Genomic DNA, 57,671 nt, shown 5'->3' on the forward strand with positions numbered 1-57,671 from the left:
AAGTTGGTGATTATGATATTGGCATTGTAGCCCATCCCTATTCCTACTATGAAAATGAAGTGGATGAAGATATCTTAGGGATCCCCTATTACTGTAACTGGATTGAAGACTATAAACATTTATTCGGCTTTTCTGTTGCTTGGAAACACTATATATCCGATGAGGATATTTCTATCTGGTTCAATATGTGATACAAATTTTTTACAAAAAGATTAGGCTGGGCTTGGGCCCAGCCTATTTTGTTATTTAAAATACAAGAGTCTCAACCCGTTCAAAATCACCAAAATCGTTGATCCTTCGTGGCCCACCACGCCCAGTGGCAGGTTGATGGACTGGAAGAGGTTGGAAATGATAAGAAGGGCAATGACAGATAGGGCAAAGATGATGTTTTGTTTGATGATGCCCCGCATTTTCTTAGAAAGACGTATGGAGTAAGGAATCCGAGTCAGGTCTTCCATGAGCACGATGTCAGCCGACTCCATAGCGATGTCCGTACCGCTTCCCATTGCATAGCTGACATTGGCTTGAGCCAGGGCGGGAGCGTCGTTGATTCCGTCTCCGACCATGCCGACTGACGCAAACTCGGTTTGTAGTTCTTGGATAACAGCAGCCTTATCCGTCGGCAGACAGTTGGCAATGACTCGATCAATACCGACTTGACTAGCCACGTAAGAAGCCGTCTTTTCTTGGTCGCCCGTCAAGAGAATTGGTGTCACCCCCATCTCTTTCAACTGAGCAATCAGCTGCTTGCTCTCAGGTTTCAAACTATCTTCCACCATGAAGATCGCTGCCAGCACATCATTTTGGCTAACATAGACCAGGGTTTTCCCAGTACTTTCCGCCTCATCAATTTGTGCCAGCAGGTCAGTAGACAGAGGACTCACCAGGCTGTCTACCACAAATCCCGCCTTACCGATTTTCCAGCTGTCGCCCTCATAGCTTGCCACCAAGCCTTTTCCGGTCACATCTTCTAGGCTTTGGAGGGCAATAGCAGAGCTGTCAGCCGTATAGGTCATCAGAGCCTGAGCGATGGGATGGCTAGATTGTTTTTCAACTGCCTGAACAACTTCCTTGATCAGTTTTTCATCGCCAAGATAGGTTACACCTACAACTTCAGGTTTACCAATGGTTAGGGTACCCGTCTTGTCAAAGACGATTGCTTCTAGATTGGCGATATTGTCCGCAATGTCACCACCCTTGATAATCATGCCCTTACGTGCCGCACGGCTGATGGCAGAAAGGGTAGCCGGTGAAGATGAAGCCACAAGTGCACATGGAGAAGCGATGGTCAAGAGAATCATGCCACGGTAAAAGGCGGTCAACCAGTCCCAGCCCAGTGCAAAATGAGCAAAGAGGATAAAGAGCGGTACCACCACCAAGACAACCTTGACATAGGTATCTTCCATATTTTCAATGAAAGTCGCAGTTTTTGATTTGGATTCTTGGGCATTTTCGACCATCTGGACGATTTTATCGAAGAGGGCATCTCCTTTCTCAGCCGTAACTTGAACGGTCACAGTTGGCCCTTGGTTGATGGTGCCGCCGATAACAGCCTGTCCAGCCATTTTCTCCGCAGGGAGCGGCTCGCCTGTAATCATGGATTCGTCAAAGATGGATTGAGGACTGATGAGAGTCGCATCCAGTGGAACCGTGTCGCCCTTACGGACTTGTAGGAGGTCGCCGATGCGAATGGCTGCCGTATCCAAAACAGTGATGTCACCATTTTCCTCGATTTTACGAGCAGTTGGAGGTGTCATGTTCATGAGAGCAGCGATAGCGTTCTTGCTTTTTTCCATGGCCAATTCTTCTAAAGTAGAAGACAGGGAGAAGATGAAGATGAGCAGGGCTCCTTCCATCCAGTAGCCGATGAGGCCAGAGCCGATCGCCGCCAAAATCATGAGGAGGTCAACAGACAGGTGCTTGTCCACAAACAATTCCGTCAGTCCTTCCTTGGCAGACTGGTAGCCGCCGATAACAAAGGCTAGGAGAAAGAAAATGGGAGCTAAGCCTAATTCTGAGTGGAGCAAGAGAATGCCTACTAAGATGAAGAAGAGACAGAGGCTAGTGGTTATGATGTGAAGATGCTGTTTTAGATTGCTTACATGAGTCATAGTTTTATCCTTATTTATAATCATTATCGTTTTGATAAGTTAATTATAACAGTTCTAAATAGAATGTCAAGAGTTTTTTAGAATAATTATAAATAAGATTGTTCAGACAATTCAAAGAAAAAAGAAAAAACAGCCAGTGGCTGCTTTCTAGCTATTGAGTTGACAGTCGGGGCAGATACCATAAATAGATAAGACTTCCTTGGTAATCTTGTAACCCGTTTGTTCGTGGGCTTCGCGTTTGAGGCTAGGAATTTCTACGTCCATGAAGTCGGTAATCTTCCCGCATTTTTCGCAGATGACATTGAGATGTTCATGGCCCATGAAATCATAATAGGTTGTTGTGTCATTGGTCCGCTTGAGTTCAGTGACAAATCCTTCTTCTAAGAGCACTTTGAGATTGTTATAGACAGTTGCCAAACTCATGTTAGGGTAGTTGGGCAGGAGGTCTTTATATATCATTTCAGCACTTGGGTGATCGTCGCTTTCAATGATATAGGCTACAACGGCCTTACGTGTCTCTGTAATGCGAACACCTTTTTCCTTTAAGTGTTGAATAACATGCTCAAAGGCAGTTTGGTTTTCTGCATTCAGGTGAGAATGTAGCTCCATTCCGGCCTCCTTTTCTTTTTATAATAATTCTAATTATTTCCTTCATTATATTCTTTTTTTGGAAAGCTGTCAATGACTGAAGTTGTCACTTCAATCTGTGCTAGGACAGTTGTTGTTTTATAGCCTTGTTTTTCTAAGTTTGCTTGTGCTACAATCAGAACATGACACGATACAAGGCAATTATTTCCTACGACGGCCATGATTTTTCTGGTTTTCAGCGCCAGCCCCATGCTCGTACGGTTCAGGAAGAAATCGAAAAAACGTTAGTAAGATTGAATAGCGGCCAGCCGGTGATAGTGCATGGTGCGGGGCGGACAGACGCAGGAGTGCACGCTTATGGTCAGGTGATTCATTTTGACTTGGCTGGCAGTCGAGAACCTGAGAAGCTCCGCTTTGCCCTAGATACTCAAACCCCTGAGGATATTGATGTGGTTCGGGTGGAGCAGGTGGCGGATGATTTTCATTGCCGCTATGCCAAGCACAGCAAGACTTATGAGTTTTTGGTGGATATTGGGAGGCCTAAGAATCCCATGATGCGGCACTATGCGACCTTTTATCCTTATGATTTGGATTTGAGCTTGATAGAAGAAGCCATTCAGGATTTGGTGGGGACCCATGATTTTACAGGCTTTACGGCTTCAGGGACCTCGGTCGAGGACAAGGTGCGGACCATTACGGCGGCAAGTATGGAATACGACCAGCGGCGGCAGTTCTTGATTTTTACTTTTTCGGGCAACGGTTTTTTGTACAAGCAGGTGCGGAATATGGTTGGGACCTTACTGAAAATTGGTAACGGTCGCATGCCTGTTGGGCAGATTAAAAGGATTTTAGCAGAAAAGGATCGTGGTTTGGCGGGACCGACTGCGGCAGGAAATGGCCTCTATCTAAAGGAGATTATCTATGAAGACTAAGTATATTTTGGCGCTTTCGGGCAACGATATTTTCAGCGGTGGCGGTCTCCATGCGGATCTGACCACCTACGCTGTCCACAAGCTGCATGGCTTTGTGGCCGTGACTTGCTTGACAGCTATGACGGAAAAAGGCTTCGAGGTCATTCCGACAGATGCGGCGGTGTTTGCCCAGCAGCTGGCTAGTTTGAAGGATGTGTCCTTTTCTGCGATTAAGATCGGCTTGCTTCCCACGGTGGACATAGCAGAGCAGGCTTTGGAGTTTATCAAGGCTCACCAGGAGATTCCTGTGGTCTTGGATCCAGTCTTGGTCTGCAAGGAAACGCATGATACTGAGGTCAGCCAGTTGCGAGATGAATTCTTGAAGTTCCTTCCCTATGTCAGCATCATCACGCCAAATCTGGCAGAAGCTCAGCTATTGCTCCAAAAAGACATCAAAACGGTGGAGGAGATGAAGCAGGCGGCAGTAGCCTTGTATGACTTAGGAGCCAAGTCGGTGGTCATCAAGGGGGGCAATCGCTTGGGTGGCCAGCAGGCTGTCGATGTTTTCTACGACGGTCAGGAAGTAGTGGTGCTGGAATCGCCGCTTCTGTCAGAAAACAATGTAGGGGCAGGCTGTACCTTTGCGTCCAGCATTGCCAGTCAGCTCTTGCTGGGTCAAGATCCTTTAGAGGCAGTCAGACTATCCAAGGACTTTGTTCATGCAGCAATTGAAAAATCAGATGATTATGGGGTGATTCAATATGAGAAATAAAAAAACACAAGAATTAGTATTATTAGCCATCTTAACAGCCTTGACCTTGGTCTTGGCCCATGTCCATATACCGACCCTATCAGGCTTTGTCACACTTTTGGATGTGGGAGTTTACTTTACAGCCTTTTACTTGGGCAAGAAAGAAGGAGCTATTGTCGGCGGTTTATCTGGACTCTTGATAGATTTCTTGCTGGGCTATCCCCAGTGGGCATTCTTTAGTTTAGTCTTCCACGGAGCTCAGGGTTATTTTGCTGGTTGGACAGGCAAGAAACGGATCCTCGGTTTAGTCTTGGCTACGCTCTCTATGGTTGGGGGCTACTACCTAGCATCTCGGATTTATTTTAATGACCTCAAAGCCATTGAAAGTGTTTTTGGCAATAGCATGCAAAACTTTGTCGGGATGGGCTTAGGGTTTTCAGTGGCTAAATTAGTTGAGAAAAGTGGAGCTATTGGCTATGTCACTCGATAAGATCAAAGTTCAAACCCAGCAAGTTGTCGAAGAAGTCCTAGAACTCAGCAATCTTCAAAAGGGGCAAATTTTTGTCCTTGGTTTATCTTCTAGTGAGGTCATTGGTGGGCAAATTGGCAAAAATTCTAGTCTGGAAGTTGGTGAGGTGGTTGTTGAAACCATCTTGGAAATCCTGGGGCCAAAAGGTATCTATCTAGCTGTCCAAGGCTGTGAACACCTCAATCGAGCCTTGGTGGTGGAGCGGGAATTGGCAATCCAGAAGGACTTGGAAATAGTCAATGTCTTACCCACCCTGCATGCAGGTGGTTCAGGACAGTTGGCGGCCTTCAAGTATATGAAGGACCCGGTGGAAGTCGAGTTTATCACCGCTCAGGCTGGTGTAGACATCGGCGACACAGCTATCGGCATGCACATCAAGCATGTCCAAGTTCCGATTAGGCCTAGCCTGCGTGAGATTGGTCAGGCCCATGTCACCGCCCTTGCCAGCCGCCCAAAACTAATCGGTGGAGCTCGTGCGGCTTATCAGGAAGATAAGATACGGAAAAATTAATCACAGCCAGAAGGTTGTGATTTTTTTGAATACAAAATCCTTGCCAAGTAGATTTCTTTTTGCTAAACTTGTTCTTGTGGTTGATACAAGTTCAAAGGGAGGATTTCCATGGATACCAAATTTTCAGTAGCTTTGCATATCTTGACCATGATTAGCGAGAGTAGTGATGTCATGACGTCGCAGGCCTTGGCAACCAGTGTCGGTACCAATGCCAGTTATATCCGCAAGGTCATCGCTCTCTTGAAGAATGCAGGCATCATACAGTCCCAGCAGGGCAAGGCTGGCTATGAGTTGAGCAAGGATCCGTCGGACATCAGCCTCCTGGACATCTACTATGCCACCCAGGAAGTCACGCATATCCAGCTCTTTCAGCAGCACCAACACGCCAATCAATCCTGCCCAGTTGGTCGGCACATTGCAGGGGCTGTCCAGCCAATCTTTGCGACCATTGAGCAGGATTTGCAGGATAGATTATCCCAAGAAAGCTTGGCCCAGGTCATTGCTAACTTGTATCAAGAGGCAAAAAAATCCAACTGACTTTTACAAGTCAGTTTCTATTTCGCACAACTTGGACTTGTATCAGATACAAGTCATTTAAAAAGGAGTAAACCATGAAAGCAGCACAACACACATCTTACAACAAAAACAATATCGCACTAAACCTAACAGACATTGCTAAACCGAACATCAAACCAGACCAGGTCCTTGTCAAAGTGACAGCGGCAGGTGTCAATCCTTTGGACAACATGATTTCTCGTGGAGATGTCAAGATGATCGTCCCTTACAAATTGCCACAAACAGCGGGCAATGAGGTCGTTGGCTTGGTGGAAGAAGTCGGCTCAAGCGTGACCAATTTTGCAGTTGGCGACCGTGTCTTTGGTCGTCTTCCCCTCGACACTATCGGTGCCTTTGCCGAGTATGTAGCGGTGGAGGCTGCTGCCCTTGCTAAAGTTCCTGCCTATCTGACAGATGTGGAAGCGGCTGCTGTTCCTCTTACGGCCCTAACTATTATGCAAGCTCTTAACCTCATGGGTGCAGAGGCTGGCAAGACCATTTTCATCTCAGGCGGGACAGGCGGTGTCGGCGGGATGGCCATTCCCATTGCTAAAGCCAAGGGTTTGACGGTTATTACCAACGGTGATGGGGCAAATGCAGAGCGGGTATTGGCGTTGGGTGCCGACCAGTTTATCGACTACAAGACAGAAGATTACACTAAAACCCTCTCCCAAATCGACTATGTACTGGACACACTTGGCGGTGCAGAAACCGAAAAACAAATGTCGATTATGAAAAAAGGCGGTCAGTTGGTTTCCCTCCGTGCTATGCCAAATGGCGAATTTGCCAAACGTATGAACCTACCAAAATGGAAACAATTCCTCTTTGGTTTGGTTGGTCGCAAGTTTGACAAGATGGCGGAAAGCTACGGTGTGCACTACCATTTCATCTTCGTAGAAAGCAATGGTCAACAGCTACAAGAAGTAGCAGATATTTTCAGCAAACTAGAAATCAAACCGTCTATCGATACCGTTTATCCATTTGAAGAAGTCAATGCAGCCTTGGACAAGGTCGCAAACGGTCGCTCATGTGGAAAAACTGTCCTCAGTTTTAAATAGTAGGAGTACTTATGTCTTATATCACAACTAAAAATCAATACATTACTGTCGCGGGCAATCAGATTGCCTACCGTGAACTAGGCAAGGGCAAGTCTAAACTGCCCTTAGTTATGTTAGTCCACTTGGCCGCAACCTTGGATAACTGGGATCCAAAATTGCTAGACTTACTAGCTGAAAAAGAGCATGTCATTGTTCTTGATTTGCCTGGCGTCGGAGCCAGTCAAGGCAAGGTAGCTCCTACTATTCCAGGAATGGCAGAGCAGGCTCATGCTATTATCAAGGCCTTGGGGCATACGAAAATTAACTTACTCGGTCTTTCTATGGGTGGTTTTATTGCCCAAGAAATCGTCCGTCTTGATAGTCAAATGGTTAACCGCTTGATTCTAGCAGGAACAGGTCCTCGTGGTGGTGTAGAAGTCGATAAGGTGACAGGAAAAACCTTCCGCTATATGCTGAAAGCTGGTCTAGAGCGTGTGGATCCAAAACGCTACATCTTCTACAACCATGATAAAGCAGGACTACTGGAAGCTGAAAAAGTTTTGGGGCGTATGGGAGAAAGAAAAGCCGAGTATGCAGACAAGGACATGAACATCCCAGGATTTTTAACACAACTGAAGGCTATCAAACGCTGGGGGAGAGATCCTCAAGAAGATATGGCCTTTATCACGCAACCAACGCTGATCGTCAATGGTGACAAGGATATGCAAGTTCCGACTGAGAACTCTTATATCATGCATGAGAAAATCAAAAACAGCCAACTGATCATCTATCCAAATGCGGGTCACGGATCTATCTTCCAGTACACAGAAGAGTTTTCAAAAGAGTTAATCGCATTTTTGGAGGAATAGTCCCTATTACTCTTGATGATACAAGGCCTGCAAAGTCCCCAAAATCACCCCAGCTTGCTCTTGAAAGAGTTGATTGAGTTACTTGTCATCCTTATCTTTCTTCTGTATAATAATCTAAAACGAAAGGAAATCACATGAATATCAAGGATTTTTACTGGGTACGAGAACCAGAAAACTACCAGATTTCAGATAAGGAAATCAGAATCACAACCCAAGCCCACACAGACTTGTGGCAGAAGACCTACTACCATTTTGTCAATGATAATGCTCCCCTGCTCTTGATGGACACGGAGGAAGAGTATTTTTCCTTTACGGTTAAGACGGATTTTTCCAATAGCCATACTCGTTTCGATCAGTGCGGTGTAGTAGTCTATCAGGACTCGGAAAACTGGATTAAGGGCTCGATTGAGTATGAAAATGAAGATTTTCAGCACTTGGGTAGTGTTGTGACCAATCAGGGCTTTTCAGACTGGGCGACCCAGGAAAGTCCTGCTTCTGTCAAGTCAATTTACTACCGTTTGAGCCGACGGGGCAGCGATTTCTGCATCGAAAACTCTAAAGACGGTGTCCATTTTGAGCAGATGCGGATTTGCCACTTACTTGAAGGCGGCGGGAAAATTCGTTTTGGTATCTATGCCTGTTCACCAGAAGACTCTTCTTTTGAAGCGGTCTTTACAGAAATGACCTTGACAGACTGCAAATGGCTAGCCCATGACGGTCAACAACCCGACTAGAGGATTGGGCAGAAGCTCTGCTATTTCCCAAAAGTCCGTTATAAAATCGTTGAAATCCTTGTCAATTGTGTTATAATGAAGAGTATGCAATAAAATTTTAAGGAGAATGACAGAATGTCTGTATCATTTGAAGCAAAAGAAACAAACCGCGGCGTTTTGACTTTCACAATCGGTCAAGATGCCATCAAACCAGAATTGGACCGCGTTTTCAACAAAGTTAAGAAAGATATCAATCTTCCAGGTTTCCGTAAAGGTCACTTGCCACGTGCCGTATTTAACCAAAAATTTGGTGAAGAAGCACTTTACCAAGATGTTGTAAATGCATTGTTACCAGCAGCTTATGAAGCAGCTGTTGCAGAAGCTGGTCTTGAAGTAGTTGCACAACCAAAAATCGACGTTGTGTCTATGGAAAAAGGTCAAGACTGGACAATCACTGCTGAAGTTGTGACCAAACCTGAAGTAAAATTGGGTGACTACAAAAACTTGGCAGTTTCAGTAGAAGCTACTAAAGAAGTAACAGACGAAGAAGTTGACGCAAAAATCGAAGCTGCACGCAACAACTTGGCTGAATTGGTCATCAAAGAAGGACCAGCAGCTGAAGGCGACACAGTTGTTATCGACTTCGTTGGTTCAATCGACGGTGTAGAATTTGACGGCGGTAAAGGCGAAAACTTCTCACTTGGACTTGGTTCGGGTCAATTCATCCCAGGTTTTGAAGCACAATTGGTAGGCCACGCAGCTGGTGAAGAAGTAAACGTTGAAGTGACTTTCCCAGAAGACTACCAAGCAGCAGACCTTGCTGGTAAACCAGCCCTCTTCGTAACAAAAATCCACGAAGTAAAAGCAAAAGAAGTTCCAGCCTTGGATGACGAATTGGCAAAAGACATCGACGAAGAAGTAGAAACACTTGATGAGTTGAAAGCTAAATACCGCAAAGAATTGGAAGCAGCAAAAGAAGTTGCCTTTGACGATGCAGTTGAATCAGCAGCTCTTGAATTGGCTGTAGAAAACGCTGAAATCGTTGAATTGCCAGAAGAAATGATCCACGAAGAAGTTCACCGTGCGATCAATGAGTTCTTGGGTGGTATGCAACAACAAGGTATCTCACCAGATATGTACTTCCAAATCACTGGTACAACTCGTGATGACCTTCATAAACAATACGAAGCAGATGCTGAAAAACGTACTAAGACTAACTTGGTTGTTGAAGCAGTAGCTAAAGCAGAAGGTTTCGAAGCAACTGAAGAAGAAATCAACAAAGAAATCGAAGACTTGGCAGCAACTTACAAGATGGAAGTGGCACAAGTTCGTAGCTTGCTTTCACCAGAAATGCTCAAACACGACATCGCTGTGAAGAAAGCTGTAGAAGTAATTACTAGCACTGCAACTGTAAAATAATAAATTAGGAAGCCAGTTTAGACTGGTTTCTTTTTTTGTGTTTTTTTTGCTATTTTTTTCACTATAAACTTGACTGGTTAATTATTTTGTGATATAAACTTAACTAATTAATCATTTTCAAAGGAGGAACTATGAAAAAGAAATTATTTAGCTTTCTCTGTTTGGCTTTGACCTGTTTGTTGGCAGCCTGTCAGCTTCAGCCCAAGCCGGAAGAGAAGGAGGGCTTGAACATTGTTACAAGTTTTTACCCGATTTATTCAATGGTCAAGTCTGTTTCAGGCCAGCGCAATCAGGTGCGAATGATCGGTTCGCGGTCGGGTATTCATTCCTATGAGCCGTCTGCTGGCGATGTTCGTGCGATTTATGATGCAGATGTCTTTATTTATCACTCGGGAGTTTTAGAATCCTGGGCTAAGCGTTTGGATCCCAATTTGCAAGGGTCTTCAGTGAAGGTTTTAGAAGCATCTACCAAGTTAGAGTTGATGCGGGTACCTGGTTTGGAAGAGGTAGAAGTGGCGGAAGGTCAGGATCCGGCCAGTCTCTATGATCCCCATACCTGGTTAGATCCTCTTTTAGTTGCTGACGAAGCTAGAGAAATCGCCAAGCTCCTAGGTGAGCAAGATCCAGACCATGCTCAGGGATACGATGAGAATGCAGAAGCATTTGCCAAGGAAGCAGAACAACTCTATCAGACCTATAAGCCAATCTTTGAGAAGGTTACTTCCAAGACCTTTGTGACTCAGCATACGGCTTTTTCTTACCTGGCTCATCGTTTTGGCTTAACGCAATTGGGAATTGCAGGGGTTTCTGAAGAAGAGCCGAGCCCCAAACGGCTAGCAGAAATCAAAGAGTTTGTGGAAGATTATCAGGTGAGGATCATTTTTGTAGAAAAAGGGATGTCCGATAAGATGGCGCAAACCCTTGCTAAAGAAACAGGTGTAGAGCTGAAAGTCTTGGATCCCTTAGAGGCAGACCCAGAAAATGCAGCTTCTTATTTAGAAAATTTAAAAGTGGTGCTTGACACCTTAGCGAAAGAATTAAAGTAGATTGGAGAAGGAATGAAAAAGAAATGGATTCAGCTGGTACTTCCAGCAACGGTTGGTGCAGGTTTGTGTGGCTATTTTTTAGGCCAATATCAAGCCAACTTAAGTACACAACATCAAATCGCCTATGTTGAGTCAGAGGAGCAAGAAGGTGCAGTGGTTACAGAAACCAAGACTCCTGACCAGGTCTCCGCAGAAGAAGGGATTGATGCGGAACAGATTATTGTGAAAATCACAGATCAAGGCTATGTCACATCGCATGGAGACCACTTCCATTATTACAATGGTAAGGTTCCTTTCGATTCTATTTTTAGCGAAGAATTGTTGATGCTTGACCCGAACTATGTTTTGGACCAAAGCCACATCGTTAACGAAGTGAAAAATGGCTATGTTATCAAGGTAGATGGCAAGTATTATGTCTATTTGACCGATTCAAGCAAGCGTGACAACATTCGTACCAAGGAGGAGATTGCTAGTCAGCAGGAAATTACTGGGAAAAAAGCTGAGCAGGGACGGGCGGCTAGTCAAGGAAAAACAGGTCCCTATACCACAGACGATGGCTATGTTTTCAATCCAAATGACGTCATCGAAGATACAGGAGATGGCTATATAGTTCCCCATGGCAGTCATTTCCATTTTATTCCCAAAAAAGATTTGTCGCCAGAAGAACTTAAGGCAGCACAGGCTGTCTGGGCAGGAAAATCTGGACAAGGGAGTCAGTCTAGCCCGACTGAGGCAAGAAGACAAGAAGTAGCTGCTATTGGAGCAGGCCAAGACTTAGCTTCCTTGTTGGCCCAATTGGACCGTACCCCTTTATCTGAGCGTCATGTCGAAGCTGATGGTTTGGTCTTTGATCCAAGAGCTATCAGTAAAAAAACAGCCACCGGTGTAATTGTGCCCCACGGAGATCATTTCCACTTTATTCCTTACAGTCAGATGTCTGCCTTGGAGGAAAAGATTGCCCGAATGATTGGCACAAGTGGTGCAAGCATCGGCCAGGCAAATGGTGGTACTAGACACCAAGCTACTAGTCATCAGGTTCACTCTAATCCAACACCAAGTCCAACCTTGCCAATTAGTCAAACCAAGCCGACAGGAACTGCCAAACAACAAACTCGTATGTGGCAGGGGCGTCCGATAGCTGTTTATGGTAAGGGCTTGGATGGCAAAGCTTACTTCACTAGTGATGGCTATCAATTCAGCAAGGCTTCGATTACCTCTGTTAATGAACATGGTTTAATTGCAAGCCATGGAGATCATTTCCATTATGTTGGCTTTGGTGAATTAGAAGAATTTGAATTGAAGGAAGTTGCAGCATGGTTGGCTGAAAAATCCCAGGCCAATGCTGGTGGCCATTCGACAACGGCTCCATCAAAACCAGTAACCCCTCCAGCGACAGAAGGACAAGGAAACCCTGAAAATCGCCCTGAATTTGACAGTCAGGCAGTCTCACGTAAAGCCAGTCATCAAGGACAGGTGGGCTATTGGATGGAAGTGGATGGCAAGTCTTATTTCTTCGCTCGTCAGGAATTAGATTTGATGAAGATTTCATTTGCTGAATTGCGCTTGATGGAGAAAGATCCGTCCTATCTATTTGATGTCAGCCCTGCTAAAGAGGGGGATTTGACACCGGCTCCGCTTGTGCCAATCCATAAGCTTCCAATGCGTGGTGGAAATGCCACCTATGATACCGGGGAAGTCTTTGTCATTCCGCATATTGACCACATCCATGTCCTGCCATATACCTGGTTGAACAAGGAACAGATTGCGACCATCAAGTACCTCATGCGTCATCCTGAAGTTCGTCCTGCAGCTTGGACCAGCAGCGGTCATAGTCATGATGAAGCCGCAGACCAGTTGGCACCGATTCTCAATGCGACAGCACCAGATAAGAGGGCTGGTTTGAAAAATTGGCAGATTGTCCATACAGCAGAAGAGGTGGGGGCAGCTCGTGCCCAAGGGCGATTTGCGACAGCTGATGGCTATATCTTTGCGGCTGAGGATGTATTGGATCCTAGAAGTTTTGTCTTCCGTGATGCATTTAGTCTGCCACGTGCAGATGATGATAGCCTGCGTTCAGTGAAAAAGAGCGAGCTCTCCAGTCAGGAATTGGCTGCGGTTCAAGCACTATTAGAAAAGCGTGATAGAGATGAGTTGGCCAAACGTGTAACACCGCAAGAGCAACGGAAAGGCTTGAAGAATTGGCAGATTGTCCACAGTTATGAGGAAATTGAAGCTGCCAAGGCGGCTGGTAAATTTACAACCAAGGATGGATACATTTTTGATCCACAAGATGTTGTCGATCCAAAAACCAAGGTTTCTCAAACGGCCTTCCGTATCCCGAGACCAGATGGTTCAGGTTTCTACCGAGTGGAAAAAGCTGCTCTCCATCCGCAAACGGAATTGGCACCAGCAGAAGCCTTGCTAGAGGCAACTCAATCAGCACCTGCCCAGCCTGCAAAACCAACAGAAGCAACAACTCAGCCAAGCACTTCTTCGATTATTGCAACGCCTGCCCAACGCTTCACTCCTGAGGAAACAACAGAGGCAAGCGGTACATCAACAAGCAATCAAGCGCAAGAATCCAAGAGTGAGACTGCTCCATCAAGTGCATCACCATCGGATGCTGAGCCAGTTGCTAAACCAGCTAGCGAAGAGGCAGCTAGCGAACCGGCAGTAGCTGATGAACCAGTTCCAGTCCTGACAGATTCAACTGAAAGCAAGCCAGAGAAGGTACTAGATTCTGTCTCAGAATAAAAAAATAGCTTTTGCACTCCCCGAAATGGTTAGCAAGCACTACCGACCATTTTGGAGGATGTTGGGTTATCCCAGCAAGAAGGTCTAGTTTGGCAAAGCCAACTGGACTTTTCTTTTCTGAAAAAGTGGACTATTCTTTGACTAATTAGCAGTTTTAGCGTAAAATAGAAAGGAAAGACAAAAAAGGAGAAGAGCCTTGGAATTAAACGTATTTGCAGGACAAGAAAAAAGTGAACTTTCCATGATTGAAGTGGCGCGTGCTATTTTGGAAGAACGTGGCCGTGACAATGAAATGTACTTCAATGATTTGGTCAATGAAATTCAAAACTACCTTGAAAAATCAAACAGCGCAATTCGTGCAGCCTTGCCAACCTTCTATTCAGATTTGAATGTGGATGGCAGTTTTATTCCGCTAGGAGAAAACAAATGGGGCCTTCGTTCATGGTATGCAATCGATGAAATCGATGAAGAAGTCATCACCCTTGAAGAAGATGATGAGGATGCACCAAAACGCAAGAAAAAACGTGTCAATGCCTTCATGGATGGTGATGAAGATGCCATCGACTACGGTAATGACGATCCAGAAGATGAAGATGGTTATGACGCTGCTTCTGATTCAAGTTACGATGATGAAAATCCAGACGATGAAAAAGACGAAGTAGAATCATATGACTCAGAGATCAATGAAATCATCACGGATGATGACTTGGTTGATGAAGAAGTTGATTTGAACGAAGAAGACGATGAATTTTCAGAAGACGAGGAAGTCATCGACGAAGCATAGATTTTTCATTGACAAGCCTTTGGTTTTACGATAAGATAATATCGGGCACCTCTTTTGAGGTCGGAGCTCCCTAGTCAATAGGGAGCTATTTTTGTTTTTTCTTCAAGATCGTTAAAAAAACACCCCGTCATTAAGAAGACATCAGAGGAGGAGTTTGCATGACAAAATATATTTTTGTAACAGGTGGCGTCGTGTCATCAATTGGTAAGGGGATTGTGGCAGCAAGTTTGGGCCGCCTCTTGAAAAACAGAGGATTGAAAGTTACCATCCAAAAATTTGATCCCTACATCAATATCGACCCAGGAACCATGAGTCCTTATCAACACGGGGAAGTGTTTGTAACAGATGATGGTGCAGAAACAGACTTGGACCTTGGTCACTATGAGAGATTCATCGACATCAACCTCAACAAGTATTCAAACGTCACAACTGGTAAAATTTACAGCGAAGTCCTTCGCAAAGAACGTAAGGGAGAGTACCTAGGAGCAACGGTACAGGTGATTCCACATATCACGGATGCTTTGAAAGATAAAATTAAACGTGCAGCTCGGACCACCGATGCGGATGTTATCATTACAGAAGTCGGTGGCACGGTCGGAGATATTGAAAGTCTACCCTTCCTTGAAGCCCTCCGTCAGATGAAGGCAGATGTTGGCTCTGATAATGTCATGTATATCCACACCACCCTCTTACCTTTCCTCAAGGCGGCAGGAGAAATGAAAACCAAACCAACCCAGCATTCGGTTAAAGAACTGCGTGGACTTGGTATTCAACCAAATATGTTGGTGATTCGGACAGAACAGCCAGCTGGTCAAGGTATTAAAAATAAACTAGCCCAATTCTGTGATGTGGCACCAGAAGCGGTCATTGAATCATTAGACGTTGAACACCTCTACCAGATTCCACTCAACATGCAGGCACAAAATATGGACCAGATTGTCTGTGACCATTTGAAATTGGATGTGCCACCAGCAGATATGACAGACTGGTCTGCCATGGTTGAAAAGGTTTTGAACCTCAAGAAAACAGTTAAGATTGCCCTTGTTGGAAAATACGTCGAGCTCCAAGATGCCTACATTTCAGTTGTAGAAGCCCTGAAACACTCAGGCTACGCCAACGATGCTGCGATTGAGTTGGATTGGGTCAATGCCAATGACCTGACAGCAGAAAATGTAGCTGACCGACTTGGACAAGCCCAAGGAATCATCGTACCTGGTGGCTTTGGTCAACGCGGTACCGAAGGAAAAATCCAGGCCATTCGCTATGCGCGTGAGAATGATGTGCCTATGTTAGGCGTCTGCTTGGGCATGCAGTTGACCTGTGTGGAATTTGCTCGCCACGTTCTTGGATTAGATGGAGCCAATAGTTTTGAGTTGGATCCAGAAACCAAATACCCAATCATTGACATCATGCGTGATCAAATTGGCGTGGAAGACTTGGGCGGTACCCTCCGCCTTGGCCTCTATCCAAGCAAGCTCAAACGAGGCTCCAAGGCTGCTGCAGCCTATGACAACCAAGAAGTTGTCCAGCGTCGCCACCGCCACCGCTACGAGTTTAACAATGACTTCCGTCAGCAATTTGAAGAAGCTGGTTTTGTCTTCTCTGGTGTATCGCCAGACAACCGCTTGGTTGAGATTGTTGAAATTCCTGAGAACAAGTTCTTTGTGGCCTGTCAGTATCACCCAGAACTCCAATCTCGACCAAATCGTCCTGAAGGACTCTATACTGCCTTTGTCACAGCTGCAGTTGAGAATGAAAGCAAATAAGTATTGACAAGCGCATTTGAGTTGAGCACCCTTAGGATGCTCAACTTTTTGGAGCAAGGCTTGACGAATTGGTGGATTCTGTTAAGCTTTTTAATATGTGTAATGAGTGATCTAGGAAAAGGAGGGAGAAGGAGTGAGGAGTCTTCATTTTATCGCGACATTGGTGGCGATTAGCTTGGTAGCAGGATTAAACGTGCTCTTTAACTACCAATTAGCAGGAATAACCGATAGTCTAACTAGTGGGGATAAGATTGGTTTTATGGTACAGATTTGGCAGTTGCTTGCGATTTTATGCTTGATGCTGCTAGCAGAGTTTGTTCGTCAAGTCTGTAATCAGCAGTTTTTGAATAGGGTTGGCTACAAGATTCAGGCTACTCTAGTCAATCGTTTTTTGCAGGGGCCCAGCTTGCTCAAGCAATCAGAAGTAGCGGAACGGGTTTCAGCTATTCATAATGATAGCGAGATGGTCAAGGAACTCTACTATGATACCCTGTTTTCCCTCTATCAAGGAGTGGTGTCCTTCTTGTTTGCCTGTCTGGCTCTCTTTGGTTTGGATAGCCAGGTATCCATAGCAATCCTGCTTTTGACCTTGGTACCGATTGGGCTACCCTACCTTTTTCAAAATAGTCGGCAAAGGGTTCAGGAGGCCATCTCGCGGGAGAAGGCTGTCTATCAGATTCTGCTCAATGACCTCCTTTCAGGTCTAGCCATTATCAAAAATGCCAATCGTAGCCAGTATTTTTCTGACAAGACAAATGATCAATACAAACGAATCTATCAACTGGAAGACCGGAGGGCTTTTCTATCAGCCTTGTTGAATGTCCTATCCGGTTTGTTCTTCTATCTATTGACGGTTCTGATTCTCTTTTTGGGAGGTCAAAGGATTTTGGCAGGACAAATGACAGTAGGAGCCTTGGTGGCAATTTATAGTATTTCTTTAGAATTGACCATGCCGATTAGTTTGATTGCATCGTCTATCGCAGATATGGCTTCTGTTCGTGATCTACGTGAGCGGCTCTTAAAACAGGAATCAGCTCCGCATTTTTCCAAAAAAATCAAAGACCCATTCACCTCTCTTCAGGTGCGCAATCTTTCTTTTTCTATAGAGGGAATTCCCCTGTTTTCGGGGTTGAGTCTAAACTTTGAGCCTGGGAAGAAGTATCTGATTCAGGGAGAGAGCGGCGTAGGTAAATCGACCTTAGCTTACCTCCTGATGGGACAAATGGTTCAGGGTGATGAAGGGGTCTATCTGAATGGGCAGCCTTTGAAGGAAGTGGGAGAAGAGGTGGTTCAAGCTAATCTTGCCTTTCTGCCACAAAAAGTGAAACTCTTCCATGCCAGCATCTGGGAGAATATTAGTTTGGGAAGGGATATTGACGAGTTGGAGGTTCTTACTTGGTTGCAGTTGGTAGGCTTGGGACAACGTTTTGCAAGTCGTCAGCAGTTGGAAAGTGAGCTATTTGATGCAGAATCAACTCTTTCAGGTGGGCAACAACAACGCTTGGCCTTGGTGCGGACCCTCTTGCTCCACAAACCAGTCTTGCTCCTAGATGAATCCCTTTCAGGTTTAGATGATCGGACCTTTGCCATGGTGGAACAAGCCCTGCTTGACTTGGAGGGGACAATGGTCATTCATATTAGTCATCGTTCATATCATGAGGCAGACTATGATCAGATAGTGGTGCTGGAGAGAAGAAAGTAATAAATATGAACTTTTTTTTCAAAAAAGTGTTGACAAGGGTATTACCCCGTGATATACTTATCTAGTGTTCAGCGGGGATGGCGGAATTGGCAGACGCGCAGGATTAAGGATCCTGTGACCGCTTTAGGTCGTGAGGGTTCAAGTCCCTCTCTCCGCATAGAACTTTCAGACTGGGTTAACCAGTCTTTTTTTGTGCCTGAAAGTTATGTGAAAATTTTCTCATACGGATACAGTTTCAGCTAGCATTTTTTTGAGAATCGTGTTAAAATAAGAGGGTATGGGGGATGACTCCCAAAAAATATTAGGAGGCTCTTAGAATGCCATTAGTTTCAGCAGAAAAATTTGTCCAAGCAGCGCGTGACAACGGTTATGCAGTTGGTGGATTTAACACAAACAACCTTGAGTGGACTCAAGCTATCTTGCGTGCAGCAGAAGCAAAACAAGCTCCGGTTCTTATCCAAACTTCTATGGGTGCAGCTAAGTACATGGGTGGTTACAAAGTAGCTCGCAACTTGATCGCAAACTTGATCGAGTCAATGAACATCACAGTTCCAGTTGCTATTCACCTTGACCACGGTCACTACGAAGATGCACTTGAGTGTATCGAAGTTGGTTACACTTCTATCATGTTTGACGGTTCACACCTTCCAGTAGAAGAAAACCTTTCAAAAGCAAAAGAAGTTGTAGAATTGGCACACGCTAAAGGTATCTCAGTTGAAGCTGAAGTTGGTACTATCGGTGGTGAAGAAGACGGTATCGTTGGTACTGGTGAATTGGCTCCAATCGAAGATGCAGTAGCAATGGTTGCAACTGGTATTGACTTCTTGGCAGCTGGTATCGGTAACATCCACGGTCCATACCCAGAAAACTGGGAAGGTCTTGACCTTGACCACTTGCGTAAATTGACAGAAGCTGTACCAGGTTTCCCAATCGTATTGCACGGTGGTTCAGGTATTCCAGATGCACAAATCCAAGAAGCAATCAAATTGGGTGTTGCTAAAGTTAACGTTAACACTGAGTGCCAAATCGCATTTGCAAACGCAACTCGTAAGTTTGCAGCAGCTTATGAAGCAAACGAAGCAGAATACGACAAGAAAAAACTCTTTGACCCACGTAAATTCTTGGCTGACGGCGTAAAAGCTATCCAAGCATCTGTTGAAGAGCGTATCGACGTATTCGGTTCAGCGAACAAGGCTTAATAATTCTGCGAAAAATCTCTGATTTTGAGCAAATAAAGTTTAATTGTTCTGCGAAAAAATCTCTGATTTTGAGCAAATAAAGTTTAATTGTTCTGCGAAAAATCTCTGATTTTGAGCAAAGAAAGCGTAACAAAAAAAGGATTTTCGATTGAAAATTCTTTTTTTGTTATTTTGGGAATAGAAACCTAGTAATTTCGAATGAACCAAGGGGGGTTCAATAAATGGCATGTGGACTAGACGAGAAGTAATAATGGTGTACTTTCGATGATTATCAGAGGTTAGGCAAGAAGAGTGAAAAAAGAAAAAATATTCCTTGCCAACTTCATTCTTTTCTGTTAGAATAGTATGGTATGTGGTGCTAGCACATCCGTTATATTTGATCAAATGAGGAGGAAGATACAAATGGCTAAAGTATGTTATTTCACTGGTCGTAAGACTGTATCAGGTAACAACCGTTCACACGCTATGAACCAAACAAAACGCGCAGTTAAACCAAACCTTCAAAAAGTTACTGTTTTGATTGACGGTAAACCTAAAAAAGTTTGGGCTTCAGCTCGTGCTCTTAAATCAGGCAAAGTAGAACGCGTTTAACATAGCATAGAAGGAAATGACTCTCGAGGGTCATTTTTTTCTTGCAGTTTTCCGTTTTCTGGTCTATCTCTTCCGTTGTCACAGGCTTGTTTTTTACAGAAAGCTGAAAATGTGGTAAAATGGAGTGATAAAACTATTTGAGGTAACAAAATATGACGGTTAAGATCAATACCAAAGATGGCCAAATTGAATTGACAGATGAAGTCATTGCAACGGTTGTTGGTGGTGCAGCGACTGAGATTTTCGGTGTCGTTGGCATGGCTAGCAAATCTGCCCTTAAGGATAATTTCCAAGCTCTTCTTAGAAAAGAAAATTATTCCAAAGGTGTTGTCATTAAAACAACAGAAGAAGGACAAATCGTGGTGGACGTTTACACTGTTATGAGCTATGGCGTGAAAATCAGTGAAGTATCCCGCAACATCCAAGAGCGTGTTCAATTTAACCTAGAAAACCAATTGGGCATTGCAGTTGATGCGGTCAACGTTTATATCCAAAATATCAAAGTTGTAGGAGAATAATTGTGTCTAAAATTACTACCAGTTTATTCCAAGAAATGGTGCAGGCAGCATCTACTCGATTGAATAAACAAGCTGAATATGTAAACTCATTAAACGTATTTCCGGTACCAGATGGTGATACTGGAACCAACATGGGCATGACCATTACAAATGGTGCCAAAGAAGTTGCGGATAAGCCAGCAAATACAGTTGGTGAAGTCGCTCAAATCTTATCAAAAGGTTTACTCATGGGTGCTCGCGGAAACTCTGGCGTTATTACGTCACAATTGTTCCGCGGTTTTGGCCAGTCTGTTAAAGGCAAGGTTGAATTAGATGGTAAGGATTTGGCACAGGCCTTCCAACATGGTGTAGAAGTGGCTTATAAGGCCGTTATGAAGCCAGTTGAGGGTACCATTTTGACCGTTTCTCGTGGTGCAGCGACGGCTGCCCTAAAAAAAGCAGAAGAAACAGATGATGCCATTGAAGTCATGCGTGCAACCCTTGAAGGTGCCAACCGTGCCCTCAAGAAAACACCTGATATGCTTCCAGTCTTGAAAGAAGTTGGGGTTGTTGACTCTGGTGGTCAAGGTCTTGTTTATATTTACGAAGGTTTCTTGTCAGCTTTGACTGGTGAATACATTGCTTCTGAGGATTTTGAAGCAACTCCAGCAGTCATGACAGAAATGATTAATGCAGAACACCACAAGTCAGTTGCTGGTCATGTAGCGACTGAGGACATTACTTTTGGTTACTGTACGGAAATCATGGTTGCCCTTCGCCAAGGTCCTACCTATGTGAAAGACTTTGATTATGAAGAATTCCGTAACTACCTCAACGACCTAGGCGATTCACTCCTTGTAGTCAATGATGATGAAATTGTAAAAGTTCACGTCCATACAGAAGATCCAGGCTTGGTTATGCAAGCAGGTCTCCAATATGGTAGCTTAGTCAAGGTAAAAGTAGACAATATGCGTGAACAACATGAAGCGCAAGTTGAAAAAGAAGAAGCTTACCAAAAACCAGCTGAGCAAAAAGAATACGGCATTATCGCTGTTGCAGCTGGAGAAGGATTGACAGAGATCTTCAAATCACAAGGGGTTGACTATGTGATTTCAGGTGGTCAGACCATGAACCCTTCGACAGAAGACTTTGTCAATGCTATTGAATTGGTCAATGCTCGTAACGTCATCTTGCTTCCAAACAACAAAAACATTCTCATGGCAGCCCAATCTGCTGCTGAAGTTGCTGAAGTGGCGGTTAAGGTTGTAGAAACCAAGACTCTACCACAAGGCTTCACTAGCTTGCTTGCCTTTGATCCAAGTCGTGAATTGGAAAGCAACTTTGAAGCCATGACAGCATCGCTTGCAGAAGTGAAAAGTGGTAGCGTGACAACTGCGGTCCGTGATACAACCATCGATGGTCTTGAAATCCATGAGAATGATAACCTTGGTATGGTTGATGGCAAGATTGTAGTGTCCAATCCAGATATGATGGAAACACTTGTTGCTACCTTTGAGAAAATGTTGGATGAAGACAGCGAAATCGTGACGATCTACATTGGTGAAGATGGTGATGAAGAATTGGCTCAAACTCTTGCTGAACAGCTAGAAGAACAATTTGAAGATGTCGAGGTCGAAATCCATGAAGGAAATCAACCAGTCTATCCCTATCTTTTCAGTGTTGAATAAGCAAGTCCCCTCGAGTGAGGGGATTTTTTTCTGTCTTATTTTTCAACTTCCATTTGAGAAAGACTTGCTCTTCTTATCGATATATGTTAATATATTGTTGAAAGTGTAGTTTTCAAAAAGTGATTCAATCATTATCAAAAAGGAGGGTCATATGCCTGAGAATCTCAAAGGGAAAAATGCTTTTCCACGTGTTGCTTTATACTCATCTGTTGTATTGGCAGCTTTTTTAGTTGGTCAACGTGGTGTTCACGCAAATGAAATTGTTGCTGAAACAACAACACCGCGCCTGACAGAAGTCACTCCAACCTCTGAATCAGCTCCTGCTCCAAGTGAGGTAGATGCAGTTTCAGAAACGACTACAGAAGAAGATGCAGAAGCGTCCTTACCTACTTTAGACGTAAATTTGGAAGCGCTTCCTTCGGATGAATCTGCCAATGAGTTTGCTAGCCTTGAAGTGACAAAATTGGAAAATGTTGCACTTAATAGCAGCAACAAGCGTTTGGAGTTGTCTGAAGAGGTGCGTGACTCAGTCAAGGAATCGACAAGCGGTACAATCTATGTAGAGTACAATGCCCAAGCCAACGGCTTCTTTAACTTATTTGCGACCTCCAGTCAGACTCATAAAGACGAATACACCGCTCTCTTTGTCAATAATGGCACAGCAGGTTTAGAAAGTCGTACTGGTAGCGCAGGACAACGCAATGTATTAATTGATTCAGGTACGCAGCGGGCAGGAAATGGTGAGTGGAATGCGATTGCTCTTACCTACCAAAAAAATACTGGAGATAACACCGTAGCTGTTAACATGTATGTTAATGGTCAACTGTCCAAGTCAGCAACGGCTAGAAGTGATCTTTTTGGTTCAGCGACAGCTTTGAGCTATGCTCAGTTGGGTGAAGTCAAACGGGCAAATACCAATGCCTGGGCAGCGACAAAACTAGATATTCGCAATTTTACACTCTACAACCGAGCCTTGACTGCCGAGGAAGTCGCACGTCGTTCCTCTCTCTTTGTTCGTGAAGACAGTCCTTATGTCCTCAACGAAGGTTCTGAGTTGACTGACAAGGTCACTGTGTTCGAAGGGGGGCGTGGTAACCAGAAAAACCCAGAAAACAATGTAGCAAGTTTCCGAATCCCAGCCCTTCTCAAGACAGATAAGGGAACCTTGATTGCAGCGAGCGACCAGCGACATGACCATTCTGGAGACTGGGGCAATATCGCTCAAGTTATCAAACGCAGTACAGATAATGGGAAGCAATGGAGTGATACAATCAAGATTGTCGATTTGAAGGACAATCCAAATGCTCAAAACCGCAATGTTGGTGCACCATTAACCATCGATACAGCCTTGGTGCAAGATCCAACAACCAAGCGTATTTTTGCTATCTACGATATGTTCCCGGAAGGTCAAGCTCTTTTTGGTAACTTAAATGATCGAAAACCAGAACACAGTGTTATTGATGGCAAAACTTACCTCAACCTTTATCGTGGTACGGAGACAGACCCATATACTGTTCGTGAAGATGGTCGCATTTACGATGCCCAAGGTCAAGCGACTGAGTACCGTGTAAATGTCAATGACAATAGTCCAGCCTTTGCAAATCTTGGTGATATTTATCAGGGAGAAGGTACAGAGCCAGTTGGCAATATTTATTTCCAAACGCAAAACAATGGCATGTTCCGTGTTGCCATGGACAACTACATCTGGCTCTCTTACAGTGATGATGACGGTGTGACCTGGTCTCGACCGCGCGATATTACTGCAAGTGTGAAAAAAGAGTACATGAAATTCCTTGGTTTGGGACCTGGTACAGGTATTGTGCTTCATGCGGGGCCTCACAAGGGACGTCTGGTTGTGCCGGCGTATGGTATCAACTATACTGGGAACTTGAATTCTCAATCAGCGATGGTCTTCTACTCAGATGACCATGGTGAGACCTGGTCTGCAGGGGAAACCTTTAACGATAACCGTACACTTGCTGATGGAACAGTTTTACATGCTTCAACCATGAACAATGGTAATGAAATAGGTACTGAAGCAACAATTGTTCAATTGTCTAATGGTCAGTTGAAGATGTTCATGCGTGGCGTGAAGGGCAAGGTACGTGTAGCGACTAGTTTAGATGGCGGTGCGACTTGGCAAAATGACCTAGAAACCTTGACAGATGTCCATGACGCCTATGTACAATTGTCTGCGATTCGAGTGATGCGTGACGGTAAAGAGTACGTTCTTCTTGCTAATGCTAATGGCCCTGGTCGCCAACGGATTGATGGTCATGTCCGTGTCGCAGAAGTAGGAGAAGATGGCAGCCTCAATTGGTTACACCATCAAATTCTGCAACATGGCGAGTTTGCTTACAACTCTATCCAGGAATTGGAAGACGGGACCTTTGGCTTGCTTTACGAGCATAAGTCTGGAGACCAAAATGCTTACAGTCTCTATTATCGTCAATTTAACTGGGAATACTTAACTCAGGAAGACTATGGTTTGCCGACGACAGAAATTACGACTGTTGACCACTATAAGGATGGCTATGTAGCTCTTACTTTTAGTAAGCCAATTTTAGCGGTAAACCAACCTCGACTCTTGTTGACTAATGGTAACCAACTCGAGTTCGTTTCTCAATTGGCAACGGATCGCCTCTTGTTCCGTATCAACCCAGCAGATCGGAAGGAATCGATTGTGGCGGTGGTGTCAGGTGATATTTCCAATATTGCAAAATTGCCACTGTCTATCTTTAAATCGCTGGATGGCTCTTCTGTTCAGAAAATCAAGAAAGTGGACGGCCGTACAGTTCGTGTAACGGGTCAAGCTGTCTTTGAAGATGAACGTGGCTATGGCTTGGCAAACTTGATGGATGGTGACAAGTCTACGGTAACAGAATTGAAGTGGTTGATTGAAGGCCAGCCGTCCTACTCGCTTCCACAAACTATCACTTTAACCTTGCCGACTGAAAAAACCGTTCATTCAATGGTGATTTCAAAACGGACTCCTGGTAATGGTACCATGACTAAGTACCAAGTGAAGGCCTACTTGGGTGACCAGTTGCAGTTTGACTCAGGTGAACGTTCTGTTGATTTTGCAACGGCTGAAGTAGCGGTTGGTTTTGGAAAAGATGTCCGAGCAGATCGTATCGAATTTATTCCACTTGAAGCCCATACCAATGCAACGACAAAAGACAACCGCATGTGGACAGTTCGAGAAGTTCAATTGTTTGAAGTGGTTGACACACCAACTACACCAGCGGAAGTAGAAACAAGCAAGGAATTCCGCGATGAGAGAAGCGGCGTTTTGGTGCAATTGGAAGAAGCCTTGGCGACCAGTCATAGCTTGGCAGTTTCGGTGATTAACAGTGATCATGCAGCAGTGGTAGATACAGACAATACTGTTTTGGATATTCAACTCAAATCTGCTGAGGACCAAACGGTTGCACTTACAGCTCCAGCTATTCTTGTGATTCCGAAAGAGGGGGATAAGGTTCCTGCCAAAGCTCTCCTTCTTTTGGACAATAATGAAGTGGTTGAGTTGGATGTGACAGAATCCCCTGTTGAAATTGATGGTGTCAGCCGTGACAGTATTGTAATCCTAACAGAGCAGCTGGGCAAGATTGCCTTGATTTATCCAGCAGCCGTGACAGAAGTTGAGACTCCTGCTCCTGTTGAGGGTGGAGGAGAACAACCTACGACACCTGTTGAAACAGAAGAATTGGTGACAGCTAAGGGTGAAGCGACCTATTTCGAACTACCTGCCTTTGACGGAGGCTTGGTTCTGAATGAAAACTTGACACACTTCCGACCAAGTTTGGATCCAAAACTTTTGTTTGCGGATAAGGAAGTGGCATCAGAAGTTGTAGTCAGTCTCCCAGCTACAAGTAAGGTAGAGAAGAAGACGGATGGTAAGACCTTGCCAAACACAGGAACGCAAGAAGCACTTTTGATGAGTTTGACAGGTCTTGGTCTATTAGCTGGCTTGGCGAACCGCCGGAAACGAACTCGCTAATCTGACTTTCTAAAAGAAATGAAAACTTACCTAGTTTCATCTAGGTAAGTTTTTTTGAATAAGAAGATGGATGTAGTATTTCTTGACCTCGATGATGCTATATGTTAATATACTATTGATAAAATGGTCATTTTCTATATATAAAAACACGATAAAAGGAGGTTTCTATGCCTGAAAAACAACGGAGAACTGGACGGTTTTCCCAACTTGCTCTCTATTCGTCCGTGGTCTTGGTGGCATTTTTGGTGGGTCAACAGACTATCCATGCCAATGAAGTAGCACCTGAAACGGAAGAGGCTCAGCCGACAGCCAATCTTGCTGCAGAAGAGGTCGGTCAGCCAGTTACAAGTCCTACAGAGCCAGCTCTTGCTCCTACTGAACTGAGTGAGGAGGCTTCTAAAACAAATCAACTCCCTTCGCTGGATGTAAATTTGGAGGCGATCTCTTCTGATGAGTCGGCTAGTGAATTTGAAGATGCCGAGGTTCATAAACTTGAAAATACCAGTTTAAATGCTTCGAATAAGCGGCTGGAGTTGGCTCCTGAAGTCCGAGATAGGATCAAGGAGTCAGAGAGTGGAACCATCTACTTGGAGTACAAGGCACAAGCAAATGGCTTTTTCAACCTGTTTGCGACCTCTAGTCAAACCCATGCCAATGAATATACAGCTCTCTTTGTTAATAATGGTGTGGTCGGATTGGAAAGTCGGATTGGATCAAATGGACAGAACTCGATTAATATTAATACGGGAAGCCAACGTGCTCTAAATGGTGAATGGAATGCCGTAGCCTTGACCTATCAAAAGAAGGCGGATAGTGATGCCGTGGATGTGAAAATCTATGTCAACGGTAAGGTGTCGCAAACTGGCGTAACTACGCATGCCCTTTTCCGTGCGGCTAGTCAGTTGAATATGGCCCAGCTGGGTGAAGTCAAGCGTGCCAATCGATCTGTATGGGCAGCGACTAGTCTAGATATCCGTAATTTTACGCACTACGACCGAGCTTTCACGGAAGAAGAGATTCAGCGACGCTCTGCCTTGTTTTTCCGTCGAGAACATCCGTATGTTCTTAATGAAGAATCACGTGTGTCTGAGAAGATTACAGTTTTTGAAGGTGGGCGAAACAATCAGAAAAACCCTGCCAATGGTGTGGCGAGTTTCCGGATACCAGCCTTGCTGAAGACAGATAAGGGAACCTTGATTGCAGCAACTGACCAGCGCCATGACCACCATTTGGACTATGGAAATATTGCCCAAGTGGTGAAGCGCAGTCAAGATAATGGTCAAACCTGGAGTGAAACCATAACTATTGTTGACCTAAAGGACAATCCCCAGGCTCGAGATCGAAATTTCGGTGCTCCGATGACCATTGATACGGCCTTGATTCAGGACCCAACAACCAAGCGCATCTTTGCCTTGTATGATATGTTTCCAGAAGGCAAGGCGGTCATGGATCGATCTAAGCTCACTGGTAGAAAAGCAGAGCATAGCTTGATTGATGGCAAATACTATCTCAATCTGTATAGTGCCACAGAGACGGCTCCTTATACTGTCCGAGAAAATGGTGTTGTTTACTCGCCAGAAGGCCAAGCAACCAATTATCGTGTCAATGTCAATGACAAGAGTCCGGGCTATGCCAATCTTGGTGACTTATACGAAGGAGATAATCCGACACCGATTGGGAATATTTATTATCAAACGGAAACCAATATTCCATTCAAGGGGACTATGGACAACTATATCTGGATGTCTTATAGTGACGATGATGGTGTTACTTGGTCGAGTCCCGTAGACCTAACAGCAACGGTGAAGAAGGAATACATGATGTTCCTAGGAATTGGACCTGGTACAGGCATTGTACTGCATACTGGTCCGCACAAGGGTCGCTTGATCATACCCGCCTATGGCATCAACTACACAGCGGCTCTTAATTCACAATCAGCCCTGGTCTTGTATTCGGATGACAATGGAGCAACATGGTCATCTGGTCAAACCTTTAATGATAACCGAACCTTAGCGAATGGAACTGTTATCCATTCGGAAACCATGAACAACTGGGGAGAGATTGGAACAGAAGCCACCGTCGTTCAATTGTCAAATGGAGACATCAAGATGTTCATGCGTGGACAGGCGAAAAAGATTCGTGTGGCAACCAGTAAAGATGGCGGGTTGACCTGGCAGAGCGATTTAGAGATCTTGGATGAAGTACCGGATCCCTATGTTCAACTTTCTGCCATTCGAATTGTGCGTGATGGAAAAGAATATGTCTTGTTGTCCAATGCAAATGGTCCTGGGACACAGCGGATGGATGGTCATATCCGTGTGGCAGAGGTCGGTGCGGACGGCAGTTTGACCTGGCTCAAACATCAAATTATCCAAGACGGAGAATTTGCCTACAACTCAATCCAAGGCTTGGGCAACGATGAGTTTGGTCTCTTGTACGAGCACAAAACGGGTGATCAAAACTGGTATAGTCTCTATTATAAAACCTTTAACTGGAACTACTTGATGCAGAAAGATTACGGCTTGCCAGAAAGTCGTGTGACAGCTGTTGAACACTATCAGGATGGCTATGTCACTCTAACATTTAACAATACGGTCTTAGCGGCCAATCGTCCAAATCTCCTGCTTTCAAATGGCCACCAGCTGGAATTTGTGTCACAGTTGGAAGCCAACAAGCTCCTCTATCGTTTGGATCCAGCGGATAAGTCGGAAGTGATTGTCGGACTGTCTAGTGGTGAACTGGTCAATGTATCCAAACTCCCTGTCAATGTTCTTGCCTTTCTAGAAGCCCATCCGACCAAGTTAATCCAAAAAGTGAACGGTAAAAAGGTCCGCATCACGGGCGAGGATGTCTTTGAGGAGGCACGAGGCAATGGTTTGGCCAATCTGATGGACGGAAACAAGGGAAGCTTGACCGAATTGAAATGGCTGGTGACAGGCCAACCATCTGTTAGTCTGCCGCAGACCATAAACCTAACCCTACCGGAAGAAAAGCTTTTGCATTCGATGGTGATTACTAAGCGAACCCCAGGCAATGGTACCATGACCAAATATCGGGTTAAAGCCTTCTTGGGAGAGCAGATGCAGTTTGATAGTGGAGAACAGTCGGTTGAATTTGAGACTGCTGAAATTGCCTTCCGCTTTAACCAGGGTGTTCAGGCTGACCGTGTAGAATTTATTCCCCTCGAAGCCCATACCAATGCGACTACTAAGGACAATCGGATGTGGACAGTGAGAGAGGTCCAGTTGTTTGAAATGGTGGATATTCCTGAAGAAAAACCGCAGGTAGAAATGCGAAGGGAGTTCCACGATACGACAACTGGCGTATTGTTGCAGCTAGAAGAGGAAGTGCCTGCTGACTACCGTTTAACAGTGCAAGAAATCAGCAGTAGCCATTCGAGCCTAACAGGCAAGGAGCACAAGGTGTATTCTATCCAGCTTCTGTCTGCTTCCAATGAAGCCGTCACTCTGACTGCGCCAGCCTTGTTGTTGTTGCCGAAAGCAGGAGACAAGCTACCATTGCAAGCCCTGTTTTTACGAGAAAATAATGAAGTAACCGAACTCGACTTGACAGAATCACCAGTTACGATTGCTGGTCAGCAAACGGAGAGAATTTTAGTGTTGACTGAGCAATTGGGTCAGGTGGCACTAGTCTACCCTCTTTCAAGACCAGAATCACGTCCTGAAGTAATCGGTGAAGCGGATCCGATAAACTCTTCAGAGGTTTCTGAAGAAATCGTGACTGCTAAAGGAGCATCTGTGACCCATGAACTACCAGTGTTTGATGGTGGCATGAGCCTCAATGAGAATCTACTACATGAGTTACCGGCCTTTGATGGCGGCATTAGCCTTAATGAAAATCTGACTCATGCCTTGCCAGCATTTGATGGTGGTTTGGTGCCAGCAGATTCTGTCAGCCATCACTTACCAATCCTTGATCCGTCCCTACTGCAAGTAGTAGAGGAAAAACAGGTTTCTCAACTAGCAGCAAGTAAACCAGTAGTTCGAGAAAAAGCCAAGACACTTCCAAATACGGGTGCGGATTTAGGCTTAGTATGGACGCTAGCAGGAATTGGTGTTTTGGGAAGCCTCGTAGAGTGCCGTAAACGATTGGGATAAAAAGAGAGAAATCTCTTGCAAAAAATCAAGAATGTGCTATAATAGTATCTTGTGAGAAACCCTCACTTACTCGTGGCTAGACCATGAGTCATTAGACCAAAAGGAGGAACATATCAATGGCTAAATACGAAATTCTTTACATTATTCGTCCAAACATTGAAGAAGAAGCTAAAAACGCTTTGGTAGCACGCTTTGACTCTATCTTGACAGACAACGGTGCAACAATCGTTGAATCAAAAGCATGGGAAAAACGTCGCCTTGCGTACGAAATCAAAGATTTCCGCGAAGGTTTGTACCACATCGTTAACGTTGAAGCAAGCAACGACGAAGCTCTTAAAGAGTTTGACCGTTTGTCAAAAATCAACGGCGACATTCTTCGTCACATGATTGTCAAACTTGACGCGTAAGAAGGTACCTTATGATAAATAATGTAGTATTGGTCGGTCGCATGACCCGTGATGCAGAACTTCGTTACACTCCGTCAAACCAGGCTGTTGCGACTTTTACACTTGCGGTTAACCGTAATTTTAAAAATCAAAGCGGTGAGCGTGAAGCGGATTTTATCAACGTAGTCATTTGGCGCCAACAAGCTGAAAACTTAGCAAATTGGGCTAAAAAAGGTGCTCTGATTGGGGTTACAGGTCGAATTCAGACCCGTAGCTATGATAACCAACAAGGGCAACGTGTCTATGTGACTGAGGTGGTTGCAGAAAGTTTCCAACTCTTGGAAAGCCGTACTGCCCGTGAAGGACAAGGTGGAGCTTATCAATCAAACCCAGGCAACTCGTTTGCTGGTGGAAATGATTTTGGTTCATCCTACCAAGCGCCTGCACAATCGACGCCGAACTTTGCGCGTGAAGAAAGTCCATTTGGTTCAAGCAGTCCAATGGATATTTCAGATGATGACCTACCATTTTAGGTCGACGAATAAACTATAAAGGAGAATTAACACATGGCTCAACAACGTCGTGGCGGTTTCAAACGCCGTAAAAAAGTTGACTATATCGCAGCTAACAAAATTGAATATGTTGATTACAAAGATACTGAGCTTCTTAGCCGTTTCATCTCAGAACGTGGAAAAATCCTTCCACGCCGTGTAACAGGAACTTCAGCTAAAAACCAACGTAAAGTAACAACAGCTATCAAACGTGCTCGCGTTATGGCACTTCTACCATTCGTAAACGAAGATTAAAAAAACAGTCCTTGAATGGACTGTTTTTTCACGAGTATGAAAATATGAAAGCGAGTAATGACCCCAACGGGTCATTTTTTCATGAGCATGAAAATACGAAAGCGAATTAAGGTCCTTGAATGGACTGTTTTTTCATGAGCTCGGAATTTAGAAGGCGAATTGAGACTCTAACGGGTCTTTTTAGCTTGCGCCCTAGAAACTGGACATGCGCAATCGCCCTGTGTGGCGATTTTTTCTTGCACTCTAGAAATATGAAAAGTGCAATGGTCCAGTGGAGCAATTTTCTGTGTTCATGAATTGAGCTGAAGACGATTTCCTACAGTGACTATAATCTAGAAAAAGAAAAAGGGACTGTATGAACCAGTCCTTTTTGAATGTTTTGGATTATTGCACTTGCACAGGCTGCATGGCATTGCGGATATTGTATTTTCGCTTGAGCCAGTATCGGAGACCGAAAGCAGCAGCAGCAAGAAGCAAGGTTGCAAGTGGTGGTAGAGCGGGATTGATACTGCTTGGGATGAGTGAAGCCAAGATGAAGACAACCGACCAGGCAAGAGTAGCCAAACCTAGATACAAGATAGCTTTGAGAAGTTTTGGTCGTTGTCCAGTTTTGATTTGTTCACGATAGACAAAATGGTACATCATGTACATTCCTGCACCGATACCAAAACCGATAACCAAGAGAGTGATGAGGCCGTATTGGCTTCCTTGGCCCAATAGGTTCATGATGCCGTTGATTGCACCAATCAATGCCAGCATCAAAAGGCTAGAATCTAACCACATTAACCAAGGGTTTTCGTTATAGACTACTGTTTCAGCTTCTTCTTGAGCTTGTTTGGTTTTGCTGGCAGCCCATTCACTTGGGGGGCCAAATAAGTTGCGGGCAGTAGTGCCAGATTTTTGATGTTCGATAATTGTTGGTAAAATTTCTTCCAAGAGTGCCTTAATTTCTTGGTCGGATTTTCCATCCTTGATCAATTGATTGGTGGCAATATGGATGAACTCTTGGTTTTTCTTCGTTAGTGAAGGTAGGTTTGAAAGTGTCATAATAATCTCCTAATTAGAACCATCTCTTGCGAATGAAGTAGAAGGTAAGTGATAAGCTGATAGCAAAGGCAAATAAGATTATCCACCAGAAGGCATATGGAATGTCATTGAAAGGAATGACATTGTCCTTGAAGTTCATACCATAGGCGGAGAAGACCATGGTTGGGATTGATAGGACAATGGTTACCAAGGCCAGGGTTTTCATGATAGTATTCTGGTTGTTGGAAATGATGGATGCAAATGCATGGGTCATGGAATTCAGGATGGAACCATAGATGTCTGCCATCTCGATTGCCTGTTGTGTTTCGACCAAGGTGTCTTCCAGCAAATCTTCGTCCTCTTCGTATTTACGAAGGAGACGAGAAGAAGATGCCAGTTTCTTGACTAATCGTTCGTTGGTTTTGAGGGAAGCCTTGAAGTAGACGATGGTTTTTTCTAATTCCATGAGGACGATTAGTTCTTCGTTTCGAGTGGCTTCGTGAAGCTGTTTCTCAATTTCTTCACTTTTTCTGTCAATGGTCCTTAGGGCAGACAGATAGAGTTGGGCGTTGCGATACAAAATTTGGAAAACAAATCGAGACCGCATAAAGGTATAGAAATTGCGCAATCTCCGATGGATAAATTGATCAAAGAGAGGCAGCGGTTCCAAGCAAGTGGTGATGATGGCATCTGCGGTCAAGATGATTCCCAAAGGAATTGTAATGTAATAAGTTTTGTTGTTTCGCTCTTCAAGAATAGGGACGTCGACCAGTATCAGTGTGTAATCATCTTCGACGGTGATACGAGATGACTCTTCCGCATCGAGCGGTGCACGTAGGTCAGCGATGTCAATCTTATAATGCTCAGCCACTTCCATAGACTCGCTCTGGGAGGGGTTAACCAAATTAATCCAAGCCCCAGGTTCAAAGGTTTGGATTTCTTCTAAATCAGTCATGGTTGATAGAAAAATCTGTTTCATATGACGCCCTCCTTTTGCAATTGTTTCGTTAACGCAACCTCTATTATACCAAAAAATATGCCGTTGCGGAAAGGTTTTCTGCAAATTTGTGTTATAATATGGAGTATTTGAGGGAGGGGGAGATGCCCCATAACCTTCGTATTGAAAGGATTTGAATGCGTGCTAAAAGCGTCGAGTTTTATACGGTTTCTTGACGTGAGATTTTCAAAACGATATTTTTTGAAAATCGAGCTAATATAAGATATAGAAATTGCCCATAGGCAGTTTCATCTGGTGACGCGGAGCTAGTTGACCGTCACCAGTTATCTTGTGAACGCACTTATATCTAGAAAGGAATTGAACACGCCCTAAACGCTGTGTGAAAAAGACAAATTCTCCTAGAGCGTTAACGCTCTTCGTCAAATTTCCTATTTTCACCGTGCGTTTTACGGGCTCTGTATCTTAAATTATGCAAGAAAATATTGTGATTCATGGGGCTCGTGCCCATAACTTAAAAAATATTGATGTGACAATTCCGCGTGAGAAGTTGGTGGTGGTGACTGGTTTGTCAGGCTCTGGTAAGTCGAGTTTGGCTTTTGATACCTTGTATGCCGAAGGCCAACGTCGCTATGTGGAGTCTTTGTCTGCCTATGCTCGTCAGTTCTTGGGCAACATGGACAAGCCTGATGTGGATTCCATAGAGGGTCTTAGCCCTGCTATTTCTATTGACCAAAAAACAACCTCGCGGAATCCGCGTTCGACGGTTGGAACGGCAACAGAAATCAATGACTATCTCCGCTTGCTTTATGCTCGGGTAGGGATGCCTTACTGTATCAATGGACATGGGGCCATTGCGGCTTCTTCGGTGGAGCAGATTGTCGATGAGGTTTTGGAATTGCCAGAACGCCAACGTTTGCAGATTTTGGCGCCAATTGTGCGAAAGAAAAAGGGGCAACACAAGACCATTTTTGAGAAAATCCAGAAGGACGGCTATGTTCGGGTGCGGGTCAATGGTGATGTCTATGATGTGTCGGAAGTGCCAGAATTGTCTAAGAGTAAGGCTCACAACATTGAGGTCGTGGTCGATCGGATTGTCATCAAAGAGGGCATTCGTTCGCGGCTCTTTGACTCGATTGAGGCGGCCTTGCGGATTGCGGACGGCTATGTCATCATCGATACCATGGATGAGAAGGAAATGCTTTTCTCTGAGTACTATGCCTGCCCAGTTTGTGGCTTTACAGTACCAGAGTTGGAGCCTCGTCTATTCTCATTCAATGCTCCTTTTGGGTCTTGTAGCGACTGTGACGGTTTGGGCATGAAGCTGGAAGTGGATGCGGATTTGATTGTCCCAGATGCCAGCAAGACCTTGCGTGACGGTGCCTTGGCTCCGTGGAATCCAATCTCATCCAACTACTATCCTCAGATGTTGGAGCAGGCCATGAATCACTTTGGTGTGGACATGGACAAGCCTTTCGAGGAATTGACGGAAGAGGAGAAGAACCTGATTTTCAATGGATCGGATGGTAAAGAATTCCATTTCCATTATGAAAATGAGTTCGGTGGGGTGCGTGATATCGATATTCCCTTTGAGGGCTTGATTACCAATATCAATCGCCGCTACCGTGAAACCAACAGTGACTATACGCGGACGGTTATGAAGGCTTACATGAATGAGCTGACCTGTGGAACCTGCCACGGCTATCGCCTCAATGACCAAGCCCTGTCTGTTAAAGTTGGTGGCGAGCAGGGACTTCATATAGGACAGTTGTCTGATTTGTCCGTGGCGGATCATTTGCAAGTCATTGAAAATCTGACCTTGTCTGAAAATGAAGCCACCATTGCGACGCCCATTGTCAAGGAAATCAAGGATCGCCTGTCCTTCCTTAATAACGTAGGTTTGAATTACCTGACTCTTTCACGAGCAGCAGGTACGCTTTCGGGTGGTGAGAGCCAGCGGATTCGTTTGGCGACCCAGATTGGGTCCAACCTGTCAGGTGTCCTCTATATTCTGGATGAGCCGTCGATCGGTCTGCACCAACGGGACAACGACCGCCTGATTGCCAGTCTTAAGAAAATGCGTGATTTGGGCAATACCTTGATTGTGGTGGAGCATGACGAGGACACCATGCGGGAGGCGGACTGGTTGATTGATATCGGTCCAGGTGCGGGTGTCTTTGGCGGAGAAATCGTGGCCTCTGGCACACCAGCCCAAGTAGCTAAAAATAAAAAATCCATTACAGGCCAGTACCTGTCTGGCAAACGTGAAATTCCAGTTCCTTTGGAACGTCGTGTTGGCAATGGTCGATTCCTGGAGGTGACCGGTGCCAAAGAAAACAACCTGCAAGATGTGACTGTTCGGTTCCCACTTGGGAAATTTGTAGCGGTGACAGGGGTGTCTGGTTCAGGGAAATCAACCCTGGTCAATTCCATTTTGAAAAAAGCTATCGCCCAGAAACTCAATCGCAATTCGGACAAGCCAGGTAAGTTCAAGTCCATTTCAGGAATCGAACACTTGGATCGCTTGATTGATATTGATCAAAGTCCGATTGGACGGACACCGCGTTCCAACCCAGCTACCTACACAGGTGTATTTGACGATATTCGGGACCTCTTTGCCCAGACCAATGAAGCCAAAATCCGTGGCTACAAGAAGGGACGGTTCTCCTTTAACGTCAAAGGTGGTCGTTGTGAGGCTTGTTCTGGTGACGGGATTATCAAGATTGAAATGCACTTCCTGCCAGATGTCTTTGTACCTTGTGAAGTCTGTCATGGACACCGTTACAATTCTGAAACCTTGGAAGTACATTACAAGGAGAAAAATATCGCTCAGGTCCTTGATATGACTGTCAATGACGCGGTCGAGTTCTTCAAGCATATTCCGAAGATTGAGCGGAAACTTCGCACCATTCAAGATGTGGGCTTGGGCTATGTTACTCTAGGTCAGCCAGCAACGACCCTATCAGGTGGGGAAGCCCAGCGGATGAAGTTGGCCTCTGAACTCCACAAGCGGTCAACTGGTAAATCCTTGTATATCTTGGATGAGCCAACGACAGGCTTGCATACAGAGGACATTGCCCAGTTGCTCAAGGTCTTGGCTCGCTTTGTCGATGACGGTAACACCGTCCTTGTCATTGAGCACAATCTGGATGTCATCAAGACAGCCGACCACATTATCGACATGGGACCAGAAGGCGGTGTCGGCGGTGGTACCGTTGTTGCGACAGGAACACCAGAAGAAGTAGCAGCTAACCCAGCCAGCTTTACAGGCCAGTATTTGAAAACCAAGTTGAAGTAAAAAGTCGCCACGCGGCTTTTTCTTATTTACTGGAAGTTTATTGGTAATTCTGTGCATTTCTGCTATAATAGTTACAATATCTTTGGAGGTAGATTATGCAAAATCGACTTGAAAAACTTCGTGGAAAAATGGCTGAGCAGTCGATAGAGGCTCTCTATGTGACCAATTTGAAAAATGTTTATTATCTGACAGGTTTCTGGGGGTCGGCAGGAGTGGTGCTGATTACGCCTAGCCGCCAGGTTTTGATTACAGATGACCGCTATATCACCTATGCCCAATCGGTTGTCACAGACTTTGAAGTTCTCTCCAATCGAGATGAATTGGGAACGACAGCTGGCTTGGTTAAGGATATGGGTATCAAAGAAGTGGCCTTTGAGGATGAGATTTCAGTAGCCTATTTCAAGTCCATGGAAGCTGTCTTTGCTGGAACGACTCTTAGACCGACTACCAATCTGATTGCAGACCTGCGGATGATTAAGGATGCGGCAGAGCTTGCCACCATTCAGCGAGCTTGTCAGATTTCAGACCAGGCATTTATTGACGCTTTAGACTTTATCAAACCAGGTAAAACAGAGATTGAAATTGCCAATTTCTTGGACTTTCGTATGCGGGAAATGGGGGCAGAAGGGGTATCTTTTGATACCATTGCTGCATCGGGTTACCGCTCTGCTATGCCCCACGGACGTGCGTCCAATAAGGTGATTGAGGCTGGCGAGGCTTTGACGCTGGACTTTGGCTGCTTGTATGACCACTATGTCAGCGATATGACGCGGACGGTCTATGTCGGTTCGGTCAGTGATGAAGAGCGAGAGATTTATGAAACCGTTCTGGCGGCGAATCAAGCCTTGATTGCGACGGCTAAGGCGGGTATGGAATACAAGGAGTTTGACGGTGTCCCACGTCGTGTCATCGAGCAGGCTGGTTATGGTCCTTACTTTACCCACGGTATCGGGCACGGAATGGGCTTGGATGTTCACGAGTATCCCTACTTTAGCCGAACAGCTACGGATCCCATTCAGGCAGGTATGGTATTGACTGATGAGCCGGGCATTTATCTTGAGGGCAAATACGGTGTCCGTATCGAAGATGACCTACTGATTACGGACACGGGTTGTAAGGTGTTGACTTTGGCACCCAAAGAATTGATTGTCATTTGAGAAATCTGTCAGTTTGTGGTAAAATAAACCGAATAAATAAAATTTGAAGAGGTATTCAATACGATGATTGAAGCAAGTAAACTTAGAGCAGGTATGACCTTCGAAGCAGAAGGTAAGTTGATTAAGGTTTTGGATGCGAGCCACCACAAGCCAGGTAAGGGCAATACCATCATGCGTATGAAATTGCGTGATGTGCGTACAGGTTCAACTTTTGACACGACCTACCGTCCAGATGAGAAGTTTGAGCAAGCCATTATCGAAACCGTCCCAGCTCAATACCTTTACCAAATGGATGACACTGCCTATTTCATGAATACTGAGACTTACGACCAGTATGAAATTCCAGTAGCAACTATTCAAGAAGAATTGCTCTACATCTTGGAAAACTCTGACGTGAAAATCCAATTCTACGGAACGGAAGTGATTGGTGTTACTGTACCGACTACTGTTGAGTTGGTGGTTGCAGAAACCCAGCCATCTATCAAAGGTGCGACTGTAACAGGTTCAGGGAAGCCAGCTACAATGGAAACTGGTTTGGTTGTTAACGTACCAGACTTTATCGAAGCTGGACAAAAATTAGTGATTAACACTGCAGAAGGAACTTACGTTTCTCGTGCTTAATAGCGACTAGAAAGGAGAGCCCATGTCAAAAGAACATCAAGGCGAAATCATTATTGCACCGCGCGTGTTAGAAGTTATTACAGGAATCGCTGCGGCTAAGGTGGAAGGGGTTCACTCTCTGCATAACAAACGCGTGGCAGATAACCTCTCAAAATCCGCTTTAAACAGAGGTGTTTATCTTCAATCAGATGATGAGGGCATCTTGACAGCAGATATTTACGTTTATCTTGAATATGGAGTAAATGTTCCAGCTGTTTCAATGGATATTCAACGTGCAGTCAAAACAGCTATCCGTAACTATGCAGAAGTAACAGTAGCAGCGGTTAATATTCACGTTGATGGGATTGTTCCCGACAAGACTCCCAAGCCAGCCTTGAAAGACTTGTTTGGAGAGGATTTTTTGGATGAAGAATAATTCAAGACATTACCTACGCCAGTGTGCCTTACAGGCCATTGTTTCAGTGGAATTTGGGCAGGAGCCTGTTCAGGCGGCTCAATTTTCTTACGTTTATGACAAGGAAGAAGAGGCAGAAGGGATCGAAATTCCTCTCTTCTTGCTCAATTTGGTAACAGGTGTTGCCAGCCATCAGGAAGAGTTGGACAAGGAATTATCTACTCGCTTGAAAGCAGGTTGGACCTTGGATCGTTTGACCTTGATTGATAAAAGCATCCTACGTTTGGGCTTGTTTGAAATCCTATACTTTGAAGAAACTCCAGCAAAGGTTGCGGTCAATGAAGCAGTTGAATTTGCAAAGCAATTTTCAGATCAAGCATCTGCAAAATTTATCAACGGTATCCTCAGTCCCTTCATCAAAGAAGAAGCTTAACTTCAGATTGGTAACTAAAAGAATAAGACTTGGTTAATAAATTCCAAGTCTTTTTGTCTGCAAAAAATTGAAAAACCAAGGCTAGTAGGATTACTAACCTTGGTAGTCTAGAATGAGAACTTATAGGCTCTTGCCTGCCAATAAACTAATTGGAAGTGAGTAATCAGTCTGTTTGAGTTCATTGCCATCGATTTTTTGAAGCAGGAGATCGACCAGTAAACCAGCGATTTCCTTGAGCGGTTGTCGGATGGTAGTCAATTGGGGGTAATGGGTTTCTACAAAAAAAGTTCCATCGTAGCCAATCAATTTTAAATCCTGTGGAATAGAGAGCCCTAGCTGTTGGGCAATATTCCATACCAGCATAGCTGTTAGGTCACCAGAGACAAAGACCCCGTCTGGCTTGTCGGACTGGAGGATCGATTTGATTTCCATCTCCTTTCGAATCGGAGAAAAATCACTTGAGATATGATGGATAGTCGCAGATGGAAAGATGGAGGAGAATCCGACTTGACGCAAACCTGTTGGTGAATTTGAATCGTCGTTTCCTGTAATCATAATCGGTCGCTTGCAGCCAGCCTTTTGGAGCATCTGAGCAGCCAAGACTCCTCCTCCTCTGTTGTCGGATGAAACAACCGGGATTGATGGTGATAGATTTCGGTCAAAGGAAATAATCGGGGCAGAAACCCGGTCATAGTCCTTGATACCAAGGTTATGACTGCCAGAGATAATGCCGTCAACCTGGTTGGCGGCTAGCATTTCTAAGTATTCTCTTTCCTTTTCTGACTCATGTTGGCTATTGCAGATGATGGTTTTATAACCGCGGTTGAAGAGTTCACTTTCTAGGTGGCTGATTAATTCTGCGTAGAAGACATTGCTGATATTTGGGAAAATCAAGCCGACTAATTTTGCCGACTTGCCTTGTAAACTCCGAGCCAGGTTGTTGGGTTTGTAGCCCAATTCTTTCATTGCCTCCTGGACTTTTTTGACAGTTTTTTCAGAAAGATAGCCCTTTTTGTTGATAACACGAGAAACCGTTGTCGGGCTGACTCCTGCTAGCTGGGCAACATCAGTTAGTTTTGCGACCATAGTCTAAGTGGTAATAGGTTCCAGTTGGGTTTCCGGCTGTTATGGCAATGCCAGTCTGATCAGCATCTGGGAAGACCCGTCCAGAGAACACTTTTTCTCCTTTATTGATGAAAATTTCAAAGACTGATTTGTCAATGAAGATAGATGCACTGGTTTCAGCCTTGTCAATGGTGCAGGAACGTCTGGTTCCAAAATCCAGAGCGAAAGCTTGTCCGCAGTCCTTGCGGTCCACGGTTATTATACCATTTTCAGTATCTAGGGTCAAAGTTAGCCCTTTGTTTTCCTTGTTAGCAAAGAGGACTAGCTCAGTCTTGCTGTTGGCAGGAATGGTCAAGTCTAGTTCATAAATATTGTTGGTTTCTTTTTGATTTGAAAATGGCTGAGCTTCTTGACGCAGGCTGGTGATGGCTTCGACAGGGTACTGGTAGAGTTTGCCGTCCTTGATTGTCAGCTCTTTGACCAAGGACAAGCAACCTTGGTAATCGAAAGCATCGGTTGGGTATTCAACATCTGGAAGGGCCAACCAGCTGACAGATAGGGCACGGCCATCCGGAGCATTGAAAGCCTGGGTTGCGTAGCATTCAAAACCATAGTCAAGATTAATCAACTCACCCGGATCAACAATAGTCGCAGTTTCAGGGTCAAAGCTCTGGCCAATCTTGTACATATTTGGATAGATGTTGCCGTAGTCCAACACTTCTTTGTCCAACCCTTGTGGACAGTAGAGGAGGATAGGTTGCTCACCGACAAAGGCAATGTTTGGACACTCCATCATGTAGGCGGTCATGTCATTGGCGAAATCCAGGTCACCGACCAAGGTCCAGTTTAGGTAGTCGTTGTTTTCGGCTTTATAGAGTTTGACAATCCCTTTTTTATCCAGATTTTGTCCGCCGACAATGGCGTAATACTGCCCCTTGTAGTTAAAGATTTGCGGATCGCGGAAGTGGTCAGTTGTATCTTCTGGTTGGTCGATCAAGATTTTATCAATCTTTTCAATCTTGCCGTCCTTGTCCATCAAGGCACCGATTTGGTATGGATGGCGGACCCAATTTTCATCGCGGACATTTCCTGTATAGAAGAGGAAGAGTTTGTCACCGAATTCCATAGCAGAACCAGAGTAGGCACCGTGGCTATCAAGTGGGGTATCTGGATACATAACCGTGCCTGTTTCTTCAAAGTGGACCAAATCTGTTGACTCAGTATGAACCCATGATTTTAAGCCATGTGCAGCACCAAATGGGAAGTACTGGTAGAACAAGGTCCATTTTCCATTAAAATAGGAAAAGCCATTCGGGTCATTCAAAAGACCATGTGGAGTTTCAATGTGGAAGTTGGTTCTCCAAGGGGAACTCTCTGTGTTTTTTTTGATTTTTTCAATATATTCTGGCGTCCAGTCAGCATAAGCTCGGTAACGCTCTTCAGTTGTAAAAGCCATTTGTTTACTCCAAATCTTCTAATTGTTCATTTAATATAGTAAACGTTTTCTTTCAAAAAATCAAGTTTTTACTAGTTTTTTAAGTGAATTAGTAAAAAAATGTGATAAACGTTTGACATATTCATTAAAAGTGTTATAATAGGACCATAGAAAGTTTGAAAACACTTTCAAAAACATAAAAATAAATAAGGAGATTTTTGCAAGATGAACAATACAGAAATTGCAAAAAAGGTCATTGACGCCCTTGGCGGACGTGAGAACGTACGTAGTGTTGCCCACTGTGCGACTCGCCTCCGTGTAATGGTTGTTGATGAGAGCAAAATCGACAAGGATACAGTCGAAGACATTGAAAAAGTACAAGGTGCTTTCTTTAACTCAGGTCAATACCAAATTATCTTTGGTACTGGTACAGTTAACAAAATCTACGATGAAGTCGTTGCCCTCGGTTTGCCAACAGCGACTACTGGTGAGCAGAAAGCAGAAGCTGCTAAACAAGGTAATGCTTTCCAACGTGCTATCCGTACCTTCGGTGACGTATTCGTTCCAATCATTCCTGCTATCGTAGCAACTGGTCTTTTCATGGGTCTTCGTGGTCTTTTGACACAAGAAGCAATCATGGGAGCTCTCGGTGTAACAGAATGGAACGCTGACTTCATTACGTATACTCAAATCTTAACAGATACAGCCTTCATCATCTTGCCAGCCTTGGTGGTGTGGTCAACCTTCCGTGTATTCGGTGGTAACCAAACAATCGGTCTTGTGCTCGGTATGATGTTGATTTCAGGTTCATTGCCAAACGCTTGGGCAGTTGCTTCAGGCGGCGATGTGACTCCACAAATTTTCTTTGGCTTCATTCCAGTTGTTGGTTTGCAAGGTTCGGTCTTGCCAGCCTTCATCATCGGTATCGTTGGTGCTCAATTTGAAAAAGCAGTTCGCAAGGTTGTTCCAGAAGTACTTGATCTCTTGGTAACTCCGTTCATTACCCTCTTGGTGATGTCAATCCTTGGTCTCTTCGTAATTGGTCCAGTTTTCCACGTAGTTGAGAACTACATCTTGCTAGGTACACAAGCAATCTTGGGCTTGCCAATGGGTCTTGGTGGTCTCCTTATCGGTGGTGTTCACCAAATCATCGTTGTATCAGGTGTTCACCATATCTTCAACTTGCTTGAGTCACAATTGGTAGCAAATACTGGTGCTAACCCATTCAACGCAATCATCACTGCAGCGATGACAGCACAAGGTGCTGCTACAGTAGCGGTTGGTGTGAAAACGAAGAACCCTAAATTGAAAGCTCTTGCTTTCCCAGCAGCTCTTGCAGCCTTCCTGGGTATTACTGAGCCAGCTATCTTTGGTGTTAACTTGCGTTTCCGTAAGCCATTCTTCTTGTCATTGGCAGCAGGTGCTCTTGGCGGTATGGTAGCATCACTTCTTGGTCTTGCAGGTAACGGTTTTGGTATCACGATCATTCCAGGTACACTTCTTTACGTTGATGGTCAATTGCCACAATACTTGCTCATGGTAGCAATCTCATTTGCAGCAGGTTTTGCTTTGACTTACTTCTTCGGTTATGAGGATGAGGAGAAAGACGTAAAAAAGCCTAATGCTTCAGCACAAGAAACAGCAAAAACGCTTGAAGAAGCAGAGACAGGCCTTGTAGCTGAAGAAACGCTTGTATCTCCACTTTCAGGTGACGTAGTTGCCCTTGAAAATGTTAATGACCCAGTCTTCTCTTCTGGAGCTATGGGTAAAGGTTTGGCAGTTAAACCAACTGAAGGTGTTGTTTACGCACCAGCAGATGCAGAAGTAACAATCGCTTTTGAAACAGGTCATGCATATGGTTTGAAAACAGCTTCAGGTGCAGAAATCTTGATCCACATCGGTATTGATACAGTATCAATGAACGGTAACGGATTTGAGAAATTGGTTGCAGCTGGCGACAAGGTGAAAGCTGGTACGCCACTTGCCAAATTCGATGCAGCTAAGATTGCTGAAGCAGGTCTTGATGATACAACTATGATCATCGTGACAAACACAGCAGACTTCACAGAAGTTTCACCACTTGCTGAGGGAACAATCGCACATGGTGCGGACTTCCTTAAAGTTGCTAAATAATTCTAAGGCTTGCAAGGCTTTCATAACCTGCTTGGTCAACACAGTCAAATATGACTTGCCAAGTACCTCCCTTCATCTTTATGAAAGTTAAGTCACTACTTAGGAAATACCAAGAAAAAGGCGCTAGCCTTTTTCTTCTGTTTCTATCTATGGTATAATAGATAAGATAAAACATTGGAGAAAAAAGATGACGAAATTATATGGTAGCTTGGAAGCTGGTGGTACAAAGTTTGTTTGTGCCGTTGGTGATGAGAATTTCCAAGTAATTGAAAAAACACAATTTCCAACGACAACACCTTACGAAACCATTGAGCGTACAGTAGAATTTTTCAAACGCTACGAAGATCGTTTGGCGGGTATTGCCATTGGTTCTTTTGGGCCGATCGATATTGACCAGAACTCACAGACTTATGGCTACATTACCTCAACGCCAAAACCACACTGGTCAAACATTGACTTGCTTGGTTTGATTGCTAAAGAATTTAACATTCCATTCTACTTTACAACAGATGTTAATTCATCTGCCTATGGTGAAACCTTGGTTCGCAAGGGAGTGAAAAGCCTTGTTTATTACACAATCGGTACAGGTATCGGTGCTGGTGCTATTCAAAATGGTGAGTTCATTGGTGGCTTGGGTCATACGGAAGCAGGTCATACTTATGTTGCCTTGCACCCTTATGATGTCAAGCATGAGTTTAATGGAGTTTGTCCATTCCACAATGGCTGTTTGGAAGGCTTGGCAGCTGGTCCATCTCTTGAGGGTCGTACTGGTATCCGTGGTGAATTGATTGAACTTAATTCCGATGTTTGGGATGTTCAGGCTTACTACATTGCTCAAGCAGCGGTTCAGGCAACCCTGCTCTACCGTCCACAAGTCATTGTATTTGGCGGTGGTGTAATGGCTCAAGAGCACATGCTTAACCGTGTGCGTGAGAAGTTTGTTGGCCTCATGAATGACTACCTACCAACACCAGATGTGAAAGACTACATCGTGACACCAGCTGTTGCAGAAAATGGTTCTGCGACACTTGGAAACTTTGCCTTAGCTAAAAAGATTTCGAAGTAAGGAACAGCCCTTTGGGGCTGTTTTTGCATACTTTTGAACAGTTTTCATCTTTACTTGGAATTTTCATGTAAAATTTGGTATGATGGGAACATAGAATGAATGAGGTAGTAAACATGGAACCATTGTTTTTACATCCAGTAATGCAGGAAAAAATTTGGGGAGGAAGTCGACTTAGGAAAGAATTTAATTATGTTATCCCTAGCGAGACGACTGGAGAGTGCTGGGCAATCTCAGCCCACCCTAATGGTGTATCCACCGTTGTCAACGGAGCTTTTGCTGGTTGGGGCTTGGATCAACTCTATAGCCAGCATAGGGAATTGTTTGGAAATAGCCAAAGTCCAGTTTTTCCTTTGCTGACCAAGATTTTAGATGCTAATGATTGGCTGAGTGTACAAGTGCATCCTGATGATACCTACGGTCTAGCCAATGAAGGGGAATTAGGAAAAACAGAATGTTGGTATGTGATTGCGGCTGATGAGGGGGCGGAGATTATCTATGGTCATGAAGCCCAGTCCAAAGAAGATTTGGCGGCACAGATCCAAGCTGGCAATTGGGAAGACTTGTTGACTCGGGTGCCGGTGAAGGCAGGAGACTTTTTCTTCGTGCCAAGTGGTACCATGCATGCGATTGGTAAGGGCATTTTGATTTTAGAAACCCAACAGTCCAGCGACACGACCTATCGTGTATATGACTTTGATCGACGAGATGATCAAGGGAAACTGCGTGAATTACATATTCAGCAATCGATTGATGTGACTTCGATTGGTCAGCCAGCAAACAGCCATCCCGACCGACAAATTGTCGGAAATTTGGCAACAACGACCTTTGTCAGCAATCCCTTCTTTACGGTCTACCAATGGCAAGTATCTGGTCCAGTAGAGATGAAACGAGTAGCAGATTATTACTTGGTAAGCGTGCTTGAAGGCCAAGGACAGTTGACTGTTGGAGCGCAAACCTATCCATTGCATAAAGGACAACACTTTATTTTACCGAGTACAGTAGCATCCTGGAAATTTGATGGACAACTTGACTTAATCGTTAGTCATCCCTAAAAAATTGTATATATTGAATTGGGTTTGGTCTGAACTACACCTTGAAATCAAGCTATAATTATGATACAATTACTAATTGAACTGAAACAAAAGTAGGTATAAAATTTATGGTAAGAAATATGCTTCGCTCCCTCATCGAAAACGAGAAGGGCGAATTACGAAAATTGGAGAAAATGGCTGATAAGGTCTTTTCTTATGCGGAACAGATGGAAGCCCTCTCAGATGAAGAATTAAAGGCAAAAACTGTCGAATTTAAGAACCGTCACAATAACGGTGAGTCCTTAGATGATTTACTTTTCGAGGCATTTGCGGTCGTTCGTGAAGCTTCTAGACGTGTATTGGGTTTGTATCCTTATAAGGTACAGGTCATGGGTGGGATTGTCCTTCACAACGGTGACGTGCCAGAGATGCGCACAGGTGAAGGTAAAACCTTGACTGCGACCATGCCTGTGTACCTCAACGCTCTATCTGGCAAAGGCGTTCACGTAGTAACGGTCAATGAATACCTATCAACACGTGATGCAACTGAGATGGGTGAATTGTATTCTTGGTTGGGCTTGTCTGTCGGTATTAACTTGGCAGCCAAATCACCATTTGAAAAACGCGAAGCCTATAACTGTGACATTACCTATTCAACCAACTCCGAGATTGGCTTTGACTATCTTCGTGATAACATGGTGGTTCGTGCAGAAGAGATGGTACAACGTCCCTTGAACTATGCCTTGGTCGATGAGGTTGACTCTATCTTGATTGACGAAGCACGGACGCCATTGATTGTATCAGGTCAGCAAGGTTCAGAAACCAATCAACTCTATTTTTTGGCAGACAAATTGGTCAAATCACTAGATCCGGATGATTACATCATCGATGTGCCATCTAAGACAATTGGTTTGGCAGACTCAGGAATTGACAAGGCAGAGAAATTCTTTAAGTTAGACAACTTGTATGATATTGAAAACGTAGCGATTACTCACTTCTTGGACAATGCTCTTCGTGCCAACTACATTATGACCTATGATGTGGATTACCTGGTCAATGATGAACAAGAAGTCATGATTATCGATCCATTTACAGGACGTACTATGGAAGGTCGTCGTTACTCGGACGGTCTTCACCAAGCCATTGAAGCCAAGGAAGGGGTTCCAGTTCAAAACGAATCCAAGACAAGTGCTTCGATTACCTACCAAAACCTCTTCCGTATGTATAAAAAACTTTCTGGTATGACTGGTACTGGTAAGACAGAGGAAGAAGAGTTCCGTGAAATCTACAACATTCGCATTGTTCCGATTCCAACCAACCGTCCGATTGCACGTATTGACCATGAAGACTTGTTGTATCCAAGTTTGGAATACAAGTTCAATGCCGTTGTGGCCGATGTTAAAGCGCGTTATGAAAAAGGGCAGCCAGTTCTGGTTGGTACTGTCGCAGTTGAAACATCTGACTATCTTTCACAACGCTTAGTGGCGGCGGGTATTCCTCACGAAGTATTGAATGCGAAAAACCACTACCGTGAAGCGCAAATCATCATGAATGCAGGTCAACGTGGTGCTGTGACAATCGCTACCAACATGGCGGGTCGCGGTACAGATATCAAGTTGGGCCCTGGTGTTCGAGAGCTTGGAGGTCTCTGTGTTATTGGTACAGAGCGCCATGAGAGCCGTCGTATTGATAACCAGCTTCGTGGTCGTTCTGGTCGTCAAGGTGACCCAGGTGAGTCTCAATTCTACCTTTCTTTGGAAGATGACTTGATGAAACGCTTTGGTTCAGAACGCATTAAGGCCTTTATGGATCGAATGAACCTGACAGAAGAAGAGTCAGTCATCAAATCAGGTATGTTAACACGCCAAGTTGAAGCGGCTCAGAAACGTGTTGAAGGAAATAACTATGATTCTCGTAAGCAAGTTCTTCAATACGATGATGTCATGCGAGAACAACGTGAGATTATCTATAGCCAACGCTATGATGTCATCACAGCCGATCGAGATCTTGCTCCAGAAATCAAGAGTATGATCAAGCGGACCATCGAGCGTCAGGTTGCTGCCCACCATCAATCTGAGCAGGAGGAGGCTGTTCAAGGTATCTTGAAATTTGCACAGATGAACCTGGTTGATGAATATTCCATTCAATTTGAAGATTTGGAGAATCTTTCAGAAGAGGAGATTGTAGAAGAACTCTACAATCGATCGATGGAGGTTTACCAAAGTCAGGTTGACAAGTTGAAGGATGAAGAACGTATTCAAGAATTCCAAAAAGTCTTGATCTTGCGTGTGGTAGATAACAAGTGGACGGATCACATTGACTCTATGGATCAATTGCGTAATGCAGTTAGCTTGCGTGGTTATGCACAAAATAACCCGATTGTGGAGTACCAATCAGAAGCTTTCACTATGTTTAATGACATGATTGGGGCTATTGAGTTTGATGTGACACGCTTGATGATGAAAGCGCAAATTCACGATAACATTGAACGTGAACGTGCAGCTCAAGAGGCGCATACGACAGCAGTTAAAAACATTATTCCAGGCCAGTCTGAACAAGTGGCGGAAGTGGCATTTGAGGGCGTTCATCGTAATGACCCATGTCCTTGCCAGTCTGGTAAGAAGTTTAAAAACTGTCACGGTCGCAAATAAGAAACAAAGGATAAAAAGAGGTCTTGGATACCATTCCAGACCTTTTTTGGAAGCAAGATGATTATTGGACATGGCATTGATTTGCAGGAGATTTCAGCTGTTCAAGCTGCGGTCGACAAGCACTCTAACTTTCCCCAGCGGATTCTGACAGAAGAGGAGATGGCTCGGTACAGGGAGTTGCCAACAAAACGGCGGATGGCCTATTTAGCGGGGCGTTGGGCTGCCAAGGAGGCATTTTCCAAGGCCATGGGCACTGGGATCGGGACCCTAGGTTTTCTGGACATTGAGATTTTGTCCGATCGACGAGGGGCACCTTTTGTCAGCCGCTCCCCGTTTGAAGGGAGGGTTTGGGTTTCCATTAGTCATTCTGGAAATTTTGCCCAGGCTAGTGTCATTTTGGAGGAAGATCATGAAGGCAAGCAGTAGTAGGCCAAGTTGGGCCCAAATTGATTTAGAAAATATTTCCTATAACCTGGAGCAAATGAAGTCTCACTTACCTGTTCGTCAACAAGTTTTTGCGGTCGTAAAGGCAGACGCTTACGGGCATGGTGCCTTAGCGGTTGCCAAGCAACTAGCTAGTCAGGTAAACGGATTTTGTGTTGCTACATTTGACGAAGCCTTGGAGCTGAGACAGGCAGGAATTGAGTCCCGTATTTTGGTACTGGGGGTCATTCCGATTGAACAGGTAGAGCAAGCTGGGCAGTTAAGCATCTCCATTACTGTGACCAGCTTGGAATGGTTGCAGTTGGCTCTTGCTGGGCAGGTGAGCTTTGATCAAGTGGCTGTTCACATCAAGATAGATTCAGGTATGGGTCGATTGGGCTTTAGACAACCTGCAGAGATGTTGGAGGCTTTGGAGATTTTGGACCAAGCTGGTGCGTATTTTGAAGGAATCTATACCCATTTTGCGAGTGCAGATGAGCAAGATGACCGTAGGTTCCATGGTCAATTGGCTCGATTCCAAGAATTTTTGGCCCAGCTGGAATCCTTGCCAGCACTTGTACATGCTAGCAATTCTGCAGCAAGTCTCTGGCAGGACCAGGCGCTCTTCACTATGGTCCGTCTAGGAGATGTCCTCTATGGTTTGAACCCAAGTGGACGAACCTTGGAATTGCCCTTCTCAGTTCGTCCAGCACTCAGTCTCTATTCAGAAATCGTCCATGTTAAACGCCTTGAAGCTGGCGCAACGGTTGGCTATGGCCACACCTATACAAGTCAGGTAGAAGAGATTATCGCCACTGTTCCAATCGGTTATGCGGATGGATTGCGCCGTTCGCTGCAAGGTTTTCATGTTCTGGTAGATGGACAGATTTGCCCGATTGTGGGGCGTGTCTCAATGGATCAAATTACCATTAAACTACCGAAAATCTATCCATTAGGAACCCGAGTGACCTTGATTGGCCAAGACCAAGATGCAATCATCACAGTACAGGATTGGGCAGACTATCTGGGGACGATTAACTATGAAATCACTTGTATGTTATCCGATAGATTGCCTCGAAAAATCGATTAAAAAAGTCCGAAAGGACTTTTTTTGTTTGTTAAGATCTGACTTGAAAGAATATATAAACTATGTTAATATATAAACAACGATATTTTTCTACTAAAATGTAAACGCTTACAAAGGAGGGCAAGTGATGAGGCGGACAGATCATACTCATCTCGAACGTCGCTATCGTTATGCGATTCGGAAATCTACTCTTGGAGTAGGGATCGCTGTCGTCGGTTTTTTTTTAATGGGGGCAAAATCGACACTGGTTTTGGCGGAAGAAGTACCAGTTCATTCATTAGAAACACTGATTGAAGAGGAGAGCACCTTAAGCGAAGAGGTAGAAGCTCCATCTGAACTGCCTCCTGTTGAGGTGAACCTTCACCCTGCAGGGGAGGTAGCTCTAGCTGAGGCAGGAGCCGCCTCAGAGACTATGTCAAGCAACCTTGTAGCTGGAAAAGAAGTGACTTCTTCAGGCATTGAAGAAGGTACCGGTTTTCTAGCTAGCCACGTGGTGGATCAAGACTTAGCAACGCGCTTTTCAGGAGCGCGTATGAAGGCAAATGGGCCTGTCGATCCGGCTGCTCCTCAAACAAGCCAATGGTTGGAAATTGATTTGGGGAACCAGGCAAGTGTGGACTCGATTGCGATTGATTTCTTCCAAAAGGTCTATGCCAGTAACTACCAGGTTGCGACATCTGCTGATCGGGAAAGTTGGCAGGAAGTTGCTACTAGACGTTTGGAAGCCAGTCCTACCACGGTTAATCCGACTGATTTGATCCGATTCGAGACAGCAAAGGTAGTTGAGCGGTATCTACGTTTTACTTTTAACCAGGTCAATCCTTATGCGCATGGCAACTCAGTTTCCATCAAAGAAATAAGGGTCATGGGACGCATGTTGGGAGAGGAAGCCGCTCCTACTGCTGGACAGAATCAGCCATTTGTAGAAAGTTTGATCTCACGCAATCGCCCAGCCACTTCTTCAGGTGTGGAAGCTGGAACAGGGACTAGACCAGAGTTTGCTTTTGATGCCGATCCAGCCAGTCGCTATGCTGCTCAAGATATGAAACCAAATGGACAGGTAGCGGCTGATTATAACCAAACACCCCAATGGTTACAGGTCGACCTTGGCGCAGCATCGCGCATCAGCTCGATCGAAATTGATTTCTTTAGAAAGGTGTATGCGACTGATTATGAAATTCTAACAGCAGATGAAGAAAATGACAGTCAGTGGACTAGTTTAGTCCGTCGTAATGAGTTGCAGGACAGTCAGACACTTGAAAATCAAAGTGACCGTATACAATTTGAGAGTCCGCTTGAAGCTAAACGCTTTGTACGTTTTCGGTTTGACAAGGTCAATCGTTTTGCGGGAGGCAAGGCTGTTTCTGTGACCGATATACGTATCAAGGGGATGTTGACAGAAGAGGTTAGAACACCAGTCGATCCTATTGCCAAGCTAGCCAATGCCAGTCTAGCTGTGGCAGATGGACGGGTTGTCTTGACCAATATCCAAGAAGATGATGAATACATCTATGACATCATTGGATCAGCCAAGGAGTATGTCGTTGAAAACGATGGCCGTATTTCATCCTACATTCTTAATGACCAAGATGTGGTTATGCTGGTTGCAGCACGACGGAAAAACGACCAGTCCATTTTGCCAGCCAGCAAGACCAATAAGACCATACGTATCGCTGCTAACCATCAGGAAGAGGTCTCTGGAAGTAATCAAAAGCCAAGTCTAGCTTTGGAGATTCAAGAATTTTTAGCTGGACAAGGCATTCGTCAGTTAAGCGAGTCGGACAAGGTCTATATCGATCCAGCCTTCAAGAAGCAGTTTGACCTCTTTAACCAGGACTTATCAGATATTCTGGGCTTCTCTCTCAGTCAGACTAGTCGAGAAGAAGCGACCATTGTCTTCCAATTGTCCGATCAGTATAACCTGAAAGATGAAGGCTACCTTTTGCGAGTTGGAGAAAAAATAGAAATCTTTGCAGGTAGTGAAAAGGCCATCAACTATGCAGCAGTGACCCTGGCTCAAATGTTGCAAAAAGATGGGCACCTGACCCAGGGTGTCTATCGAGATTATCCAAACTATGCCATTCGAGGTATGTTGCTAGATGTGGCTCGGATTCCTATGCGGATGGACTTCCTGAAGGAAGTTTCTCGTCTGTTCCGCTGGTACAAACTAAATGAACTGCATCTCCATCTAAATGACACCCAATGGCCGGCAAGTGGCAATCGGGCGGATGTTGAAGCCTGGAGAAAAACGGAGAAAGCCCATCGCTTGGAGTCTCCAACATTCCCATCCTTGAATCAAGGTGATTTCAAGCATGATCGCTATGAAGGAGAATATGATTTTTACCGAACGACCTATGGCAATCCATCCTATAGTTTGGAAGAATTTCGAGCCTTCCAGGCAGAAAACAAGGCGGCTGGTATCCAGATTCTAGCTGAAATTGACAGCCCAGGGCATTCGTCTGTTTATAGTATTTATGCTCTTGACAATCCTGATAATATTGACTATCTGGGACAGCCAATCCATCACCCTAGGGACTTAGAAGCTTTGGCTATTAACGAAGAAGTCTTGCCAGAACGGACGGCACGTGCCAAACGCTTTATCACTGATCTGATTACAGGATATTTGGATGAAGAAATTTTTGATTATGGTCATATTCATCTGGGGGTTGATGAATATTGGCAAAAAGAAGGTAACGTAGAGAGTTTCCGTACCTATCTAAACGAGCTCAATGCCCTTGCTAAGTCCAAAGGAAAAACCTTGCGAACTTGGGGAGCCCTTTCAAAATTCAACGGTACTACACCAGTAGATAAGGACATCATCTTTGATGAGTGGGCCCAGTACGAGTCGGTTTCTGTTGATCGAATCAATGAAGGCTTTAAGGTTGTCAATGTTCCACAGCCCTTTACCTATGTGACACCAGGACGTAATCACAAAGACATCATCAATGAGCAGTACGTTTTTGAACATTGGAATCCAACCATTTTCAACTTTGATTATGCCAATGCCTTAGTAGGTGAACCAAATCTGTTGGGGGCTAAGGGAGCCATGTGGGGAGATGAACATGCAGAAGGGATTGAAGAGAGTGATCTCTACTACCGTTTGGAAAAATCCTTGGCTATGATTGGATTTAAAACTTGGAATGACCAGACCAACCGTTCCTACTTGGACTATCAGATGTCTATGGAAGCGACCAAGTTACGCAAAAATTACATGCCGCTTGAGAGCAAATCGGAAGTATTGGTGCACATTGATGCAAACCATGTCCTTGATGGCTCCGTCGTGGATTTGAGCAACAACAACCGCAAGATTCAGTCTGTTGGGGACCTAACTGTGGAAGAGTTAGATGGGGAAAAATGGTTCAAGTTTACAGGTGACAACCATCTCTTGACGGACATTGAGACCATTTCTCTTCCATACACGATTGAGATGACCTTTAGACCGACAGCGATTGACCAGGGAAGTCTGCTCTTCAGTGAAGATGGAGCGATTTATCTCAATGGGACAGGTCGAAAACAGGATGGCACCGTAGCGAGCGGCCTGATGCTCAACCGATATTTTTATAGTCAGTTCCTTCATCCTCAACTGGAAGCGGGGCGTGATTATAAACTAACTCTGGCTGGAACCCGTCAGGTATTGACCCTGTACTTAGATGGTCAAAAAATTGTCACCCTTTCGCATGATGAAAATGCTCCGACTGGCACAGACAAGAATTTCCGAACCAGTTTTAACCTTCCGTTCAAGGAAATTGCCAAAGGATTCAAGGGTTACATAAAAGATATCAAGGTTTATAATCGAACCAGTAGTGCCGAAGAGGTGATGACAGAAGGTTTGGGCAAGGTCAACATTGCCCTGCACAAGCCTGTTTACGACTATCGTAACCATTCCAATTTCTGGAATCAGAATATCCGTCCATACCATAAGGGAAATATCACAGATGGAGATACAGAAGCCAGTGAAGGCCGCTGGAATTCGAGTGATAGGGATACGGATTTCTTTATCGTCGATCTAGGCAGTTCGCAGGATATGTCATCAATTGAGGTTCTATTTGATGCGAACCGCCTGGCTACGGATTTTAAGATCCTTGTTTCAGATGATTTGGAGGAATTTCGTACCATTCATACCAGCAGTGGCAATACACAGGCCAAGTTAGCTATCGCCATTCAACCAACTAAGGCTCGCTATGTCAAATTTGAAAGTCTAAAGCGTCAGGCTGGAAAAAATGAAATTGCCGTGAGAGAGCTTCGGGTTTATCAGGATTTGGATCTGGCGGACAAAGCAGAGCTTGCGAGACAGTTTGCAGAAAAATTAGTGGATTACGACAACCAAGATTGGTTGACCATCCACACTGTCCTACATAATAAATATGCCTCTGCCAATACGGTCCGACAAATGCTCGCACTGGTTTCGACTTTAGCTGATAAGCCAGACGAACCAGCTGAACCAAGTACACCAGTCGTATCAAACCCATCAGATGATGAGCCAATCATACCAGAAGTACCAACTCCGCCAGTTGACGCGCCAAGCACACCGGGCGTACCAACTCCGCCAGTTGACGCGCCAATCACACCGGAAGTACCAACTCCGCCGGTTGATGAGCCAAGCACACCAGAAGTACCAACTCCTCCGGTTGACGCGCCAATCACACCAGAAGTACCAACTCCTCCGGTTGATGCGCCAATCATGCCAGAAGTACCAACTCCGCCAGTTGATGAGCCAATCACACCGGAAGTACCAACTCCTCCGGTTGACGCGCCAATCACACCGGAAGTACCAACTCCTCCGGTTGACGCGCCAAGCACACCAGAAGTACCAACTCCGCCAGTTGATGCGCCAATCACACCGGAAGTACCAACTCCTCCGGTTGATGAGCCGAACGTTCCGGTTGTTCCAACACTACCTACTACTGATCCGAGTGATTCGGAAGATCCGGTAGTTACTGAAGGTCAATTTGTCGCTCCCGCCAGCCATCGAGTACCGGCTTATGACTGGGGAGCTCGGGTGACCTTGATGGATCGGGAGTCTGGAGTTAAGGTAGAAGGACCAGCCTTGTATTTATACGGAATTGAGAATATTCTCGTACGTATAGAGACTGTTGAGCATTCGCTTTATTATAAACTTATCTTCCTCGATCAAGCGGGTCAAGAAGTACAACCATATGGACCAGTACAGTTGTTCATACCAGTTGTAGCTGATGTAGCAAGAATTCAGTTGCTGACAGCTGAAGGACCACGTGAGTTGCTCTTCCAAATGGAGAAAGAAGGCATGTGGTTGACTAGTGCTTACGGTGGAGACTATGTCTTGACGCTTACTAAGCGTCAAGACAAAGACCAGTCTATGCAGCCAATCAAACAGGCAAATACAAAACCTGTTGATTCCGTTCTTCCAAAAACTGGCCAAGAAGCTAGTACCCTTCTATTTATGGGGCTAGCAAGTCTGGGCATGGCTAGCTGGATGAGAAAGAAAAGGGATTAGTAAAAAAGATAGAAAAAGTGAAATCCTTAGCTCTTGTCTAGGGATTTCAAATCTTATAAGGAAATAGCTTGACAGAATCCAGCAATGGGATTACAATAGAAACAGGTGGATATAACCAGTTGTTTAATATAATATATTGATAAAAAGGAGGGATGGCATGGCGCAGTACATTCATGCAAAATCAGTCATCTTGTCAGATTCAGAAGTAGAAAATGCTTATTTAGAACTAACAGAAGCAGGTACTTTTGGTCAGATTCTGACAGAAAAACCAGAAGGGGATATTATTGATTATTCCGACTATCATCTGGCACCAGGCTTGGTGGACACCCACATTCATGGCTATGCATCCCACGATGTCATGGACAATGATTTTGAAGGCATCAAGGTCATTTCAGAAGGCCTCTTATCTTGTGGGGTAACTTCTTGGTTGCCAACGACCTTAACTGATTCTACTGAAAATCTAGATGCAGTCTGTGAAACCATTGGAACCTATGCAGGTCAGGAAACAGGTGCTAAGATTCAGGGCATTTTCTTAGAAGGTCCCTTCTTTACAGAAAAATACAAGGGAGCTCAAAATCCCAAGTATATGAGCGATCCATCAATTGACAAATTGGATAAATGGCACCAGCTTTCCAAGGGTCTGGTCAATAAAATCGCCATTGCACCAGAAAGAGAAGGGGTGACAGAATTTATCGAATTTGCCAACAGCAAGGCCATTCATACAGCTCTAGCCCATAGCGACGCAACCTATGCGCAAGCAGAAGCGGCTGTAAAGGCTGGTGCAAATATTTTTGTCCATGTTTACAATGGTATGAGTGGGCTACATCATCGTGAGCCAGGAATGGTTGGTGCAGCCATGAACTTAAAAAATGTTTATGCAGAAATGATTTGTGATGGTCACCATGTTCATCCAGCGGCAGCAGAAATTGTTGTCAAGGCGCGTGGCGCAGAAGAAACTGTATTGATTACGGACTGTATGCGAGCAGGAGGCATGGGTGAAGGTGATTCTCGACTTGGAGAATTTGAAGTCGTTGTAAAAGACGGCACAGCCCGCCTCAAGCACAATGGCAGCTTGGCAGGATCTATCCTCGAATTGATTCAAGCTGTTCAACATGTGGTTGAATGGGGCTTGGTTTCCCTGCCTGATGCCCTTCGAATGGCATCTTTGGCACCAGCTCGTTCTGTCAACATCGACCATGTTTGTGGTCAGATTGCAGAAGGACGGGCAGCAGACTTTATCGTCGTAGATGATGCAGGACATTTGCAAGCTACCTACCTCGATGGAGTCAAACGATTCGGTTAATAAAATCCTTAGGAGGAAAAGAATGACAAAATTACAACTTTCTCAGGCTAAATTTGACCATATGACGCGCTTGTCAAACAGCGACCAAGTCATTGCAGCCTTGGCTATTGACCAACGTGGAGCATTGAAACGCCTCTTGGCTGCGGCAGCAGGTGGTGGCGAATTTGGAGACGATATTTTGATTGATTTCAAAAAAGTAATCTCAAGCGATTTGACACCTTATGCAAGCTCCATCCTTTTGGACGCTGAATATGGTGTTCCAGCTTCTGAATTGCGCCATGCAGACTGTGGCTTTATCGCTGCCTATGAAAAAACTGGTTACGATGCCTCCACACCAGGTCGTTTGCCAGACCTTTTACCAAACTGGTCCGCAAAACGCATCAAAGAATTGGGAGCAGATGCCGTGAAAATCTTGCTTTACTATGATGTAGATGACAAGCCAGAGATCAACGATATCAAGCACGCTTGGGTAGAACGCATTGGTAGCGAGTGTATTGCTGAAGATATTCCTTACTTCGTGGAAATCTTGACCTACGATGCCAGCGACATGGATGTAACCTCTCGTGAATACGCAGCCCTCAAACCACACAAGGTCAATGGTGCTATGCGTGAATTCAGCAAGCCACGCTACAATGCAGATGTGCTTAAGGTAGAGGTACCGGTTAACATGAACTTTGTAGAAGGCTACACAGATGAAGAGCCAGTCTATACAGTTGAAGAAGCCAAAGCCTTCTTCAAGGAGCAAACAGACAGCACCCACTTGCCATTTATCTATTTGAGTGCGGGTGT

Annotated in this window: 43 protein-coding genes, 1 tRNA gene and 1 pseudogene (1 of these 45 running past the window's edge); 39 read left to right on the forward strand and 6 right to left on the reverse strand. The window is 44.7% G+C overall.

Annotated elements, in window-relative coordinates; translation table 11 throughout:
- Positions 1–191 (forward strand): annotated as a pseudogene (locus J5566_RS08505) (hypothetical protein); the annotation flags it as partial.
- 51 nt (positions 192–242) lie between these two features.
- On the opposite strand, the gene J5566_RS08510 reads toward J5566_RS08505, so the two are convergent.
- Both J5566_RS08510 and perR read right to left on the reverse strand, forming a co-directional pair.
- Positions 243–2,111 carry a heavy metal translocating P-type ATPase gene (locus J5566_RS08510; protein ID WP_208562934.1) on the reverse strand — a complete coding sequence of 623 codons (1,869 nt, stop codon included), beginning with the start codon at positions 2,109–2,111 and terminating at the stop codon, positions 243–245.
- A 147-nt stretch (positions 2,112–2,258) separates the two neighbouring features.
- Positions 2,259–2,720, reverse strand: a complete 462-nt coding sequence (gene perR, locus J5566_RS08515) for a peroxide-responsive transcriptional repressor PerR (RefSeq protein ID WP_172066951.1) — start codon at positions 2,718–2,720, stop codon at positions 2,259–2,261.
- 161 nt (positions 2,721–2,881) lie between these two features.
- Between perR and truA the strand changes: the two genes are divergently transcribed.
- The 24 genes from truA to rpsR all read left to right on the forward strand — a co-directional run bounded on the left by truA (position 2,882) and on the right by rpsR (position 31,331).
- Positions 2,882–3,631 (forward strand): tRNA pseudouridine(38-40) synthase TruA, encoded by a 750-nt coding sequence (gene truA / locus J5566_RS08520; RefSeq protein WP_208562935.1) that lies wholly within the window; start codon positions 2,882–2,884, stop codon positions 3,629–3,631.
- Complete coding sequence (locus J5566_RS08525; protein WP_208562936.1) at positions 3,621–4,382, forward strand: bifunctional hydroxymethylpyrimidine kinase/phosphomethylpyrimidine kinase; 762 nt, start codon at positions 3,621–3,623, stop codon at positions 4,380–4,382. The genes truA and J5566_RS08525 overlap by 11 nt, the downstream gene beginning before the upstream one ends.
- On the forward strand, positions 4,372–4,851 hold the full coding sequence (locus tag J5566_RS08530) for an ECF transporter S component (protein WP_208562937.1): 480 nt from the start codon (positions 4,372–4,374) through the stop codon (positions 4,849–4,851). Before J5566_RS08525 ends, J5566_RS08530 begins: the two co-directional genes overlap by 11 nt.
- The gene (locus J5566_RS08535; RefSeq protein WP_208562938.1) at positions 4,838–5,401 is read left to right on the forward strand and encodes a TIGR01440 family protein; all 564 of its coding nucleotides are present in this window, start codon (positions 4,838–4,840) and stop codon (positions 5,399–5,401) included. The genes J5566_RS08530 and J5566_RS08535 overlap by 14 nt, the downstream gene beginning before the upstream one ends.
- A 108-nt stretch (positions 5,402–5,509) precedes the next feature.
- Positions 5,510–5,938: an Rrf2 family transcriptional regulator gene (locus tag J5566_RS08540; protein ID WP_172003372.1), complete on the forward strand. Its 429-nt coding sequence runs from the start codon at positions 5,510–5,512 to the stop codon at positions 5,936–5,938.
- 74 nt (positions 5,939–6,012) lie between these two features.
- Entirely contained in the window at positions 6,013–7,014 is a 1,002-nt protein-coding gene (locus tag J5566_RS08545; protein ID WP_208562939.1) for an NADP-dependent oxidoreductase, read from the forward strand.
- A gap of 11 nt (positions 7,015–7,025) precedes the next feature.
- Entirely contained in the window at positions 7,026–7,862 is an 837-nt protein-coding gene (locus J5566_RS08550; protein ID WP_172095522.1) for an alpha/beta fold hydrolase, read from the forward strand.
- 134 nt (positions 7,863–7,996) lie between these two features.
- Entirely contained in the window at positions 7,997–8,596 is a 600-nt protein-coding gene (locus J5566_RS08555) for a DUF1349 domain-containing protein (protein ID WP_208562940.1), read from the forward strand.
- Positions 8,597–8,710: 114 nt separating this feature from the next.
- Positions 8,711–9,994, forward strand: a complete 1,284-nt coding sequence (gene tig, locus J5566_RS08560) for a trigger factor (RefSeq protein WP_208562941.1) — start codon at positions 8,711–8,713, stop codon at positions 9,992–9,994.
- Between the two features lie 131 nt (positions 9,995–10,125).
- A complete protein-coding gene (locus J5566_RS08565) occupies positions 10,126–11,040 on the forward strand; it encodes a metal ABC transporter solute-binding protein, Zn/Mn family (protein WP_208562942.1) in 915 nt (304 codons plus the stop codon).
- A 12-nt stretch (positions 11,041–11,052) separates the two neighbouring features.
- Positions 11,053–13,794 carry a pneumococcal-type histidine triad protein gene (locus J5566_RS08570; RefSeq protein WP_208562943.1) on the forward strand — a complete coding sequence of 914 codons (2,742 nt, stop codon included), beginning with the start codon at positions 11,053–11,055 and terminating at the stop codon, positions 13,792–13,794.
- A gap of 196 nt (positions 13,795–13,990) precedes the next feature.
- Complete coding sequence (gene rpoE, locus J5566_RS08575; protein ID WP_208562944.1) at positions 13,991–14,578, forward strand: DNA-directed RNA polymerase subunit delta; 588 nt, start codon at positions 13,991–13,993, stop codon at positions 14,576–14,578.
- A gap of 158 nt (positions 14,579–14,736) precedes the next feature.
- Positions 14,737–16,344, forward strand: a complete 1,608-nt coding sequence (locus J5566_RS08580) for a CTP synthase (RefSeq protein ID WP_208562945.1) — start codon at positions 14,737–14,739, stop codon at positions 16,342–16,344.
- 133 nt (positions 16,345–16,477) lie between these two features.
- Entirely contained in the window at positions 16,478–18,046 is a 1,569-nt protein-coding gene (locus J5566_RS08585; protein WP_208562946.1) for an ATP-binding cassette domain-containing protein, read from the forward strand.
- Positions 18,047–18,117: 71 nt separating this feature from the next.
- A tRNA-Leu gene (locus J5566_RS08590) sits at positions 18,118–18,203 on the forward strand.
- A gap of 160 nt (positions 18,204–18,363) precedes the next feature.
- The gene (locus tag J5566_RS08595; RefSeq protein WP_208562947.1) at positions 18,364–19,245 is read left to right on the forward strand and encodes a class II fructose-bisphosphate aldolase; all 882 of its coding nucleotides are present in this window, start codon (positions 18,364–18,366) and stop codon (positions 19,243–19,245) included.
- 402 nt (positions 19,246–19,647) lie between these two features.
- Positions 19,648–19,836, forward strand: coding sequence for a 50S ribosomal protein L28 (gene rpmB / locus J5566_RS08600; RefSeq protein WP_001140948.1), 189 nt, complete (start codon positions 19,648–19,650; stop codon positions 19,834–19,836).
- 152 nt (positions 19,837–19,988) lie between these two features.
- Positions 19,989–20,354, forward strand: a complete 366-nt coding sequence (locus J5566_RS08605; protein WP_172044990.1) for an Asp23/Gls24 family envelope stress response protein — start codon at positions 19,989–19,991, stop codon at positions 20,352–20,354.
- A gap of 2 nt (positions 20,355–20,356) precedes the next feature.
- Positions 20,357–22,021 carry a DAK2 domain-containing protein gene (locus tag J5566_RS08610; protein ID WP_208562948.1) on the forward strand — a complete coding sequence of 555 codons (1,665 nt, stop codon included), beginning with the start codon at positions 20,357–20,359 and terminating at the stop codon, positions 22,019–22,021.
- Positions 22,022–22,172: 151 nt separating this feature from the next.
- The gene (locus J5566_RS08615) at positions 22,173–26,021 is read left to right on the forward strand and encodes a sialidase domain-containing protein (RefSeq protein ID WP_208562949.1); all 3,849 of its coding nucleotides are present in this window, start codon (positions 22,173–22,175) and stop codon (positions 26,019–26,021) included.
- A gap of 167 nt (positions 26,022–26,188) precedes the next feature.
- Positions 26,189–30,139 (forward strand): sialidase domain-containing protein, encoded by a 3,951-nt coding sequence (locus J5566_RS08620; RefSeq protein WP_208562950.1) that lies wholly within the window; start codon positions 26,189–26,191, stop codon positions 30,137–30,139.
- Between the two features lie 116 nt (positions 30,140–30,255).
- On the forward strand, positions 30,256–30,546 hold the full coding sequence (gene rpsF / locus J5566_RS08625) for a 30S ribosomal protein S6 (RefSeq protein ID WP_024418487.1): 291 nt from the start codon (positions 30,256–30,258) through the stop codon (positions 30,544–30,546).
- Between the two features lie 11 nt (positions 30,547–30,557).
- On the forward strand, positions 30,558–31,058 hold the full coding sequence (locus J5566_RS08630; protein WP_208562951.1) for a single-stranded DNA-binding protein: 501 nt from the start codon (positions 30,558–30,560) through the stop codon (positions 31,056–31,058).
- 33 nt (positions 31,059–31,091) lie between these two features.
- Positions 31,092–31,331 (forward strand): 30S ribosomal protein S18, encoded by a 240-nt coding sequence (gene rpsR / locus J5566_RS08635; RefSeq protein ID WP_002939250.1) that lies wholly within the window; start codon positions 31,092–31,094, stop codon positions 31,329–31,331.
- 384 nt (positions 31,332–31,715) lie between these two features.
- Here the strand turns inward: rpsR and J5566_RS08640 are convergent, their stop codons facing one another.
- Together J5566_RS08640 and J5566_RS08645 are read right to left on the reverse strand one after the other, a co-directional pair.
- Positions 31,716–32,378, reverse strand: a complete 663-nt coding sequence (locus tag J5566_RS08640; RefSeq protein ID WP_208562952.1) for a DUF1129 domain-containing protein — start codon at positions 32,376–32,378, stop codon at positions 31,716–31,718.
- A 13-nt stretch (positions 32,379–32,391) separates the two neighbouring features.
- Positions 32,392–33,336: a CorA family divalent cation transporter gene (locus J5566_RS08645; protein ID WP_172085035.1), complete on the reverse strand. Its 945-nt coding sequence runs from the start codon at positions 33,334–33,336 to the stop codon at positions 32,392–32,394.
- Positions 33,337–33,784: 448 nt separating this feature from the next.
- On the opposite strand from J5566_RS08645, the gene uvrA reads away from it, so the two are divergent.
- The 5 genes from uvrA (at position 33,785) to nusB (ending at position 39,215) form a co-directional block, all read left to right on the forward strand.
- Positions 33,785–36,610, forward strand: coding sequence for an excinuclease ABC subunit UvrA (uvrA, locus tag J5566_RS08650; protein ID WP_208562953.1), 2,826 nt, complete (start codon positions 33,785–33,787; stop codon positions 36,608–36,610).
- A gap of 95 nt (positions 36,611–36,705) precedes the next feature.
- Complete coding sequence (locus tag J5566_RS08655; RefSeq protein ID WP_208562954.1) at positions 36,706–37,767, forward strand: M24 family metallopeptidase; 1,062 nt, start codon at positions 36,706–36,708, stop codon at positions 37,765–37,767.
- 63 nt (positions 37,768–37,830) lie between these two features.
- Positions 37,831–38,388, forward strand: a complete 558-nt coding sequence (gene efp / locus J5566_RS08660; RefSeq protein ID WP_105122500.1) for an elongation factor P — start codon at positions 37,831–37,833, stop codon at positions 38,386–38,388.
- A 22-nt stretch (positions 38,389–38,410) separates the two neighbouring features.
- The gene (locus J5566_RS08665; RefSeq protein ID WP_208562955.1) at positions 38,411–38,803 is read left to right on the forward strand and encodes an Asp23/Gls24 family envelope stress response protein; all 393 of its coding nucleotides are present in this window, start codon (positions 38,411–38,413) and stop codon (positions 38,801–38,803) included.
- Positions 38,793–39,215, forward strand: a complete 423-nt coding sequence (nusB, locus tag J5566_RS08670; protein ID WP_208562956.1) for a transcription antitermination factor NusB — start codon at positions 38,793–38,795, stop codon at positions 39,213–39,215. Before J5566_RS08665 ends, nusB begins: the two co-directional genes overlap by 11 nt.
- A 120-nt stretch (positions 39,216–39,335) precedes the next feature.
- Here the strand turns inward: nusB and J5566_RS08675 are convergent, their stop codons facing one another.
- Together J5566_RS08675 and J5566_RS08680 are read right to left on the reverse strand one after the other, a co-directional pair.
- Complete coding sequence (locus tag J5566_RS08675; protein WP_208562957.1) at positions 39,336–40,301, reverse strand: LacI family DNA-binding transcriptional regulator; 966 nt, start codon at positions 40,299–40,301, stop codon at positions 39,336–39,338.
- Positions 40,282–41,736 carry a sucrose-6-phosphate hydrolase gene (locus tag J5566_RS08680; RefSeq protein WP_208562958.1) on the reverse strand — a complete coding sequence of 485 codons (1,455 nt, stop codon included), beginning with the start codon at positions 41,734–41,736 and terminating at the stop codon, positions 40,282–40,284. The genes J5566_RS08675 and J5566_RS08680 overlap by 20 nt, the downstream gene beginning before the upstream one ends.
- A gap of 204 nt (positions 41,737–41,940) precedes the next feature.
- On the opposite strand from J5566_RS08680, the gene J5566_RS08685 reads away from it, so the two are divergent.
- The 9 genes from J5566_RS08685 to lacD form a co-directional block, all read left to right on the forward strand.
- On the forward strand, positions 41,941–43,848 hold the full coding sequence (locus tag J5566_RS08685; protein WP_208562959.1) for a sucrose-specific PTS transporter subunit IIBC: 1,908 nt from the start codon (positions 41,941–41,943) through the stop codon (positions 43,846–43,848).
- A gap of 187 nt (positions 43,849–44,035) precedes the next feature.
- On the forward strand, positions 44,036–44,914 hold the full coding sequence (scrK, locus tag J5566_RS08690; protein ID WP_208562960.1) for a fructokinase ScrK: 879 nt from the start codon (positions 44,036–44,038) through the stop codon (positions 44,912–44,914).
- Positions 44,915–45,027: 113 nt separating this feature from the next.
- Positions 45,028–45,966 carry a mannose-6-phosphate isomerase, class I gene (manA, locus tag J5566_RS08695; RefSeq protein WP_208562961.1) on the forward strand — a complete coding sequence of 313 codons (939 nt, stop codon included), beginning with the start codon at positions 45,028–45,030 and terminating at the stop codon, positions 45,964–45,966.
- A gap of 107 nt (positions 45,967–46,073) precedes the next feature.
- Positions 46,074–48,596 carry a preprotein translocase subunit SecA gene (secA, locus tag J5566_RS08700; protein ID WP_208562962.1) on the forward strand — a complete coding sequence of 841 codons (2,523 nt, stop codon included), beginning with the start codon at positions 46,074–46,076 and terminating at the stop codon, positions 48,594–48,596.
- A gap of 57 nt (positions 48,597–48,653) precedes the next feature.
- Positions 48,654–49,022, forward strand: a complete 369-nt coding sequence (acpS, locus tag J5566_RS08705; protein WP_208562963.1) for a holo-ACP synthase — start codon at positions 48,654–48,656, stop codon at positions 49,020–49,022.
- Positions 49,006–50,109 (forward strand): alanine racemase, encoded by a 1,104-nt coding sequence (alr, locus tag J5566_RS08710; protein ID WP_208562964.1) that lies wholly within the window; start codon positions 49,006–49,008, stop codon positions 50,107–50,109. Before acpS ends, alr begins: the two co-directional genes overlap by 17 nt.
- Positions 50,110–50,233: 124 nt before the next feature.
- On the forward strand, positions 50,234–55,579 hold the full coding sequence (locus J5566_RS08715; protein ID WP_208562965.1) for a discoidin domain-containing protein: 5,346 nt from the start codon (positions 50,234–50,236) through the stop codon (positions 55,577–55,579).
- A gap of 157 nt (positions 55,580–55,736) precedes the next feature.
- Positions 55,737–56,882 carry an N-acetylglucosamine-6-phosphate deacetylase gene (gene nagA, locus J5566_RS08720; protein ID WP_208562966.1) on the forward strand — a complete coding sequence of 382 codons (1,146 nt, stop codon included), beginning with the start codon at positions 55,737–55,739 and terminating at the stop codon, positions 56,880–56,882.
- 22 nt (positions 56,883–56,904) lie between these two features.
- A protein-coding gene (gene lacD, locus J5566_RS08725) for a tagatose-bisphosphate aldolase (protein WP_105209352.1) crosses the window boundary here: on the forward strand, positions 56,905–57,671 show its 5' portion. Its footprint extends 235 nt past the window's final position; only the first 767 of its 1,002 coding nucleotides appear in the window; it begins with the start codon at positions 56,905–56,907; the stop codon falls past the right edge of the window.

Origin of the sequence: Streptococcus suis (assembly GCF_017601095.1) — a bacterium.
Lineage (GTDB): Bacteria > Bacillota > Bacilli > Lactobacillales > Streptococcaceae > Streptococcus > Streptococcus suis_Z.

What these genes read in the sequence shown, in the direction of transcription:
- J5566_RS08545 (WP_208562939.1), top strand. Translation starts at nt 6,013, where the DNA reads ATGAAAGCAGCACAACACACATCTTACAACAAAAACAATATCGCACTA.
- J5566_RS08680 (WP_208562958.1), bottom strand. Translation starts at nt 41,736, where the DNA reads ATGGCTTTTACAACTGAAGAGCGTTACCGAGCTTATGCTGACTGGACG.
- J5566_RS08640 (WP_208562952.1), bottom strand. Translation starts at nt 32,378, where the DNA reads ATGACACTTTCAAACCTACCTTCACTAACGAAGAAAAACCAAGAGTTC.
- J5566_RS08615 (WP_208562949.1), top strand. Translation starts at nt 22,173, where the DNA reads ATGCCTGAGAATCTCAAAGGGAAAAATGCTTTTCCACGTGTTGCTTTA.
- J5566_RS08630 (WP_208562951.1), top strand. Translation starts at nt 30,558, where the DNA reads ATGATAAATAATGTAGTATTGGTCGGTCGCATGACCCGTGATGCAGAA.
- J5566_RS08540 (WP_172003372.1), top strand. Translation starts at nt 5,510, where the DNA reads ATGGATACCAAATTTTCAGTAGCTTTGCATATCTTGACCATGATTAGC.
- J5566_RS08550 (WP_172095522.1), top strand. Translation starts at nt 7,026, where the DNA reads ATGTCTTATATCACAACTAAAAATCAATACATTACTGTCGCGGGCAAT.
- J5566_RS08595 (WP_208562947.1), top strand. Translation starts at nt 18,364, where the DNA reads ATGCCATTAGTTTCAGCAGAAAAATTTGTCCAAGCAGCGCGTGACAAC.
- J5566_RS08665 (WP_208562955.1), top strand. Translation starts at nt 38,411, where the DNA reads ATGTCAAAAGAACATCAAGGCGAAATCATTATTGCACCGCGCGTGTTA.
- J5566_RS08655 (WP_208562954.1), top strand. Translation starts at nt 36,706, where the DNA reads ATGCAAAATCGACTTGAAAAACTTCGTGGAAAAATGGCTGAGCAGTCG.
- uvrA (WP_208562953.1), top strand. Translation starts at nt 33,785, where the DNA reads ATGCAAGAAAATATTGTGATTCATGGGGCTCGTGCCCATAACTTAAAA.
- J5566_RS08565 (WP_208562942.1), top strand. Translation starts at nt 10,126, where the DNA reads ATGAAAAAGAAATTATTTAGCTTTCTCTGTTTGGCTTTGACCTGTTTG.
- J5566_RS08530 (WP_208562937.1), top strand. Translation starts at nt 4,372, where the DNA reads ATGAGAAATAAAAAAACACAAGAATTAGTATTATTAGCCATCTTAACA.
- manA (WP_208562961.1), top strand. Translation starts at nt 45,028, where the DNA reads ATGGAACCATTGTTTTTACATCCAGTAATGCAGGAAAAAATTTGGGGA.
- perR (WP_172066951.1), bottom strand. Translation starts at nt 2,720, where the DNA reads ATGGAGCTACATTCTCACCTGAATGCAGAAAACCAAACTGCCTTTGAG.
- secA (WP_208562962.1), top strand. Translation starts at nt 46,074, where the DNA reads ATGGTAAGAAATATGCTTCGCTCCCTCATCGAAAACGAGAAGGGCGAA.
- rpsF (WP_024418487.1), top strand. Translation starts at nt 30,256, where the DNA reads ATGGCTAAATACGAAATTCTTTACATTATTCGTCCAAACATTGAAGAA.
- alr (WP_208562964.1), top strand. Translation starts at nt 49,006, where the DNA reads ATGAAGGCAAGCAGTAGTAGGCCAAGTTGGGCCCAAATTGATTTAGAA.
- J5566_RS08645 (WP_172085035.1), bottom strand. Translation starts at nt 33,336, where the DNA reads ATGAAACAGATTTTTCTATCAACCATGACTGATTTAGAAGAAATCCAA.
- J5566_RS08535 (WP_208562938.1), top strand. Translation starts at nt 4,838, where the DNA reads ATGTCACTCGATAAGATCAAAGTTCAAACCCAGCAAGTTGTCGAAGAA.
- J5566_RS08555 (WP_208562940.1), top strand. Translation starts at nt 7,997, where the DNA reads ATGAATATCAAGGATTTTTACTGGGTACGAGAACCAGAAAACTACCAG.
- tig (WP_208562941.1), top strand. Translation starts at nt 8,711, where the DNA reads ATGTCTGTATCATTTGAAGCAAAAGAAACAAACCGCGGCGTTTTGACT.
- J5566_RS08605 (WP_172044990.1), top strand. Translation starts at nt 19,989, where the DNA reads ATGACGGTTAAGATCAATACCAAAGATGGCCAAATTGAATTGACAGAT.
- J5566_RS08570 (WP_208562943.1), top strand. Translation starts at nt 11,053, where the DNA reads ATGAAAAAGAAATGGATTCAGCTGGTACTTCCAGCAACGGTTGGTGCA.
- J5566_RS08580 (WP_208562945.1), top strand. Translation starts at nt 14,737, where the DNA reads ATGACAAAATATATTTTTGTAACAGGTGGCGTCGTGTCATCAATTGGT.
- J5566_RS08715 (WP_208562965.1), top strand. Translation starts at nt 50,234, where the DNA reads ATGAGGCGGACAGATCATACTCATCTCGAACGTCGCTATCGTTATGCG.
- nagA (WP_208562966.1), top strand. Translation starts at nt 55,737, where the DNA reads ATGGCGCAGTACATTCATGCAAAATCAGTCATCTTGTCAGATTCAGAA.
- J5566_RS08510 (WP_208562934.1), bottom strand. Translation starts at nt 2,111, where the DNA reads ATGACTCATGTAAGCAATCTAAAACAGCATCTTCACATCATAACCACT.
- J5566_RS08675 (WP_208562957.1), bottom strand. Translation starts at nt 40,301, where the DNA reads ATGGTCGCAAAACTAACTGATGTTGCCCAGCTAGCAGGAGTCAGCCCG.
- J5566_RS08620 (WP_208562950.1), top strand. Translation starts at nt 26,189, where the DNA reads ATGCCTGAAAAACAACGGAGAACTGGACGGTTTTCCCAACTTGCTCTC.
- efp (WP_105122500.1), top strand. Translation starts at nt 37,831, where the DNA reads ATGATTGAAGCAAGTAAACTTAGAGCAGGTATGACCTTCGAAGCAGAA.
- rpsR (WP_002939250.1), top strand. Translation starts at nt 31,092, where the DNA reads ATGGCTCAACAACGTCGTGGCGGTTTCAAACGCCGTAAAAAAGTTGAC.
- nusB (WP_208562956.1), top strand. Translation starts at nt 38,793, where the DNA reads ATGAAGAATAATTCAAGACATTACCTACGCCAGTGTGCCTTACAGGCC.
- scrK (WP_208562960.1), top strand. Translation starts at nt 44,036, where the DNA reads ATGACGAAATTATATGGTAGCTTGGAAGCTGGTGGTACAAAGTTTGTT.
- J5566_RS08525 (WP_208562936.1), top strand. Translation starts at nt 3,621, where the DNA reads ATGAAGACTAAGTATATTTTGGCGCTTTCGGGCAACGATATTTTCAGC.
- rpmB (WP_001140948.1), top strand. Translation starts at nt 19,648, where the DNA reads ATGGCTAAAGTATGTTATTTCACTGGTCGTAAGACTGTATCAGGTAAC.
- J5566_RS08685 (WP_208562959.1), top strand. Translation starts at nt 41,941, where the DNA reads ATGAACAATACAGAAATTGCAAAAAAGGTCATTGACGCCCTTGGCGGA.
- truA (WP_208562935.1), top strand. Translation starts at nt 2,882, where the DNA reads ATGACACGATACAAGGCAATTATTTCCTACGACGGCCATGATTTTTCT.
- acpS (WP_208562963.1), top strand. Translation starts at nt 48,654, where the DNA reads ATGATTATTGGACATGGCATTGATTTGCAGGAGATTTCAGCTGTTCAA.